The organism is Pseudomonas sp. ACN8, assembly GCF_002303925.1.
GTDB lineage: Bacteria > Pseudomonadota > Gammaproteobacteria > Pseudomonadales > Pseudomonadaceae > Aquipseudomonas.
Genome location: NZ_MRCS01000037.1, coordinates 1 through 56558, shown reverse-complemented (window position 1 = coordinate 56558; position 56558 = coordinate 1). Strand labels below are relative to the sequence as shown.

General features: G+C 60.3%; 51 protein-coding genes, 1 tRNA gene and 1 pseudogene (1 of these 53 running past the window's edge). 31 read left to right on the top strand and 22 right to left on the bottom strand.

Annotation, left to right across the window (positions count from 1 at the left end; translation table 11 throughout):
• The 4 genes from BSF44_RS20305 to BSF44_RS20290 form a co-directional block, all read left to right on the top strand.
• A protein-coding gene (locus BSF44_RS20305) for an HlyD family secretion protein (protein ID WP_095945022.1) crosses the window boundary here: on the top strand, positions 1-17 show its 3' portion. It extends 871 nt beyond the left edge of the window; the window shows 17 of its 888 coding nt (coding positions 872-888); its start codon lies beyond the left edge, outside the window; its stop codon occupies positions 15-17.
• Positions 14-1462 (top strand): efflux transporter outer membrane subunit, encoded by a 1449-nt coding sequence (locus tag BSF44_RS20300; RefSeq protein WP_095945021.1) that lies wholly within the window; start codon positions 14-16, stop codon positions 1460-1462. Before BSF44_RS20305 ends, BSF44_RS20300 begins: the two co-directional genes overlap by 4 nt.
• 93 nt (positions 1463-1555) lie before the next feature.
• Entirely contained in the window at positions 1556-2191 is a 636-nt protein-coding gene (locus BSF44_RS20295) for an NADH:ubiquinone oxidoreductase subunit N (protein ID WP_095945020.1), read from the top strand.
• A gap of 282 nt (positions 2192-2473) precedes the next feature.
• Complete coding sequence (locus BSF44_RS20290; RefSeq protein WP_095945019.1) at positions 2474-3979, top strand: YdgA family protein; 1506 nt, start codon at positions 2474-2476, stop codon at positions 3977-3979.
• Positions 3980-4045: 66 nt separating this feature from the next.
• Here the strand turns inward: BSF44_RS20290 and BSF44_RS20285 are convergent, their stop codons facing one another.
• On the bottom strand, positions 4046-5575 hold the full coding sequence (locus tag BSF44_RS20285; protein ID WP_095945018.1) for an apoptosis inducing factor family protein: 1530 nt from the start codon (positions 5573-5575) through the stop codon (positions 4046-4048).
• Positions 5576-5714: 139 nt separating this feature from the next.
• On the opposite strand from BSF44_RS20285, the gene BSF44_RS20280 reads away from it, so the two are divergent.
• Positions 5715-6275 (top strand): YbhB/YbcL family Raf kinase inhibitor-like protein, encoded by a 561-nt coding sequence (locus BSF44_RS20280; protein WP_095945017.1) that lies wholly within the window; start codon positions 5715-5717, stop codon positions 6273-6275.
• A 42-nt stretch (positions 6276-6317) separates the two neighbouring features.
• On the top strand, positions 6318-6590 hold the full coding sequence (locus BSF44_RS20275) for a hypothetical protein (RefSeq protein WP_224789021.1): 273 nt from the start codon (positions 6318-6320) through the stop codon (positions 6588-6590).
• A gap of 76 nt (positions 6591-6666) precedes the next feature.
• Here BSF44_RS20275 and BSF44_RS20270 read toward each other — a convergent pair whose 3' ends face one another.
• From BSF44_RS20270 to BSF44_RS20255, 4 genes are all read right to left on the bottom strand, one after another.
• Positions 6667-6996 (bottom strand): hypothetical protein, encoded by a 330-nt coding sequence (locus BSF44_RS20270; protein ID WP_095945016.1) that lies wholly within the window; start codon positions 6994-6996, stop codon positions 6667-6669.
• Between the two features lie 61 nt (positions 6997-7057).
• Positions 7058-7588 (bottom strand): DUF5384 family protein, encoded by a 531-nt coding sequence (locus tag BSF44_RS20265; protein ID WP_095945015.1) that lies wholly within the window; start codon positions 7586-7588, stop codon positions 7058-7060.
• Between the two features lie 10 nt (positions 7589-7598).
• A complete protein-coding gene (locus BSF44_RS20260) occupies positions 7599-8108 on the bottom strand; it encodes a hypothetical protein (protein ID WP_095945014.1) in 510 nt (169 codons plus the stop codon).
• Positions 8109-8359: 251 nt separating this feature from the next.
• Positions 8360-8436: transfer RNA gene (locus tag BSF44_RS20255), tRNA-Arg, on the bottom strand.
• A gap of 349 nt (positions 8437-8785) precedes the next feature.
• Here BSF44_RS20255 and gabD point away from each other — a divergent pair.
• The 3 genes from gabD (at position 8786) to BSF44_RS20235 (ending at position 13037) form a co-directional block, all read left to right on the top strand.
• Positions 8786-10228: an NADP-dependent succinate-semialdehyde dehydrogenase gene (gene gabD / locus BSF44_RS20245; protein WP_095945012.1), complete on the top strand. Its 1443-nt coding sequence runs from the start codon at positions 8786-8788 to the stop codon at positions 10226-10228.
• 184 nt (positions 10229-10412) lie between these two features.
• A complete protein-coding gene (gabT, locus tag BSF44_RS20240) occupies positions 10413-11690 on the top strand; it encodes a 4-aminobutyrate--2-oxoglutarate transaminase (RefSeq protein WP_007994487.1) in 1278 nt (425 codons plus the stop codon).
• A gap of 135 nt (positions 11691-11825) precedes the next feature.
• Positions 11826-13037 carry a response regulator gene (locus tag BSF44_RS20235; protein WP_095945011.1) on the top strand — a complete coding sequence of 404 codons (1212 nt, stop codon included), beginning with the start codon at positions 11826-11828 and terminating at the stop codon, positions 13035-13037.
• Between the two features lie 125 nt (positions 13038-13162).
• Here the strand turns inward: BSF44_RS20235 and BSF44_RS20230 are convergent, their stop codons facing one another.
• Together BSF44_RS20230 and desA are read right to left on the bottom strand one after the other, a co-directional pair.
• On the bottom strand, positions 13163-14152 hold the full coding sequence (locus BSF44_RS20230; RefSeq protein ID WP_095945010.1) for a sensor domain-containing diguanylate cyclase: 990 nt from the start codon (positions 14150-14152) through the stop codon (positions 13163-13165).
• A gap of 286 nt (positions 14153-14438) precedes the next feature.
• Complete coding sequence (gene desA / locus BSF44_RS20225; protein ID WP_095945009.1) at positions 14439-15623, bottom strand: delta-9 fatty acid desaturase DesA; 1185 nt, start codon at positions 15621-15623, stop codon at positions 14439-14441.
• Positions 15624-15769: 146 nt separating this feature from the next.
• Between desA and dibA the strand changes: the two genes are divergently transcribed.
• The 6 genes from dibA (at position 15770) to BSF44_RS20195 (ending at position 21994) form a co-directional block, all read left to right on the top strand.
• Positions 15770-17689, top strand: a complete 1920-nt coding sequence (gene dibA / locus BSF44_RS20220) for a phosphodiesterase DibA (RefSeq protein ID WP_095945008.1) — start codon at positions 15770-15772, stop codon at positions 17687-17689.
• 185 nt (positions 17690-17874) lie between these two features.
• Complete coding sequence (oscA, locus tag BSF44_RS20215; protein WP_007975618.1) at positions 17875-18057, top strand: sulfur starvation response protein OscA; 183 nt, start codon at positions 17875-17877, stop codon at positions 18055-18057.
• A gap of 68 nt (positions 18058-18125) precedes the next feature.
• Positions 18126-19139, top strand: a complete 1014-nt coding sequence (locus tag BSF44_RS20210) for a sulfate ABC transporter substrate-binding protein (RefSeq protein WP_095945007.1) — start codon at positions 18126-18128, stop codon at positions 19137-19139.
• A 161-nt stretch (positions 19140-19300) separates the two neighbouring features.
• The gene (gene cysT, locus BSF44_RS20205; protein ID WP_007972956.1) at positions 19301-20119 is read left to right on the top strand and encodes a sulfate ABC transporter permease subunit CysT; all 819 of its coding nucleotides are present in this window, start codon (positions 19301-19303) and stop codon (positions 20117-20119) included.
• Between the two features lie 12 nt (positions 20120-20131).
• Entirely contained in the window at positions 20132-21001 is an 870-nt protein-coding gene (cysW, locus tag BSF44_RS20200; protein WP_008045439.1) for a sulfate ABC transporter permease subunit CysW, read from the top strand.
• A 3-nt stretch (positions 21002-21004) separates the two neighbouring features.
• A complete protein-coding gene (locus tag BSF44_RS20195; RefSeq protein ID WP_095945006.1) occupies positions 21005-21994 on the top strand; it encodes a sulfate/molybdate ABC transporter ATP-binding protein in 990 nt (329 codons plus the stop codon).
• A gap of 89 nt (positions 21995-22083) precedes the next feature.
• Here the strand turns inward: BSF44_RS20195 and BSF44_RS20190 are convergent, their stop codons facing one another.
• A complete protein-coding gene (locus tag BSF44_RS20190; RefSeq protein WP_095945005.1) occupies positions 22084-22602 on the bottom strand; it encodes a DUF962 domain-containing protein in 519 nt (172 codons plus the stop codon).
• Between the two features lie 83 nt (positions 22603-22685).
• Here BSF44_RS20190 and BSF44_RS20185 point away from each other — a divergent pair, with 83 nt between their 5' ends.
• The 3 genes from BSF44_RS20185 to BSF44_RS20175 all read left to right on the top strand — a co-directional run bounded on the left by BSF44_RS20185 (position 22686) and on the right by BSF44_RS20175 (position 24961).
• The gene (locus BSF44_RS20185) at positions 22686-23372 is read left to right on the top strand and encodes a Crp/Fnr family transcriptional regulator (protein ID WP_095945004.1); all 687 of its coding nucleotides are present in this window, start codon (positions 22686-22688) and stop codon (positions 23370-23372) included.
• Between the two features lie 115 nt (positions 23373-23487).
• Positions 23488-23736 (top strand): helix-turn-helix domain-containing protein, encoded by a 249-nt coding sequence (locus BSF44_RS20180; RefSeq protein ID WP_095945003.1) that lies wholly within the window; start codon positions 23488-23490, stop codon positions 23734-23736.
• Entirely contained in the window at positions 23729-24961 is a 1233-nt protein-coding gene (locus BSF44_RS20175; RefSeq protein ID WP_095945002.1) for a type II toxin-antitoxin system HipA family toxin, read from the top strand. Before BSF44_RS20180 ends, BSF44_RS20175 begins: the two co-directional genes overlap by 8 nt.
• Here BSF44_RS20175 and BSF44_RS20170 read toward each other — a convergent pair whose 3' ends face one another.
• Positions 24962-25966, bottom strand: coding sequence for an AraC family transcriptional regulator (locus tag BSF44_RS20170; RefSeq protein WP_095945001.1), 1005 nt, complete (start codon positions 25964-25966; stop codon positions 24962-24964).
• A 100-nt stretch (positions 25967-26066) separates the two neighbouring features.
• On the opposite strand from BSF44_RS20170, the gene BSF44_RS20165 reads away from it, so the two are divergent.
• Positions 26067-27140 carry a fatty acid desaturase gene (locus tag BSF44_RS20165; RefSeq protein ID WP_095945000.1) on the top strand — a complete coding sequence of 358 codons (1074 nt, stop codon included), beginning with the start codon at positions 26067-26069 and terminating at the stop codon, positions 27138-27140.
• 132 nt (positions 27141-27272) lie between these two features.
• Here BSF44_RS20165 and BSF44_RS20160 read toward each other — a convergent pair whose 3' ends face one another.
• From BSF44_RS20160 to BSF44_RS20150, 3 genes are read right to left on the bottom strand one after another with little or no spacing between them, the layout of a single operon-like run.
• Complete coding sequence (locus BSF44_RS20160; RefSeq protein WP_095944999.1) at positions 27273-28883, bottom strand: arylsulfatase; 1611 nt, start codon at positions 28881-28883, stop codon at positions 27273-27275.
• 15 nt (positions 28884-28898) lie between these two features.
• Positions 28899-29714, bottom strand: coding sequence for an ABC transporter ATP-binding protein (locus BSF44_RS20155; RefSeq protein ID WP_095944998.1), 816 nt, complete (start codon positions 29712-29714; stop codon positions 28899-28901).
• Positions 29711-31309, bottom strand: a complete 1599-nt coding sequence (locus BSF44_RS20150) for an ABC transporter permease (protein WP_095944997.1) — start codon at positions 31307-31309, stop codon at positions 29711-29713. The genes BSF44_RS20155 and BSF44_RS20150 overlap by 4 nt, the downstream gene beginning before the upstream one ends.
• 402 nt (positions 31310-31711) lie before the next feature.
• Between BSF44_RS20150 and BSF44_RS20145 the strand changes: the two genes are divergently transcribed.
• Positions 31712-32725, top strand: a complete 1014-nt coding sequence (locus tag BSF44_RS20145; RefSeq protein WP_095944996.1) for an ABC transporter substrate-binding protein — start codon at positions 31712-31714, stop codon at positions 32723-32725.
• A 125-nt stretch (positions 32726-32850) separates the two neighbouring features.
• Here BSF44_RS20145 and BSF44_RS20140 read toward each other — a convergent pair whose 3' ends face one another.
• The gene (locus BSF44_RS20140; protein ID WP_095944995.1) at positions 32851-33771 is read right to left on the bottom strand and encodes a LysR family transcriptional regulator; all 921 of its coding nucleotides are present in this window, start codon (positions 33769-33771) and stop codon (positions 32851-32853) included.
• A 183-nt stretch (positions 33772-33954) separates the two neighbouring features.
• Here BSF44_RS20140 and BSF44_RS20135 point away from each other — a divergent pair, with 183 nt between their 5' ends.
• The 8 genes from BSF44_RS20135 (at position 33955) to BSF44_RS20100 (ending at position 42500) form a co-directional block, all read left to right on the top strand.
• Positions 33955-34875 carry a TauD/TfdA family dioxygenase gene (locus BSF44_RS20135; RefSeq protein WP_095944994.1) on the top strand — a complete coding sequence of 307 codons (921 nt, stop codon included), beginning with the start codon at positions 33955-33957 and terminating at the stop codon, positions 34873-34875.
• A gap of 133 nt (positions 34876-35008) precedes the next feature.
• The gene (locus tag BSF44_RS20130) at positions 35009-37369 is read left to right on the top strand and encodes a TonB-dependent receptor (RefSeq protein ID WP_095944993.1); all 2361 of its coding nucleotides are present in this window, start codon (positions 35009-35011) and stop codon (positions 37367-37369) included.
• 259 nt (positions 37370-37628) lie between these two features.
• Positions 37629-38444, top strand: a complete 816-nt coding sequence (locus BSF44_RS20125; protein WP_095944992.1) for an energy transducer TonB — start codon at positions 37629-37631, stop codon at positions 38442-38444.
• 44 nt (positions 38445-38488) lie between these two features.
• Complete coding sequence (locus BSF44_RS20120) at positions 38489-39214, top strand: MotA/TolQ/ExbB proton channel family protein (protein WP_095944991.1); 726 nt, start codon at positions 38489-38491, stop codon at positions 39212-39214.
• Between the two features lies 1 nt (position 39215).
• On the top strand, positions 39216-39617 hold the full coding sequence (locus tag BSF44_RS20115; RefSeq protein ID WP_095944990.1) for a biopolymer transporter ExbD: 402 nt from the start codon (positions 39216-39218) through the stop codon (positions 39615-39617).
• A 286-nt stretch (positions 39618-39903) separates the two neighbouring features.
• On the top strand, positions 39904-40485 hold the full coding sequence (locus tag BSF44_RS20110) for an alpha/beta hydrolase (RefSeq protein ID WP_095944989.1): 582 nt from the start codon (positions 39904-39906) through the stop codon (positions 40483-40485).
• 55 nt (positions 40486-40540) lie between these two features.
• Positions 40541-41464, top strand: coding sequence for a sigma 54-interacting transcriptional regulator (locus BSF44_RS20105; RefSeq protein ID WP_095944988.1), 924 nt, complete (start codon positions 40541-40543; stop codon positions 41462-41464).
• A 253-nt stretch (positions 41465-41717) separates the two neighbouring features.
• On the top strand, positions 41718-42500 hold the full coding sequence (locus BSF44_RS20100) for a MetQ/NlpA family ABC transporter substrate-binding protein (protein ID WP_008045406.1): 783 nt from the start codon (positions 41718-41720) through the stop codon (positions 42498-42500).
• Between the two features lie 312 nt (positions 42501-42812).
• Here BSF44_RS20100 and BSF44_RS20095 read toward each other — a convergent pair whose 3' ends face one another.
• Positions 42813-43982: an AAA family ATPase gene (locus tag BSF44_RS20095; protein ID WP_095944987.1), complete on the bottom strand. Its 1170-nt coding sequence runs from the start codon at positions 43980-43982 to the stop codon at positions 42813-42815.
• A 176-nt stretch (positions 43983-44158) separates the two neighbouring features.
• Between BSF44_RS20095 and BSF44_RS20090 the strand changes: the two genes are divergently transcribed.
• Genes BSF44_RS20090 through BSF44_RS20080 form a run of 3 tightly spaced genes read left to right on the top strand, consistent with a single transcriptional unit; the run spans position 44159 to position 49370 of the window.
• Positions 44159-45262 carry an efflux RND transporter periplasmic adaptor subunit gene (locus tag BSF44_RS20090; protein ID WP_095944986.1) on the top strand — a complete coding sequence of 368 codons (1104 nt, stop codon included), beginning with the start codon at positions 44159-44161 and terminating at the stop codon, positions 45260-45262.
• Positions 45259-46323: an efflux RND transporter periplasmic adaptor subunit gene (locus tag BSF44_RS20085; protein ID WP_095944985.1), complete on the top strand. Its 1065-nt coding sequence runs from the start codon at positions 45259-45261 to the stop codon at positions 46321-46323. Before BSF44_RS20090 ends, BSF44_RS20085 begins: the two co-directional genes overlap by 4 nt.
• Positions 46320-49370 carry an efflux RND transporter permease subunit gene (locus BSF44_RS20080; protein ID WP_095944984.1) on the top strand — a complete coding sequence of 1017 codons (3051 nt, stop codon included), beginning with the start codon at positions 46320-46322 and terminating at the stop codon, positions 49368-49370. Before BSF44_RS20085 ends, BSF44_RS20080 begins: the two co-directional genes overlap by 4 nt.
• A 107-nt stretch (positions 49371-49477) precedes the next feature.
• On the opposite strand, the gene BSF44_RS20075 is transcribed toward BSF44_RS20080, so the two are convergent.
• The 8 genes and pseudogenes from BSF44_RS20075 to BSF44_RS20035 all read right to left on the bottom strand — a co-directional run.
• On the bottom strand, positions 49478-50107 hold the full coding sequence (locus BSF44_RS20075) for a bifunctional 2-polyprenyl-6-hydroxyphenol methylase/3-demethylubiquinol 3-O-methyltransferase UbiG (RefSeq protein WP_095944983.1): 630 nt from the start codon (positions 50105-50107) through the stop codon (positions 49478-49480).
• Between the two features lie 184 nt (positions 50108-50291).
• A complete protein-coding gene (locus BSF44_RS20070) occupies positions 50292-50648 on the bottom strand; it encodes a DUF6124 family protein (RefSeq protein WP_095944982.1) in 357 nt (118 codons plus the stop codon).
• A 471-nt stretch (positions 50649-51119) separates the two neighbouring features.
• The gene (locus BSF44_RS20060) at positions 51120-51764 is read right to left on the bottom strand and encodes a methionine ABC transporter permease (protein ID WP_095944980.1); all 645 of its coding nucleotides are present in this window, start codon (positions 51762-51764) and stop codon (positions 51120-51122) included.
• Positions 51754-52875, bottom strand: coding sequence for a methionine ABC transporter ATP-binding protein (locus BSF44_RS20055; RefSeq protein ID WP_095944979.1), 1122 nt, complete (start codon positions 52873-52875; stop codon positions 51754-51756). Before BSF44_RS20055 ends, BSF44_RS20060 begins: the two co-directional genes overlap by 11 nt.
• Positions 52876-52877: 2 nt before the next feature.
• Complete coding sequence (locus tag BSF44_RS20050; protein WP_095944978.1) at positions 52878-53687, bottom strand: MetQ/NlpA family ABC transporter substrate-binding protein; 810 nt, start codon at positions 53685-53687, stop codon at positions 52878-52880.
• 130 nt (positions 53688-53817) lie between these two features.
• Positions 53818-55176, bottom strand: coding sequence for an LLM class flavin-dependent oxidoreductase (locus BSF44_RS20045; RefSeq protein WP_095944977.1), 1359 nt, complete (start codon positions 55174-55176; stop codon positions 53818-53820).
• Positions 55176-56369, bottom strand: a complete 1194-nt coding sequence (locus BSF44_RS20040) for an SfnB family sulfur acquisition oxidoreductase (protein ID WP_095944976.1) — start codon at positions 56367-56369, stop codon at positions 55176-55178. The genes BSF44_RS20045 and BSF44_RS20040 overlap by 1 nt, the downstream gene beginning before the upstream one ends.
• Before the next feature lie 38 nt (positions 56370-56407).
• A pseudogene (locus BSF44_RS20035) lies at positions 56408-56558 on the bottom strand (SfnB family sulfur acquisition oxidoreductase); the annotation flags it as partial.

Genomic DNA, 56558 nt, shown 5'->3' with positions numbered 1-56558 from the left:
GGGAGCCGGCGCAATGAGCAAGGCCTCGGGTTTGGCGGTCGCCGGGTTAGGCTTGCTGCTGTCGGCGTGTCAGATGGTCGGGCCGGATTATCATTTGCCTGAAGAAGCGGCTGTCCATCGTCCAGACTTCCAGGGCGATCTGGCGGTCGACGGCAAAACGGTGGTGTCCGCGCCGGTGCCAGCCGATTGGTGGCGCCTATATAAGGACCCGCGACTCGACCAGTTGGTGCAGCAGGCCATGGCTTCCAACACCGATTTGCGCGTGGCGGCGGCCAGTTTGTCGCGGTCTCGTGCTCAGGTCGATGAGGCGCAAGCGGCGGGTGGCTGGAGCGGCGGCGTGCAGATGGGCGCCCAGCGCTTGCAGGAGTCCGGCCAGGCCTTCCTGCTGCCGGAAAAAGTGCCGGTGGCCAACATCGGCGATATCGGCATCAGCGCGTCGTACCAGTTCGACCTGTTCGGCACCTTGCAACGCGGCATCGAAGCGGCCAAGGCCAATGCCGATGCGACGCAGGCCGCCGCCGATACTGCACGCATCACCGTGGTGGCCGACGTGGTTCGCGCTTACACCCAGGTGTGCGCGGCCAATGAAGAGCGGGAAATCGCCCAGCATTCACTCGACCTGCAAGCCCAGAGCACCACGCTGATCCAGCGTCTGCGTGATGCGGGGCGTGGCGACGAAACCCAGGTCACCCGCTCGCAGACCCAATTCAAATCCCTGCGCGCCGACATGCCGCGCTATGAAGCCGCTCGTCAGGCCGGGCTGTATCGCTTGTCGATGTTGCTGGCCAAGCCGGTGGACCAACTGCCGGCCGGCACCGCCACCTGCGACGAGCTGCCAAAAATCGTGCAATTGATCCCGGTGGGCGATGGCGCCGCGTTGCTCAAGCGTCGTCCCGATGTACGGCAGGCCGAGCGTCGGCTGGCGGCCGCGACGGCCGGCATTGGTGTCGCCACGGGTGAGCTGTACCCGAACATCAGCATCGGCGCGACCATCGGTACAGTCGGTATCCTGGATGATCTGGGCGATCCGTCTACCAACCGCTGGGGCTTCGGTCCGTCGCTGACCTGGAACGTGCCGACCAACGGCGCCCGGGCGCGCATCCGCGAAGCCGAAGCGGTGACCCAGGCGACCCTGGCGCATTTCGATGGGGTGGTGCTCAACGCCATTCGCGAGACCCAGACCGGCCTGGCCCAGTACACGGCATTGCTGCAGCGCCGCGACGCACTGGCGGACGCCGAACAATCGGCAAAACTGGCGGCCGACCAGACCCACCGCTTCTTCCAGGCCGGCCGCGCCTCGTTCCTGGCGGACCTGCAGGCCACCCGTACCTACATCGACGTCACGGCGCAACTGGCGGCCGCGAACACCCAGGTTGCCGCCAGTCAGATCGATTTATTCCTCGCCTTGGGCGGCGGATGGGAAAGCGGACGAACGCAAGCGTCGAACTCCGGCAAACCCTGAGGCCGTTGCTATGCTTTGAAGTGTTGGAGGGACGCCCCGTGCGAAGCGTCCTTTCTTCGCACAAGGCTCGCGCAGGTCAGGGGGAAACCAATAATGAAAAACCCTTATGCTCTCGGCTTCTGGTGCGCCATCGTGGCATTGGTGCTGCTGTCGGCCGCCTATTTCTACGGCATCATGCTGGCCCACCAGATCGACAAGGCTCTGGTGTTCCTCGACAGTGCCGTCGCGCTGATTGCGGTGATGTCCATTGCGGTAGTGGCCTGGGCCTCGGTCCAGAACCAACGCATCAAGAAAAGACAACTTGAACAAGGCAAGACCCTGGTCCTGATCTGGGATACCAAGGTGGCGTTGCGTCGTGTCGAAACGGTGTTCGACCGCTATTTCTGGGGCAGTTACTGGCAACCGGGGCGCACCTTTCAGGAAGTCATGGGCGAATTGACCGGCACGCCGCTGGAAAAAAGCCTCGAAAATCTGAAAAAACAATGCCTGGCCCTGGATCGGCAGGTGGCTGATGACGGTCGGCACTGGCTCAGTAATGCCCGGGAACTGGCCGATGTCGCCACGGCCATGGCCCGCGAGCGCTATCAGCTGGACGTCTGCGACCCGCGTGCGGAGGTGACGGGCGGTGCGGTGATCAACCGCGACTTCGAAGTGCTGGTGTACACCTGGACTGCGCGGCTCAAAAGCTTCGATCATCAATTGGATGAGATAGAGGTCCAATACTCTTGAGTTGATATGGGCTGTTCGATCGCCATCGCGAGCAGGCTCGCTCCTACATTGGAATGCATTCCCCTGTAGGAGCGAGTCTGCTCGCGATGGCAATTGCATTGACTGCGAATAACTCCAGCCTCGCGAACACCCTCCAAGACACTCTTTCACCTTTAATCATTGGGCCGTTCGTCGCGCCCGGTGCTAATCTGCTATTCACTTTCAACGCAGTCGAGCCGCAACCCGTCATGGGTTCAGGGAAGACGACCTCACTTTCAACAACGGACATTGAACGGGTCATACATGAATAAATCAGCAGGCGTGCTACTCGCAATTGTTGTTGCAATCGGTGCCATCAGCGCAGGCGGAGCCTGGTTCACCGGCACCAAAATCGAAGGTGTGCTGAACACCTCGATTGCCGATGCCAACAAGGAATTGCAGGCGGCGATGGTCGGTTCCAACGGCACCGCGTCGCTGGAACTGGTGTCGCTGGACCGTCATGTATTCAGCAGCACCGCGCACTATCGCCTGAAGGGCGAAGGCGAAATGTTCGGCGAAGCGCCGGTCGAGTTGCTGTTTGTCGATCACATCGAACACGGCCCGTTGCCGTTCTCGCGCCTGATGTCGCTCAAGTGGCTGCCGGTCCTGGCGACCAGTCACTACGAGCTGGAAAAGACCCCGTTCACCGAAAAGTGGTTTGCCGCCGCCAAGGACAAGTCCCCGCTGACCGGCGTGGTCAATATCGGCTATGACAACGCTACCAATGGCACCTTCGAGTTGCAGCCGCTGGAAATGGCCCTGGATGACAAGTCGAGCATGAAGTTCTCCGGCTTGAGCATGGACGTCGACGCCAGCGCCAAGGCGCAAAAGGTCAAGGCCAACGGCTACATGGACAGCCTGAAGGTGATCACCGTTTCCGAAGACCTGGCGCCGGTGCAGGTTGAGTTGAACGGCCTGACCCTGGCCAGCAACCTGACAAAAAGTACCTACGGTTTTTACACTGGTGAGAACGTCGTCGAACTGGCCAGCGGCAAATCGACCTTCGGCGTCAAACAGTCGGTGCTCGACTTCAAGAAGTTCGAGATGAAAAACCTGACTGAAGAAAAGGGCAGCAACGTCTCCGGGCGTGCCGATTACAAGGTCGGCGACGTGTCCCTCAACGGCAAGACCATTGGCTCCGGTGCGTTGGCCATGAGCCTGAAGAACCTCGACATTCCGGCCACCCTGTCGTTGATGCAGGTTTACCAGAGCAAGCTGCAGCCGTATGAAAGGGCGGCGGCCGAAGCGGCGGCGGCCGGCCTGCCGGCGCCGGAGCTGAAACTGACCGAAGCCGAAGAAGCGCTGCTCAAGTCCAGCCTGGAAAAACTGCTGGCGGCCGGACCACAAGTGGCCCTGGAAAACCTGTCGTTCAACACCGCCAACGGTGAGAGCCGCGCCAATATGGTGCTGGACCTGACCAAGCCGCAAGCCATCGATCTGCCGACTGATCAACTGGTCAGGCAGCTGATCGCTCTGCTGGACTTCAAACTGCAAGTGTCCAAAGCCATGCTGGTCGATGTGCTCACCGTGCAATCGCAAATCGACGGTCAGACCGACGCCAAGCTGATTGCCGACCAGGCCACCGCCACCGCGGACATGTTCGGCAGCATGGCGGTCGGCAGCCAACTGGCAAAACTGGACGGCAATAACATCGTCACCAACTTGCGTTACGCCAACAATCAGGTGGACTTCAACGGCCAGAAAATGACCGTCGAAGAGTTTGCCAGTTTTGTGATGAGCAAGTTCGCAGATGCCGGTGCCACCGAATAACGGCGACTGCTAACCCTGCAACGCCCGGCCTCTGCATCGCGCAGGGGCCGGGCGTTTTGCTGTCCTCTAGGGAACGTCACGGATCAGGCGCCATGCCTCTTCCCAGGGCAACGGTTGTTTCATTCGCTCGGCGAGCATCGCCATGGCCCGGTCCATCTCGCAGGCCACCGCCGCCGACACCACACCGTTTTTTCCGTACAGGCCTATGAACGGTGGATCGTAAGGGTCGCCCTTGAACTCGACTTCGTCCCAAGCCTCGGCGTGGCCGAGGTAGTCGTAGGTTTTACCGAAATGCCAGGTCCAGAAAAACGGCACGTCGAGGTAATGCTCGTCACCGCCCAGCATGTTGGCTGCGGCGATCCGCGCCTGCTGTTGGGCCAGTCGCCAGTGTTCGATGCGCAGGTGTTGGTGGTTCAGCGGGAACGTTGCAATATCGCCAGCCGCCCAAAGATCGTCTGTCACGCGCATTGTGCCGTCGACACGCAGCGAGTGATCCTGCTCTTGCGGCAACCCGGTAAAGGCCGCAGTGGCTGGCGTGACGCCGATGCCGACCAGCACCAGATCGGCCGCCAAGCGTTGGTCGTTGTCCAGGCGCACGGCTTCGACCTTGTTCGTCCCTTCGATCCGTACCGCATTGCCCCGGGTATGAAACACGACGCCATTGGCTTCATGCCGCGCGCGAATCGCCTTGCCGACCGTGTCACCGAACTGTTTGGCAAACGGCACTTCGTGGCGGGCCAGCACGGTCACGTGCAGGCCAAGCTGGCGCAGGGACGAGGCAGACTCCATGGCAATGAAGCTGTCGCCGATGATCACCACCCGCTGGCCGGCGCTGGCGCTGTCCAGAATCTGTTGCGCATGGGCTTTGGAACGCAGGACGAACACTTGCGGCAGATCGGCGCCGGGCAGTGTCAACGAATTGGGTACGCCGCCGGTGGCCAGCAGCGCGGCGTCGTATGTCAGTGATCGGCCGTCAGTCAGCCGCAGCGTCCGGTTTGGCGCGTCCAGGCTTGCCACTTCGCCTCGCAGGCGCTCGATCCGCTGCGCGTGGTAAAAATCCTCGTCGCGTAGCGGTGGGACTTCGTGCATCGGCATCTCTCCGGCGATCACGTATTTGCTCAGCGCGGTACGGTCGTATCCGGCATCGGCTTCGCGGTCGATCAACAGCAACCGGCCGCCGAAACCTTTCTCGCGCAAACACGCTGCCGCTGCCGTGCCTGCGGCGCCAGCGCCGACAATGATGAAGGTTCGTGGATCGTCGGCCGGTGGTGGGTGGGCACCTGGCATCGGCTGATCGCCGACCCAGATGTCGCCGTCACGGACTTCGAGGGGATAGCGCTTGAGGCTGTCCAGGGCTGGCGGTTCACACAGCCCGCCATCCTCGACTCGAAACTGCGCCTTGTGCCACGGACAGGTCAGGCGTCCATGACAAATTGCCCCGTCCGCCAGCGGGGCTCCGGCGTGCGGGCATTCGGCCTGATAAGCGCGCAATTGTTCACCAGCCCGCAACAGCAGGATCTTGCTGTCCTGGACCTGCACTTCCAGACCCCGGTCTTCGGGCACATTGGCGACACGCGCAACGCGATGCAGAGTCATGATCGCTCTCCAGACAGACGTTTCACTTATGAGTCTGGTACTTATCGCGAGGTTCAGCCAATTGCCCCTGCCACGGCGTGAACGGTCCGGCTATAGTCTGCACGCCGACGACGGCCCAACACGCACAAGGTGCTCCGGTATGCCCCGATTGACCTCAATGAACCCTTGGCTCGCGGCCTTGGCAGTCGCCCTTTGCGTGCAGTTCCCGGCACAGGCCCAGGAACGTTTCACCCTGAACATTCCCGGGGTTTCCGATGACCGTCTGTTCACGTCGGCCGCCGCCAGCGATTCCGCCGGCTGTGGCGGGCATAACATTTCCCCGGCATTGAACTGGAACGCCGGCCCGGCAGCCACCCAAAGCTACGCCATCGTCATGCACGACCCTGACGGCCAGAAGGGCCAGGGCATCGATCAGTGGGTGCATTACGGCATCAAGGCCGGCATCCACCAGATCCCGGCCGGCGCCGGGAGCAAACCCGGCCTCGAAGGTGTCGGCGGTACCAACAGCAAAAACACCACCGGCTACATCGGCCCCTGCCCACCCGTTGGCGACAGCGCGCACCACTACATCATCCAGATCTACGCCCTGGACCTGGCCCCGGACGCCTTGCCCGTCGGCCTGACCCGTGCGCAGCTGCTGGAAAAAATCAAAGGCCATGTGCTGAAAAACAGCAGCGTGGTGCGGCGCTATCACCGCTAACCGTTTTCAGGAATAAACTGAAGTGCGCAGCGCTCGGGGAATTTGGCATCCCGACCCGAAAGCGCGCACTATCAGGCCATAGCCGATGCGTTGGAGGATGCCGTGGCAAAAAAAATCGACCGCATCGCCCAAATGCTCAACTGCCCGCAAAAGGGTGAGGAACTGCGGCGAGCGATTACCGAGAGTCGCAAGGATTTTCTGCTGAATCAGCCGGAAGAAGACGTTGTTGAAGACGACGACCTTGAAGAGGAGTTTTTCGAGGACGACGAGGACGATGATGATGAGTACGACGAGTTCGACTGGACGACAGAATGAAAAAAACCGCTTCGGCGGTTTTTTTGTGGGTCCAGGCAACAGCCCTGATGTGCAGTGTCAGCCGCACTTACCCGTGTCAGAGCCCATTGGGGAGAAATTTGGTTGCGCCGCTGACATCATCGATTTTCTTGATGCGAAAGGCTTTCAGGCAGGTTTCGTCGCGGGTGTTGGCGTCAGAGCAAAATTGCTTGATGAAGTCGGCAAAGACCATGTCCTGGCCATTAACGGTGAGGACGCGCTTGTAATATTCACCATTGATGCCTTGGGCTTGACGACTGGTCGTCATCTCCTGATCCACCACCAGGCGTCCGTGCAGGTCGACAGCTGGAACCTGGGCTTTGGGATCTTCTTTGGAACAGGCGCTCAGGAGCAGTCCTGCGGCAATCAGCGTACATAAACGCAGCATATGAATTCATCTCTGATAACGGATGCCCCGGACCGGGGTCCGGGGGCGATCGATAGGAAGATTACTCGCCGAACAAGCGGCCGGAACGGTTGACTTCAGCCTTGCCGGAGTCTTCCAGCAGAGACTTGGCACCGGAGGTCACATTGCGTGCCGAGTCGGCTTCAGACTGGATCACGTCGGTGCGTGCCGCGCTATCACGCAGCTCCGCATCGATGTAGTCGTTGGCGCGTGCGGTGCGCGCGCGCTTGGCCTGCAGTGCCAGGCGGCGCTCTTCCAGCTCCAGTGCGCGCAACTCGTCTTCGAAACCTTCTTCACGGGTTTGAACACGCTTATGTTCAACTTCTTGTGTCTTGCGCTGCTCCAGGGCCCTTTGTTGCGCCGCTTGCTGTGCCGCCGCCCGCTGCCGACGATCAGCAGCGCTGCGAGCTTCCTCACGTGCCCGGTCGGCTGCCGCCTGGCGCAGGCGTTCGGCCTCAGTGGCCGCTTCAGCCTGTTTGGTTTGCTGTTCGATTTGATACAGATTGTCGAATTGGCCTGCCAATGTCGGCATGGCGAGCAGTGCGAGGACCGAACCCAGAACGATATGTTTCATGTCCGACCCCTTAGCTTTTCTTGGGTTCTGGACAGGTCGCATTCGGCTGAATGCGTGTTTCGTTGGAGATGGTCATCACCATCAGGGAAATTTCGCCAACCTTGAACTCACAAGGGCGACCCACCTGGGCAGAAGTGTAGATCTTGCCGCTTTCCGAATAACCAATCAGCACGCCCGGTACCAGAGTGGTGTCATTGACCATCGAACCCGCCATGGCGCCTGCAGCGCCACCGGCTACACCGCCGACAATGGCCGTGTCGGTGTTTTTAGTGTTGCCCAGTGCGGCACCACCGATCAGCCCCAGTACCCCGCCCGCCATCATGGCTGCTTTTTTGTTCTTTTCGTTGCTGACTTTGATCTTGCTCGGCGAGATCGTAAGGATTTTGACGGTTTTAGCTTCCTGCTGAGTGTTGACCTGACTGGCGTCGAACACATCTGCCTGATACTCCTCACCGCTGGTTTGGCAACCAGCAAGAACGGCAGCAATCGAAAGTACCAGGCAGCGTTTTAACATCATCATTTCTAATATCTCTATGAGCGTAAGAAATCCCGAAAGGGACAGTCCATTGTGATTTGAGGCAATGTGCCATCATTTTAATCAAACTCAAGAAGATAAGGCCAAGGAAACTTTGGATTGGGATTGGATAGATCGAATACATCGAGGTAAGGCGATTCAGCAACGGCTGAACGGGGAGGTGTGAAATTCATGAAAACGACACCCACAAAAAAGCCCCAGACCCATAAGGCCTGAGGCTTTCTCGTTACAAGGTATGGTGCACCAGGCGGGATTCGAACCCACGACCCCTGCCTTCGGAGGGCAGTACTCTATCCAGCTGAGCTACTGGTGCAGCGGGCGCCATGATACGCATATGCACTGCGGGCGTCCATGCTGCTGAATCGCCTGCGTTTTTTCAAAGCTGTAACGCGCGTTTGCTACGTTGATCAGAAAAAATAGGCAAAAGCGTCGTTTTCGTTCTTTTTTTCGAACAGGCTATTGTCCTTTACCCCCTTTGATCCTAGGATTCGTTTGAGATTTCAAACGCTCTTGTCTGGGTGCTGAACCGCACGATTTGAATCAGTGCGCTTTTTATGTGCTTCAGCCCGGTGAATGATTTCCCTGACGGCAGCCTATCGAGGCGCCTTTCTACAATCATAATTTGCTCCGCATTCGTTGCGGTGCTGTTAAGGAAAGCCGACATGCAGCTTAAAGACACCCAGTTGTTCCGCCAGCAAGCCTTCATCGATGGCGCGTGGGTTGATGCGGACAATGGTCAGACGATCAAGGTCAACAACCCGGCAACGGGCGAAATTCTGGGCACCGTGCCGAAAATGGGCGCTGCCGAAACCCGCCGTGCGATCGAAGCCGCTGACAAAGCGCTGCCGGCCTGGCGTGCACTGACCGCCAAAGAACGTGCGACCAAGCTGCGTCGCTGGTTCGAGCTGATCATCGAGAACCAGGACGACCTGGCTCGCCTGATGACTCTGGAGCAAGGCAAGCCATTGGCCGAAGCCAAGGGCGAAATCGTTTACGCCGCGTCCTTCATCGAGTGGTTCGCCGAAGAAGCCAAGCGCATCTACGGTGACGTGATTCCGGGCCACCAGCCAGACAAGCGCCTGATCGTGATCAAGCAGCCAATCGGCGTGACCGCTGCCATCACCCCGTGGAACTTCCCGGCCGCGATGATCACCCGTAAAGCCGGCCCGGCCCTGGCCGCCGGTTGCACCATGGTGCTCAAGCCTGCTTCGCAAACTCCGTTTTCCGCCTTCGCCCTGGCCGAACTGGCCCAGCGTGCCGGCATCCCGGCTGGCGTGTTCAGCGTTGTGTCCGGCAGTGCCGGCGACATCGGCAGCGAGCTGACCAGCAACCCGATCGTACGTAAGCTGTCCTTCACCGGTTCGACCGAAATCGGTCGTCAACTGATGTCGGAATGCGCCAAGGACATCAAGAAAGTCTCCCTGGAACTGGGCGGCAACGCGCCGTTCATCGTGTTCGACGACGCGGACCTGGATAAGGCCGTCGAAGGCGCGATCATTTCCAAGTATCGCAACAACGGCCAGACCTGCGTCTGCGCCAACCGCCTGTACATTCAGGATTCGGTCTATGACGCGTTCGCCGAGAAGCTGAAAGTGGCTGTGGCCAAGCTCAAGATCGGCAACGGCCTGGAAGTCGGCACCACCACTGGCCCGCTGATCGACGAAAAAGCCGTGGCCAAGGTGCAAGAGCACATCGCTGATGCGATTTCCAAAGGCGCCACCGTGTTGTCCGGTGGCAAGCCGATGGAAGGCAACTTCTTCGAGCCGACCATCCTGACCAATGTGCCGAACAACGCTGCCGTGGCCAAGGAAGAAACCTTCGGCCCACTGGCTCCGCTGTTCCGCTTCAAAGACGAAGCCGATGTGATCGCGATGTCCAACGACACCGAGTTCGGTCTGGCCTCGTACTTCTATGCTCGTGACCTGGGCCGTGTATTCCGTGTGGCTGAAGCCCTGGAATACGGCATGGTCGGCGTCAATACCGGGTTGATCTCCAACGAAGTCGCGCCGTTCGGCGGCATCAAGGCCTCGGGCCTGGGCCGTGAAGGCTCCAAGTACGGCATCGAAGACTACCTGGAAATCAAATACCTCTGCCTGGGCATCTAAGCCCGGCACGGCATTGCTTCAAGCGCAAAGGGCACGAGAGCGCTGTCCCTTTGCGCCGCTTCAAACCGGAATTTTCTCGGTGACCGGGAACGCCGTGGCAGTCGATCATCGCATGCTGCCGCCGTTGCTCCCCGTCGCTTTATCCTTGAACCACGCCGCCCGATGAGCGGTGAATGAGGAATGTATGAGCAAGACTAACGCTTCTTTGATGGCCCGCCGTACCGCTGCTGTACCACGTGGTGTTGGCCAGATTCACCCGATCTTCGCCGACTCCGCGAAGAACGCGACCGTAACCGACGTTGAAGGTCGTGAGTTCATCGACTTCGCCGGCGGTATCGCCGTGCTGAACACCGGCCACGTGCACCCGAAAGTCATCGCCGCCGTGACCGAGCAACTGAACAAGCTGACCCACACTTGCTTCCAGGTGCTGGCCTACGAGCCGTATGTGGAAGTGTGCGAAAAAATCAACGCCAAGGTCCCAGGTGATTTCGACAAGAAAACCCTGCTGGTGACCACCGGCTCCGAAGCCGTGGAAAACTCCATCAAGATCGCCCGTGCCGCCACTGGCCGTGCCGGCGTGATCGCCTTCACCGGCGCGTACCACGGTCGCACCATGATGACCCTGGGCCTGACCGGTAAAGTCGTGCCTTACTCGGCCGGCATGGGCCTGATGCCAGGCGGCATCTTCCGCGCGCTGTACCCGAACGAACTGCACGGCGTCAGCATCGACGATTCGATCGCTTCCATCGAACGCATCTTCAAGAACGACGCCGAGCCGAAAGACATCGCCGCGATCATCATCGAGCCGGTTCAGGGCGAAGGCGGTTTCTACGTCGCGCCTAAAGAATTCATGAAGCGACTGCGTGCCCTGTGCGACCAGCACGGCATCCTGCTGATCGCTGACGAAGTACAGACTGGCGCTGGCCGTACCGGCACTTTCTTCGCCATGGAACAGATGGGCGTTGCCGCCGACCTGACCACCTTCGCCAAATCCATCGCTGGCGGCTTCCCGCTGGCCGGTGTGTGCGGCAAGGCCGAATACATGGATGCCATCGCTCCAGGTGGCCTGGGCGGCACCTACGCCGGTAGCCCGATCGCTTGCGCCGCGGCCCTGGCCGTGATGGAAGTGTTCGAAGAAGAACACCTGCTGGATCGTTGCAAGGCTGTTGGCGAGCGTCTGGTTACCGGCCTGAAGGCCATCCAGGCCAAGTACCCGGTGATCGGTGAAGTGCGTGCCCTGGGCGCGATGATCGCGGTCGAGCTGTTCGAAAACGGCGACAGCCACAAGCCGAACGCCGCAGCCGTGGCGTCCGTTGTGGCCAAGGCTCGCGACAAGGGTCTGATCCTGCTGTCCTGCGGCACCTACGGCAACGTTCTGCGCGTCCTGGTACCGCTGACCTCGCCGGACGAGCAACTGGACAAAGGCCTGGCGATCATCGAAGAGTGCTTCTCCGAGCTCTGATCCCTGGTGTGACCTGATCCACAAAAAACCCGCCTCGGCGGGTTTTTTCATGCCCCTTGAAACACATCCCGCGCATTAGCGCTGTATCGAATGGCCAGCATTGGCTAAGGTTCCTGCATTGCCAGGGAGAGCTGTATGACAACTGTCATTTTACCCGCCGTTCCAAGAGTCCTGATTGCCGAGGCCGACCCCTGGTCCCGGGATTTGCTCAAGGAAGTGTTGTTGAACGTACGCTGCGATGCGCGGCTGGATTTGTGCGCCGATGGCCAGCAAGCGCTGGAGCTATTGGCTGCCAACCCCTATGATCTGGTCATCGCCGACTGGGAGTTGCCGGGCGTCGATGGCCTGAATGTCCTGCGCAACGTCCGTCAGCGCAAACGCAATCCGCCCATGCCGTTCATTCTGATGAGCAGTCGCAACGACAGTGCCAGCGTGCGCGAGGCCTTGCCGCTGGTGCCGGCCGCGTACCTGACCAAGCCCCTGAATATGGAAAGCCTGACCCAGCGGTTACAGGGGTTGCTGCTGAACGCTGGCGAAGAAGTCTCGTGCGAAGTGCCGTCGCTGGCGCCGGGCATGACTCTGTCGGTGTTTCTGGAGCGTCGACGGGAATTGGCCGACGGCGCGCCGCTGATGACCGACGTGCAAGTAGCGGTCAAGCGCAGCCTCAATCCCAATGGCCTCGACCTGACGGTGCTGGAAGACGAAATCCGCACCGATCCGCAGGTCACGGCCGTGCTGATCGCCGCTGCCAACAGTGCGGCCCAGCACCACGGCGCCGGTGTGCAGACCCTGTCCCAGGCGCTGCATCGCCTGGGCACCGGGCAGAGCATGAATCTGATTCTCGGCCTGGCGCTCAAGCGCAGTGCCCGGCTCAGTGACCCGCAATTGGCCGACTATGCCGAGCGTAACTGGAACCTGTCATTGCACACCGCCGAATACGCGCGAACCTTGGCGCGTCTGCTTGATCTGGATCAGGAGCGTTGCTATTGCGCCGGCATGTTGCATCGCCTCGGCGATCTGGCGTTGCTGCGCTGTTTGCAGGAGTGGAAACAGGCCGGTGGCGAGCTGGACGAGCAGGAGGAAGTGGGCGAAGCGCTGGTTGAATTTGGCGCGGCCTATGGTTCGGCCCTGCGCACGCGCTGGCGCCTGCCACTGGAGTTGCGGGAGCTGATCGCGGCGGCCTACCAGCTCGGTGGCGGGGTTTACTCCCGCGAGGCGCTGGTGATGAACATGGCGGCGCAGATGGCGCGCCTGACCGAGCATGAGGGCATCGAGGAGCTGGCGAAGAGCCGGACGGCGCGGTTGCTCAAGATTGGCTTGCCGGAGTTGATACGTTTGCGCAAGTAGGAGCAGCCGGTCGACGCTCGATTGCTCGCGATGGAGGTAAACGATGACGCGTAAAATCTGAATCACTCTCGTGCCTCAGGTTTTTCGCGAGCAAGCTCGCTCCCACAGGGTTTTGCGATGGCCGCTCAGGCGGTAATAATCCGGTTCTTGCCCTCACGCTTGGCCTGGTACATCGCGGCATCCGCACGGGAAAACAGGTTCTCCACGTTTTCGTCCGCGGCGGTCAGGCTGGTCAGGCCCTGGCTGACGGTGATGCCGAACGTCTGGCCTTCATGGGTGAAACGCAATCGCTGAATCTGCTGTTGCAAGCGTTCCGCCACTTGCAGGGCCATCTTCGGCGTACAGCCGGGAAACACTGCTGCGAACTCCTCACCGCCAATGCGACCGAACAGGTCGCCACGGCGCAACGCTGCGCGGCCGCTATCGGCGATGCGTTGCAACACGTTGTCGCCTTCCTGGTGACCATAGGTGTCGTTGATGATTTTGAAGTCATCGATGTCCAGCATCAGGAACGACAGCGGCTCGCCCCGTTGCCGGGCGTGTGCGAACTCGCGGTGGGCGCATTCGAAGAAATGCCGGCGGTTGCTGCTCTGGGTCAGCGCGTCGGTGGTGGCCAGGCGCTGCAGCTCGCGTTCCATTCGCTTCTTGTCGGTGATGTCCTCGGCGATGCCGACGATGATCACCGGTTGCCCCGGCTCGGCCTGGCGGTTGACGTAGCATTTGTCGCTGAGCCAGCGCACCTGCCCGTCGGCGGCAATGATTCGATACTCGCGGTCTTCGACAGCGCCCTTGTCCAGCACTTCGGCCAGGCTGCGTTCGGCGTAGTCCAGGTCGTCAGGGTAAATGCAGTCGCGCCATTGGTTGCAGTCGGCCAGCAGCCGATCGGCCGAACGGCCAAAGATCCGTTCGTAGGCGGGGCTGACGTAAAGCATCTGACGGGTTTCCCAGTCGAATGCCCATAGCACCGCGTTGACGCTCATCAGCAAGGTGTTGAGCAACTGTTCGCGTTCGCTCAGGCGTGCGACTTCGCCTTGGGCGTGCATCAGCGCAATCAGGGTCTGCGCAGCCTCGGGCCCATGTGACGGAGATGAGTCTTGCAGGTTCTTTTGGGCCATCGACACAAATCTCAAAGGGCATTCCGCGTATTAGATAGCGGCCAACACCAAGCCCGCCGGGGGATAGCGAAGTGTCTTTGAGATAGGGCTTTTCGGGTGAAGTTCCCGCCTTTTGTGGCGAGGAAGCCGGCTTCCGCCGGGCGGTACTGGCGATGCGTTCTTGCGGCAAAAAAACAATGTGGGAGCGAGCCTGCTCGCGAAAAGGGGGTGCCAGTCAAATCAATATTGACTGACACGCCGCCCGGAGCCGGCTCGCTCCCACAGGTTTTGCGGCTGCGCGCTGCAATCAGACAGCAGCAGGACGCAGGGAGTAGGTCTTCAATTGACCGGCGAAGTCGCGCAGTGACTGAATCCCGCTGGCTTCGGCTTCGTGTACCCAGTCCTTGATGGCCGCCAGCATGTCGTGACCATTTGAGCTGGTCTTGACCCAGATCTGCTGCAGGGCCAGGCGTTTCTCGTAAATTACCTTCAGCGCCTGACTGTGCTCGAGCATGCTCTGGATGCGTACATGGTGCTTGTCATCCAGCAGGCTGGTCTCCCGCGAGAGCAGGCGTTTGGCCCGGTGGAACTGGTGGCGTACCGAGTGATCGACCTTTTCCAGCTCTTGCTTGACCAGCGGGCCGATTACCAATTTGCGGTACTGGGCCATGATCTGGAAGCGGTTGTTGAGGATCGCCATGGCGGTGTCCATGTCCAGGTTGCCCTTGCCTTCGACGCGATGGGCAATCGGCGCAACCCGCTGGACCTTGGCCAGGCGCAGGAAGCTGAAGACTTGAATCCACGCCCAGCCCAGGTCGAATTCCCACTTTTTCACCGACAGTTTTGCCGAGTTAGGGTAGGTGTGATGGTTGTTATGCAGTTCTTCACCGCCAATGAGGATGCCCCAAGGCACCAGGTTGGTCGCCGCATCGCGGCATTCGAAGTTGCGGTAGCCAATGGCATGGCCCAGGCCATTGACCACGCCGGCGGCCCATACCGGGATCCACATCATCTGGATGGCCCAGATGGTGATGCCGATGGTGCCGAACAGCAGCAGGTCGATAACGCCCATGATTGCGATGCCCAGCAGCGGGAAGCGGCTGTAGAGATTGCGCTCGATCCAGTCTTCGGGGCAGTTCTTGCCGTAGATGCGCAGCGTCTCGGGGTTTTCCGCTTCGGCGCGGTACAGCTCGGCGCCTTTGCGCAGCACCGTGGACAAACCCTTGATGACCGGGCTGTGCGGATCATCGACGGTTTCGCATTTGGCGTGATGCTTGCGGTGGATGGCGGTCCACTCGCGGGTGTTCTGCGCCGTGGTCAGCCACAGCCAGAAACGGAAGAAATGTTTAAGGCCCCCATTGAGCTCCAGGGAGCGATGGGCCGAGTAACGATGCAGATAGACCGTGACGGCAATGATCGTGACGTGGGTCATCAGCAGGGTGACTGCTACCAGCGACCAGGGCGACAAGCCAAGAAAACCTTCGTACCACATAGGCTGTAGGGCCCTCGATAAAGAAAAAACAGCCGTTGCATTATCACTAAGCCCACACAGAAAACCAGTCGCCCTTTCAGATAAGAGTGGCTGGATGTGTCTTTCAACTATAATTCCAATCTTTTTGTAGGGACATGGATTGCCGGATGCCTGCCACCTATCGCGATGCCTTGCGTGCAGCGCTGCTCTATCTGTTGCTTTCTGTGGTTTGGCTGCAGATGAGTGGCTATTTATTAAACAGTTTCTTCGATAGCTCTGCCGAGCGGCTGCGATGGCAACTGATCAACGGTTATGTCTGGGTACTGTTCAGCGCCGGGTTGATCTTCATTGCCCGGGCGCGGTTGCTGCGATGTCTGGGGATCGGCGCCAAGCTGCGTGAACGTGATGCCGACCGCACGCGCTTGCGCCAGGCGGCGGCCGTGTTCGACTGCACCCGCGAAGGCGTGCTGGTCACCAATCGGGAAGGCGTGATCGTCCATGTGAACCGGGCGTTCATGGAAATCACCGGTTACGGTTGTGAGGACGTGCTGGGGCAGCGGCCCAATCTGTTCAAGTCCGGACGACATTCCCCTGAGTTCTATCAGGTGATGTTTGCCGCGCTCGCCACTGTCGGGGAGTGGAGTGGAGAAATCTGGAACCGGCGCAAAAGCGGCGAGATTTACCCGCAATGGCAAACGATCCGCCTGATCCACGACGATTTCGGCCGGCCGAGCCAATATGTGGCGGTGTTTTCCGACATCAGTGCAATCAAGAACTCCGAACACGAGCTGATGCACCTGGCGCACCACGATCCGCTGACCGACCTGCCGAACCGCCTGCTGTTCACCGACCGCGCCGAACAGGCCCTGGCCTCGGCACAGGTCCACAAGCGTGGCTGCGCGCTGCTGATGATCGACCTCGATCACTTCAAGATGATCAACGACAGCCTCGGGCACACCATTGGCGACCAGTTGCTCAAGGCTGTGGCAGAGCGCCTGGGCGCCATGTTCGGTCCGGGCATCACCCTGGCCAGGCTGGGCGGAGATGAATTCGCCGTGCTTGCCGATAGTTGTCCGCAACTGGTTCAGGCCGCTGCGTTGGCCCAGCGGATCATCGATGGCCTTAAAGAGCCGTTCCTTATTGATGGGCACCAGCTGTCCATCAACACCAGCATCGGCATCAGCCTGTTCCCCAGCGATGCCTTGAGTGTCGAGCAACTGCTGCGTAATGCCGACTCTGCACTGTTCAAGGCCAAAAGCACGGGGCGCAATGATTATGCCCTGTACACCGAAGAGCTGACGGCCCACGCCCAGCAGCGGGTCGAGATCGCTTTCGAATTGCGCCGCGCCCTGGACCAGCAGGAGCTGCGGGTCCATTACCAGCCGGTTCACGACCTCAAGACCCGTCGCTTGATTGGCGTCGAGGCGCTGGTGCGTTGGCAGCACCCGCAGCGGGGCCTGGTGTCGCCGGCGGAATTCATTCCGGTCGCCGAACGAACCGGTCTGATTGCTGAAATCGATGCCTGGGTCATGGCGCAGGCGTGCCGGCAGATGTGTCAGTGGCAGCAGGGCGGGGTGGTGTTGTCGTTCGTCGCGGTCAACGTATCTTCGCGCCTGTTCGCCCGTCGTGAGCTGTACCAGCAAGTGGCGCAAGTCCTGCGCGAAACCGGGCTGGAACCGGCGTTTTTGGAGCTGGAAGTCACTGAAAGCGCGGTGATGGAAGACCCGGAAGTCGCGCTGGAGCAGATGCATCGCCTGCGCGAGCTGGGTGTACGCCTGGCCATCGACGACTTTGGCACCGGTTATTCATCGCTGCTGCGGCTCAAGCGTCTGCCGGTGCAAAAGTTGAAAATCGACCAGGGCTTCGTCGCCGGGTTGCCGTGGGATGAAGATGATGCAGCGATTTCGCGGGTGATCATTGCCCTGGCCCAGAGCATGGGCATGCAGGTGCATGCCGAGGGGATCGAGCAGGTCGAGCAGGCTGCTTTCCTGCTCGAGCAGGGATGTGATCTGGGGCAGGGTTACTGGTTCGGGCGGCCGGTGCCGGCGGCGCAGCTCGATTGGGCTCATGTCCCGGTCATCGCCTGATTTACAAAATCCCTGTGGGAGCGAGCTGTTCACCTCAAACCCTTACCCCTTCACTTAATCTCTTCTGGTTATATAAACATTCTTAAATAGTCTTTTTAAGAATATCTACACCTCTCTAGTATTGCTCTCAAGCCGCAAGCAGTGCCGACACTGCGAGGCAACCTCTCAGTTGAAGGAGCAGCAATATGAGCGCATCCCTGCGTAGCGTCGACGGTCAAGACGAAGCCACCATCCTGCGTGAAATCCAGAGTGCCCTGCGCGATCTGCGCTTTGGTGCCGTGGAAATCACCGTGCACAACGCCCAGGTGGTACAGATCGAGCGCAAGGAAAAATTCCGTTTGCAGCAGCCGGGCAACAAGCCGGGCTGAGGCGAATCAGGCAACGCGATATCCCATAAGAAAAAGCCAACAAACCAAGAATTCCAGGAGCTTTCACCATGTCGTCGATTCGTCATTTCGCTTTGGCCGCCCTGGCCAGCGCCCTTTTTGCCGGTTCCGCCGTTGCCAAGGACTACGAGCTGCTCAACGTGTCGTACGACCCGACCCGCGAGCTGTACCAGGACTACAATGCCGAGTTCATCAAATTCTGGCAGAAGGACCACGCGGGCGACACCGTGAAGGTCCAGCAATCCCACGGCGGTTCGGGCAAGCAAGGTCGGGCGGTGATCGACGGCCTGCGCGCCGACGTCGTGACCCTGGCCCTGGCCGGTGATATCGACGAAATCGCCAAGCTTGGCAAGTCCCTGCCGGCGGACTGGCAAAAACGCCTGCCGGACGCTAGCACGCCTTACACCTCGACCATCGTGTTCCTGGTGCGCAAGGGCAACCCCAAAGGCATCAAAGACTGGGGCGACCTGATCAAGAATGACGTCTCGGTGATCACGCCGAACCCGAAAACCTCCGGTGGTGCGCGCTGGAACTTCCTCGCGGCGTGGGCCTATGGCCTGAAAGCCAATGGCGGCGACGAAGCCAAGGCCAAGGAATACGTACAGACCCTGTTCAAGCACGTGCCAGTGCTGGACACCGGCGCTCGCGGCTCGACCATTACCTTCGTCAACAACGGTCAGGGCGACGTATTGCTGGCCTGGGAAAACGAAGCCTTCCTGGCCCTGAAAGAAGAGGGCGGCGCCGACAAGTTCGACATCGTCGTGCCTTCGCTGTCGATTCTCGCCGAGCCACCCGTGGCGGTAGTCGACAAAAATGCCGGGAAAAAGGGCAACGAGCAGATCGCCGAGGCCTATCTCAAGCACCTGTACAGCCCGGCCGGCCAGGAAATCGCGGCGAAGAACTTCTATCGTCCACGTGACAAGGATGTGGCCGCCAAGTACGCCCAGCAGTTCCCGAAACTGGAACTGGTGAGCATCGACAAGGACTTCGGCGGCTGGAAAACCGCACAGCCGAAATTCTTCAATGACGGGGGCGTGTTCGACCAGATCTATCAGGCGCAGTAATCCTGATGTCAATTGGCTAAGGTGTTTAACGTGTGGGAGCGAGCCTGCTCGCGAAGACGGTATTTCAGGCGACAGGGATGTTGACTGGTACTCCCCCTTCGCGAGCAGGCTCGCTCCCACATGAATGCACTTGGCAGAACAAAATTTAACCAGGGACTTTTATGTCGCGTCGTATCTCCCCCGTCATACCCGGCTTCGGGCTGACGCTGGGCTACACCTTGGTGTACCTCAGCCTGATTGTGCTCATACCACTGGCGGCGATGTTCGTGCATGCCGCTCAACTCACCTGGGATCAATTCTGGGCAATCATCTCGGCGCCACGGGTGCTGGCCGCGTTGAAGCTCAGTTTCGGCACTGCCCTGTGTGCCGCGATCATCAACGGCATCATCGGCACGCTGTTGGCCTGGGTATTAGTGCGCTATACCTTCCCTGGACGAAAAGTGATCGATGCAATGATCGACTTGCCGTTCGCATTGCCCACGGCGGTGGCCGGTATTGCGCTGACGGCGCTGTACACCCCAACCGGTCTGGTGGGTCAGTTTGCAGCGGATCTGGGTTTCAAGATCGCCTACACCCCTCTGGGCATCACCCTCGCCCTCACTTTTGTGACACTTCCATTCGTAGTACGTACCGTACAGCCAGTATTGGCGGATATTCCCCGTGAAGTGGAAGAAGCGGCAGCGTGCCTGGGGGCAAAACCGTTGCAGGTTTTCCGCCATATCCTGCTGCCGGCACTGCTTCCGGCATGGCTCACCGGTTTCGCCTTGGCCTTTGCCCGCGGGGTCGGCGAGTATGGTTCGGTGATTTTCATCGCCGGCAACATGCCGATGAAAACCGAGATTCTGCCGCTGCTGATCATGGTCAAGCTCGACCAATACGATTACACCGGCGCTACCTCCATTGGTGTACTGATGCTGGTGGTTTCCTTCGTCCTGTTGCTGCTGATCAACTTGTTGCAGCGGCGCATCGAAACCCCATAAGGAGGCGCACCCATGTCCCAATCGTCTATTGCTGCCGCTTCCTCGAACGCTGCCCGTCGTGGCAGTGCGACTTCTCGGCGAATCCTGATCGGCCTTGGCTGGCTGATTTTTGCACTGTTCCTGTTGCTGCCGCTGTTCATCGTGGTGTCCCAGGGGCTGAAGCTCGGCCTCGGGGCGTTTTTCACCGCGATCTTTGAGGCGGACGCGCTATCGGCGCTGAAGCTCACGGTCATCGCCGTGCTGATTTCGGTGCCGCTGAACCTGGTGTTCGGCGTCAGCGCCGCCTGGTGCGTGAGCAAGTACTCGTTCCGCGGCAAGAGCATGCTGGTGACCCTGATCGACCTGCCGTTCTCGGTATCGCCGGTGATCGCCGGCCTGGTCTATGTGCTGATGTTCGGCGCCCAGGGCCTGTTCGGCCCGTGGTTGCAGGACCACGACATCCAGATCGTCTTCGCCCTGCCGGGCATCGTGCTGGCGACGATCTTCGTCACCGTGCCGTTCGTGGCCCGTGAACTGATCCCGCTGATGCAGGAACAAGGCACCCAGGAAGAGGAGGCCGCGCGTCTGCTCGGGGCCAACGGCTGGCAGATGTTCTGGCACGTCACCGTGCCCAACATCAAATGGGGCCTGATCTATGGCGTGGTGTTGTGTACCGCGCGGGCCATGGGGGAATTCGGTGCGGTGTCGGTGGTGTCCGGGCACATTCGCGGGGTGACCAACACCCTGCCGTTGCACGTCGAGATCCTCTACAACGAATACAACCACGTGGCGGCATTCGCCGTGGCGAGCCTGTTGCTGATCCTGGCGCTCTTCATCCTGCTGCTCAAGCAGTGGAGCGAAAACCGTATTAACCGCCTGCGCGCCAGCGCCGCGGAGGAATAATTCATGTCGATCGAAGTGCGTAACGTCAGCAAGAACTTCCATGCCTTCAAGGCGCTGGACAACATCAGCCTGGACATCCAGAGCGGCGAACTCGTCGCCTTGCTCGGTCCGTCGGGTTGCGGCAAGACCACGCTGCTACGGATCATCGCCGGCCTGGAAACCCCGGACCAGGGCAACATCGTGTTCCACGGTGAAGACGTTTCCGGCCACGACGTGCGCGATCGCAACGTCGGTTTCGTGTTCCAGCACTACGCGTTGTTCCGCCACATGACAGTGTTCGACAACGTCGCGTTCGGCCTGCGCATGAAGCCGAAAAGCCAGCGCCCGAGCGAAAGCCAGATCGCAACCAAAGTCCATGAACTGCTGAACATGGTGCAACTGGACTGGTTGTCGGATCGCTACCCGGAGCAACTCTCCGGTGGTCAGCGCCAGCGCATTGCCCTGGCTCGGGCGCTGGCGGTGGAGCCGAAAGTGCTGCTGCTCGACGAGCCTTTCGGCGCCCTCGACGCCAAGGTCCGTAAAGAACTGCGCCGCTGGTTGGCGCGTCTGCACGAAGACATCAACCTGACCTCGGTGTTCGTGACCCACGACCAGGAAGAAGCGATGGAAGTCGCCGACCGTATCGTGGTGATGAACAAGGGTGTGATCGAACAGATCGGCTCACCGGGTGACGTCTACGAAAACCCGGCCAGCGATTTCGTCTATCACTTCCTCGGTGATTCGAACCGACTGCACCTGGGCGAAGACAAGCACGTGCTGTTCCGCCCGCACGAGGTGTCGTTGTCACGCCATGAGCTGGAAGATCACCACGCGGCTGAAGTGCGGGATATTCGACCGCTGGGCGCGACGACACGGGTGACGTTGAAGGTCGAAGGGCAGAGCGATCTGATCGAAGCTGAAGTGGTCAAGGATCACGACAGCCTGGTTGGTTTGGCGAAAGGCGAGACGCTGTTCTTCAAGCCGAAGGTCTGGCAGAAGGTTGCGAATATCTAAGGCAAAAGCTTCGCGAGCAGGCTCGCTCCCACAGTGGATTTGTGAACGACGCAAATCAGTGTGGGAGCGAGCCTGCTCGCGATAACTATCTAAACAGCGGCACGCTTCGGATTGACCCGCACCCCACCCGCCCGCGCCTCGATCTGCTCTTTGAGCTCATGCCGCATCCCCAGCATGAACGCCAACTCGGCCACCACAAACAACGGCCCGACAATCAACCCGGTCATGTCATCGACAAATGCCGGTTTGCGCCCTTCGTAGTGATGGCCGACAAACTGGATCGCCCAGCCGATCACGAACATCGCCACGCCACTGCCCAGCCAGACCAGCGTGCTTTGTTGCGCCAGCACCTGACCTGCCCAGACACACAGCCCGAGCAACACCGTCATCAGCACCCCAAGGCGCAGTTCAAGGCGCAGGTAAAACCACGCTGAGGCCAGTGACACCAGCACCGCCGGCGAAAGCCAGCCCCCGGCCCACTGCGGACGTGACAGCAGCACGGCCACGGCCACCACGATCAGCGGAATGCCGATAAAGTGCGAGGCGATGTTGCGCGGGTCACGGTGGTAGGCGGCGTATTGACTGAGGTGGTCGACGAGGCTTTTCATTGTTGTTCTCCTGTGGGGTGATTGATCATGCCCCGGGGTCACTTCCCGCTCTGTCAGCCAGGCGACAATCTCTAGGAGTTTTCATGGATATGCAGGTCTGGCGTCCACGCCTGATGAGCGGTCAGTGGTTCAGCCATTTGCCTGTTTCCCTACAGGATAGCCTGCTGTCGGTGGCCAGGCTGCGGCGCCTGTCGCCGGGGCAGCGGCTGTTCAAGCGTGGCGGTCCGCCCTGCGGCCTGTACGCGGTGCTTGAAGGCGCGGTGCGCGTCGGGGCAGTGAGTGAGCAGGGCAAGGAAGCGTTGCTGAGCCTGGTGGAGCCGCCGCACTGGTTCGGCGAAATCTGCCTGTTCGATGGCCAGCCACGCACCCACGATGCGTACGGCGTGGGCCAGTGCACGCTGCTGCACATTCCTCAGAACACCTTGCTGGCGCTGCTCGACGAGCAACCGCAGCACTGGCGGCAACTGGCGTTGCTGATGAGCCAGAAATTGCGCATGACCTTCATCAACCTCGAACAACTGAGCCTGTTGCCGGCCCCGGCACGGCTGGCGCACCGCTTGCTGATGATCGCCGAAGGCTATGGCGAGACCGCCCCACCGCGTCGCGTCCTGCAGCTGCCCCAGGAGCAGCTTGCCGCCATGTTGTCGCTATCGCGCCAAACCACCAACCAGATCCTCAAGGAGTTACAGGGGCAAGGGATCATCGGGCTGAGTTACGGCGAAATTGAAATCCTCGATGCCGTGCGGTTGCGGGTGCTGGCGATGGTTTGATGTCTGGTAGGGGCGTCAGCAAATGTAGCTGGACTTCAATCATGACATGAACTAAATACAATGCATAATCGTTAAACTGATAAAATATGCACTGTATACGATGCATGGTGGTGAAATGGAAAACCTTGGCAAGCTGATCCGAACGTTACGCAAGGAAAGAAAACTCTCCCAGCAGGCATTGGCACATCAGTACGGAATGAGCCGGGCGACGATCTCCGGGATTGAAAACAACACCCTCTCCGAAATTGGTCTGCGCAAGGTAGAGGCGATCCTCAATGGCTTCGGTTATGAGCTGACTGCCGTGCCGCGACAGTCGAAGCGGCCGACGCTGGACACCCTGAAAAAGGTGGATTTCCATGGATGAGCCGCAGGAGAAGGATCGACTGGCTATCAGCGTTTCCAACAGCGCGGTCGGAGTCCTTGGTCGTGGTCAGTCACCCGTTGATAGCGTGTTTGCCTACGCCGAAAACGCGTCAGAACAAAACGCCGTCTCGTTGACCATGCCGGTGCGGCTGGAGAGTTACGCGTGGGAATCGGGCGTTCCACCGGTTTTTGAAATGAATCTGCCTGAGGGAGCCCTGCGTGATGAATTGACTCGTCGCTTCAGCAAGGCCGTCCGGGGGTTTGACGATTTTTCGATGCTTGCCATCGTCGGCCCGCACCAGCTCGGAAGAGTCTGCATTTCAACGGCCCAGGGTCCGGGCGACCAGCCACCTGAAACCAGCCTGGCGGACCTTCTTGTACATGATGGTGCGCAAGGTCTGTTCGAAGACCTCTTGCAGACCTATGGCCAGTATTCAGGCGTTTCCGGTGTACAGCCGAAGGTACTGGTGCGTGACAGCGCATCAACCATCGATCGGCTGTCCCATCGGGGGGCCACGCATCTGGTCAAAGCCTTTCGTCCTGAGCAATACCCGGAACTCGCTGCCAATGAATACTTCTGCATGCGGGCGGCGTTGCATTCGGGTCTTGAGGTACCGAAGTTTGAACTCAGTGAGCACGGCAAGTTTTTGATCGTTGAACGCTTCGATCTGAATGAAAAAGGTTACCTGGGGTTCGAGGACTTCTGCGTGCTCAATGCCTGGCCATCAAAAGCCAAATACGATGGTTCGTACGAAGGTGCGGCCAAGCAGATCAAGGCGTTTGTTTCCCCGCCTTTGCTCAATCAGGCACTGGAGTCGTTTTTCAAAATCGTCGCGCTGTCATCGGGTCTGAAAAATGGCGACGCGCACCTCAAGAACTTTGGCGTTCTGTACGAAGACTGTGGTGTCGATGCAGTAATCAGCCTGGCACCTGCCTACGACATCATCACCACGTCGGTCTACATCAAGACCGATAGCATGGCGTTGTTACTGGGCGGATCGAAGGCGTGGCCCAAGTACAAAATGCTGATGCGGTTTGGCCGCTCCGCCTGCAATTTGACCGAGGGGCGCTGCAACGAATTGCTGCAACAGGTCATCCATGGGATGGCAGTGGCGATGGGCGAGATGGGTCAACACATAAAGGCAAACAGTGCCTTTGCCGCAGTTGGAGAGGCAATGCTGGAGCAGTGGAAAGAGGGTATGGCTCGCAGCCTGGTCAAAGGCTGATCAGCGCAACCCATCCCGAAACTGCCCCGGCGTCATACCCGTCCAGCGCTTGAACGCACGACTGAAGCTGCTGGTGTCGGCAAACCCGAGCAGATAACTGATCTCGCTCAACGAACATTGCGGGTCACGCAGGTGCAGCAGCGCGAGGTTTTCGCGGCTTTCGTTGAGCAGCGTGTCGAACCGGTAGCCTTCATCGGCCAGGTGCCGTTGCAGGCTGCGCAAGCTCAGGTGCAGGGCCTTGGCGATGTGTTCGGCGCTCGGTTCGCCTTCGGGCAGTTGTTCTTCAATGGCGTCGCGGACCTTGCGCTCCCACGTCAGTGGCTTGAGTTGCGCCAGGGTGCGCTTGAGCACGGTTTCATTGTGTTCGGCCAGCTCCGGATTGGCATCGTCCAGGTGGCTGTCGAAATCGACGAGGGCGAACTCCAGTCGGTCTTCGTCGGCGCCGAAGTGCACGGGCGAGCGAAAGACTTTATGCCATTGGTGTGCGTCTGCCGGCTCCGGGCGGCGCAGGTAGGTCGCCAGTGGCGCGTAGTCGCGACCCAGGCGATTGCGGCAGGTGCGCACGTAAATCGCCATGAACGCGTCGATGGCTTCGAAGGCAGGAGCCGGGTTGCCTACCGGAATTTTCAGACTGAAACAGTAGCGATCCTCGGCGCGGGTCAGCTCCAGTTCCAGGGCATCGCTGACCACCTGGTGATAACGCACGATGCGCTCGAACACTTCCCGCAGGCTGCCGCTGGCGACCAGCGCATAACCCAGCGCATGGAAAGTGGTCGGGCTGACGAAACGCGAAACCCGCAAACCGATCGCCGGATCGCCGCTGGCCTGCACCGCCAGATTCCACAGGTGCGTGGTGCCAGACAGCGGGTAGCGCGCGTTCGGGTCGTCCATCAGTTGCGGGTCGAGCCCCGCTTGCTGGCACAGGGCGGTGCTGTCGATGCCCAGGGCATCGAGTTGCTTGCGCAGGGCGCGGGTCCAGCTGGCGAGGGAGGTCGGTTCAGTCATGCTGATTGGCGCTTCCGGTCAACAGGTTGGCGTTCTCGGCTACCGCGTTGCGAAGGATCGCAAGGCAGGATGCAACCATCAATAACCAGAGGATGGAAGCATGAGCGGTACTTCTGCAAGCCCCCAGCGACTGAATGCATCGCAGCGATCAGCGTATATCCGTGAAGTGGTACTGGCCAAAGGCGTCGAGTTGCGCGAGCGCTATTCGATTCTCAAGCATCAGGACGCCCTCGGTGCAGGCATTCTGACCTTCGCTTTGGCAGGTATGGTGGGTTCGGCGGCGCTCTACATGACCGGGCACATGGCCTGGTGGGCGTGCCTGTTGCTCAACGCCTTTTTCGCCTCGTTGACCCATGAACTGGAACACGACCTGATCCACAGCATGTACTTCCGCAAGCAGAAGGTGCCGCACAACCTGATGATGGGGTTGGTGTGGCTGGCGCGGCCGAGCACCATCAATCCGTGGATTCGCCGCCATCTGCACCTCAATCACCACAAGGTGTCGGGCTCTGAAACCGACATGGAAGAACGCGCCATCACCAACGGTGAACCATGGGGCATCGCGCGATTCTTGATGATTGGCGACAACATGATGTCGTCGTTCATCCGCCTGCTGCGGGCCAAGACCCGGGTGCAAAAGATCAGCATCATCCAGCGCACGCTGAAGGTCTACGCACCGCTGGCGCTGATGCATTGGGGCGCGTGGTACGTGTTTCTCGGTTTCCACGCAGCGAACGGCGTAGCACACCTGATGGGCGCGCCGATCGAGTGGTCGGCGACCACGTTGTCGGTGATGCAGGTGATCGACATCGCGGCAGTCGTGATCATCGGCCCGAACGTGTTGCGCACGTTCTGCCTGCACTTCATCAGCTCGAACATGCACTACTACGGTGACGTGGAGCCGGGCAACGTGATGCAGCAGTGCCAGGTGCTGAACGCGTGGTGGCTGTGGCCGTTGCAGGCGTTCTGCTTCAACTTCGGCAGCAGCCACGGGATTCATCATTTTGTGGTGAAGGAGCCGTTCTACATCCGCCAGTTGACTGTGTCGGTGGGGCACAAAGTGATGCGCGAGATGGGTGTGCGGTTCAATGATTTCGGCACGTTTGCGCGGGCTAACCGGTTTGAGCGCAGGGAAGAAGTGGCTGCAGAAAAGGGGCGTACGGCTCAGGCTTGAGGGTTGTTTGTAAGGGCCTCTTCGCGAGCAGGCTCGCTCCCACATGAGATCTCGATTGTTCACAAATATTGTGTTCACTGAAGATCAAAGGTGGGAGCGAGCTTGCTCGCGATAGCGGTGGATCAGACAGCATCAATCCGGCTGGAATGGCGACTCACTCAGGATCACCCCAGTCTCATCCACATACCGCTGCCAGTGCTCGATCAAGGCACCGAGCTTGTGCGGTTGGCTCGACGCCAGGTCATGAATCTCCCCTGGATCATTGCCCAGGTCATACAGTTGCCAGGTCGCCGGCCCGACCGGTCCCGGGATGTACACCGCCTTCCATTGCCCTTGTCGAATCGCCCGTCGACCGAACAATTCCCACCCGGTGACGGTGTGCTCGTCATGTACTTGCGCCGTCTCGCCCGACAGGAACCCAAGCCACGACTTCCCGCGAACGTCCGCCACGGGCTTGCCGTGCCATTGCTTGCCCGGATGGCGCACGCCGGCAAGATCCAGAATGGTCGGCGTGATGTCCATCACCGTGCCGAAACCGTGGCTGATCTGGCCCTTGAGCGGCAGCTGCGGATAATGCACAAGCGCCGGAACACGGATCCCGCCTTCGGTGGTGAAGGCCTTGAACAACCGCGACGGCGCGGTCGCCACTTGCGCCCAGTTCGGCCCGTACCAGACGTAGGAGTTGGCGCGGCCGATGTTGTCCAGGCTGTTGTCGTAATGCTGGTTGAGATAGGTCAGCAACTGCGGGCCGAATTTCGGGAAGGCTTCGAGCAATGCCCCTTCGGCACCGTTATCGGACATGAACAGAATGAAGGTGTTGTCCAGTTGCCCCTGCTGGCGCAGGTAGTCGACGACCCGCCCGATGTTCCAGTCCATGCGCTCGACCATCGCCGCGTAAACCTCCATGGCCCGCGCGGAGATCTGCCGCTGCTCATCGCTCAGGGCATCCCATTGTGCAGTCAACTGGATCAACGGATGGGGCTCGACATCGGCCTCGATCAGCCCCAGTTTCTTGAGTTTTTCCAGGCGCTCAAGTCGCAGCACTTCAGGGCCGGCGTCATAACGCCCGCGGTATTTTTCCACCACTTCGACCGGCGCCTGCAAAGGCCAGTGCGGCGCGGAAAACGGCAGGTAGGCGAAGAACGGCCGGGTCTGGTCGCGCTCCTTGAGGTATTGCAGCAGCTTGTCGCCAAAGGCATCGGAGGAATAGAAATCCTTGGGCAGTTCATCGATGAATTGGTCGTCTTCGATGTACAGCGCCGGGGTGGATTTCAGCAGCCGTGGCGTTGTTTCATCGTAGGTCGGCTCAAAGCCGTAATGGTTGGCGGCACCGGGCAGCAACGAGAACGAACGCTCGAAACCCCGGGCGTGAGGTGCCAGCTCAGCGGTCAGGCCCAGGTGCCATTTACCGCTCATCAACGTCTGGTAACCCGCCTCGCGCAACAACTCGGGCAGGGCGACCACGCGGTCGTTCAGGTGCCCTTCGTAACCCGGTTTGCCGATCAGGTCCGGGGTCAATGCTTCGGCCATGGTGCCGATGCCTGCGATGTGGTGATCGGTGCCGGTGAGCAGCATCGACCGGGTCGGCGAGCAGGTCGGCGCGGTGTGAAAATCGGTGAGGCGCAAACCGTTGTTGGCCAGTGCATCGAGGTTCGGCGTATTGATTTCGCCACCGAAGGCGCCGATGTCGGAAAAGCCCAGGTCATCGGCCAGGATCACTAGAAAGTTGGGACGTTGCGGCATCAGGCATTTCCTTTTTCAGTAGGCAATGAAGGACAGCGGCAGATCGCGAACCTGCACCGGCACGGGGGGCTGGTAGTGATCGTCGCTGGTGAGTTCGTGCAGCAGTTCTTCGCGCAGCTGGTGGAAGTCGAAACTGCTGCGTTGGCGCGGATGGGGCAGGGCAATGTCGACCACTTGCTTGATCCGCCCCGGACGCGGCTCCATTACCACAACGCGGTCGGCGAGGAAGATCGCTTCCTCGACATCGTGGGTGACCAGCACGGTGGTGATTTTTGCCCGGGCGCGGATCGCCAACAGTTCGTCCTGCATCTGCTGGCGGGTCAGCGCATCGAGGGCGCCGAAGGGCTCGTCCAGCAGCAGAATCCGTGGGCTGGCCACTAGGCCGCGAGCGATGGCCACGCGCTGCGCCATGCCGCCGGAGAGCTGGTGTGGATAGGCGCGGGCGAAGTCGCCCAGGCCCACCAGTTCGATGAAATCATGGATACGCTTGTGCTTTTGCGCAGCGCTCAAAGGCTCGTTGACCAGGCCCAGACCGATGTTGTCGGCCACGCTCAGCCACGGGAACAAGCGGTGTTCCTGGAAGACGATGCCGCGCTCGCCGCCGATGCCGGTGACAGCTTTTCCATCCACGCTGATCTGCCCGCGAAATTGCGTATCGAGGCCCACCAGCAGTCGCAGCAAAGTGGATTTGCCGCAACCGCTGGAGCCGACGATGGCGACGAATTCGCCCTCGGCGATGTCCAGGTTGAATTCGCGGATGGCCTCAAGTGTGAAGCCGTCGACGTCGAAGGTTTTGCCCACGTGATTGAAGCTGACAATCGGTGCGTTCATGCGTGTCTCCAGCGAGTGGCGCGGATTTCCAGGCGTTGGCCAATGAGGTTGAGCAGGGCACCGGTCAGGCCCACCAGCAGCATGCCGGCCATGATCAGGTCCATGCGCAGCAGTTGCTGGGCGCCGATCATCTGGCTGCCGATGCCGCCGTTGGACGGCATGAAATATTCGGCGCCGATGGTGCCGAGCCAGGCGTAGATCAGGCTTAGCCGAAGCCCTGCAAAAATCCCCGGTGCCGCGCCCGGTAGCACCAGTCGACCGAGTCGCTGGCACAGATTCAGGCGCAGCACCTGCGCGGCCTCGTTCAGTTGCGGCGACAGGTGGGCGACGCTGCGCTGGGTGGCGATGAACAGCGGGAAAAAGGCGGCCAGGGCAACGAACACCCACTTGGCCAATTCCCCCAGACCGAACCACGCGGTGAGCAGCGGCACCCAGGCGAAAATGGCGATCTGGCGGAGGGCGGCGAGGGTCGGGCCGAGCACGCGCTCACTGGTGCGCGACAACCCCAGCAACAGCCCCAAGGCAAACCCGAGCCCGCCACCGAGCAGCAATCCGCCAAGGGTTCGGCCCAGGCTCAGGGCCATGCCGCCAATCAGCGTGCCGTCGAGCAATCCATCCCGAGTCGTCTGCAGGACCGCCAGCGGGCTGACCAGAATGTTCGCGTCAATCCATTGCTGATCCGAAGTCAGTTGCCACAACGCCAGGAGCGCCAGTGGCAGCAGCCACGGTTGCAATCGCTGCCAGCCTTGATAACGCGGCCCACGACGGATTTCGGCGGTGGCCGGGTGCGGCCAGTGCACCAGTTTCCTGTCCAGCAGACCGATACCGCGATCCATCGCCACGCCGATCAAGCCGATCACCACGATGCACACGAACACGATGTCGAGCATGAACAACTGCCGCGCCCAGACCATCAGGTAGCCGATGCCTTCGCTGGAAGCGAGCAGTTCGACAGCGAGCAGTGAAGTCCAGCCGGCGGCCAGCGCGAGGCGCACACCGGCCATGAATGCCGGCAGCGCGGCAGGCAGCACCAGGCGGCGGATCAACAGGTGCCTGGGCAGGCGCAACACGGCGGCGGCTTCGCGCAGCTTTGGTTGTGCATCGCGCACACCAACCAGCGTATGCAGGGTTACCGGCACCACGATGGCCTTGATCAGCACCACCAGCTTCAGCACTTCACCGATGCCGAAAAACACCATGAACAACGGAATCCAGGCCAGGGTCGGGACTTGGGCCAACCCGGCGAAGGTTGGAAATACCAGGCGCTCCAGTCGACGACTGAAACCCAGTGCCGCACCCAAAACAGCGCCCGCGATGATCCCGGCCAGCAAGCCCCAGAACAAGCGCTGAAGACTGATCCACAAATGGCTCCACAACTCGCCTTGGGACAGCTCCAGTGCACTGCTCCAGACAAGGCTCGGTGCCGGCAGGATCTGCTCGCTCATCCAGTGATTGCGGCTGGCGAGCCACCAGAGCGTGAACAGGGTGATGGGTAGCAACCAAGGCAACAGCCGACGACTCAAGCTGGGCCAGAGGCGCTGGTTTTCCAGTGGTGGCGCGGCTAGCGGCAGGCTGAGAAGAGAAACACGGGCCATGAATGACCTCCGTTGTCGGGTTGCAATAAAGACCTGCTTTTTTGTAGGAGTGAGCCTGCTCGCGATAGCGGTGTGTCAGGCAAAGATGTCTCGATTGACCTTCCGCTATTCGCGAGCAGGCTCGCTCCTACAAGGTTCAAGGCGTATGCAAAATTGATCTATAAAATTCAAAATCAATACTATTGAGAGATAAGAGAAGCCATTTATGGCCTCCCTAAGCCTCCGCATCCAATGCATTCGAAGAATATTTTTGATGCCGTTTGGGCATATCGGCGGAGAGCCCCGGATGCATTGACATAGACCTAAACGATCTAAAAATGTGAATTTATAGTATTTAAATGTTGGTGAAGATTCAGCCTAGTTTCAGCTCCTCAACGCCCGTCGCCCCAAGGAGCCGCACCCATGAAACTTCCCTTCAAACGTGTCATCAGTTTGTTCGCCGCACCGGCCCTGGCGGGGCTGCTGGCTTTCACGGTCAACGCTAGCGAACTCAAGGAAATCCGCATCGCGGTGCCGGACCTGAGTGCCGGTACCCAGCACAGCGGCGGCGGTGTGGTGGATGTGCTGCGTGATCAACAGATCTTCGAAAAGGCTTTCGCCGATCAAGGCATCAAGATTCAGTGGAGCTTCTTCAAGGGCGCAGGCCCCGTGATTAACGAGGCGTTCGCCAACGGTCAGGTGGACCTGGCCTACCTCGGCGATCTGGCGGCCATCATCGGCAAGTCCAATGGTCTGGATACGCGACTGCTCAGTGCCTCGGCGCGCGGGGTAAAGCATTACCTCGGCGTAGTGCCGGGTTCGGGGATCAAGACCCTGCAGGACCTAAAGGGCAAACGCGTGGCGATCTTCCGTGGCACCGCCAGCCAGCTGTCCTTCGATGCGGCGCTGGCCAGTCAGGGCTTGAGCGAGAAGGACGTGAAAGTCATCAACCTGGACTTCAACGCGGCGGTCGCGGCGCTGGCGGCGAAGCAGATCGATGCGTCGTGGGGCGGTTCCGGGCTGACGGCGTTGCAAGCCAAGGGGCTGGCCGAGTTGCCGCTCAATACCAAGGATCTGGGCGGCGCCGGCAGTGTGCAGGCGGTGCTGATAGGGACCGGGAAGTTTGTCGATGCGCATCCGGAAGCGGTGGCGAAACTGCTCAAGGCCCAACAGCAGGCCGTGGAGTGGCTGACCCAGGACAGCAACAAGGACGCTTACATTCAGTTGGTGTCGGGGCTGGCGAGTTATCCGGCGGTGATCCTCACGCAGGATCTGAAGGATCAGAAGCTGAGCGAGGTTTTCCCCTCGACGCTTGATCCAGTGTTCCTTGGCAAGTTGCAGGATGCGGTGGATTTGGCTTCGCAGCAGAAGCTGATCCGCAAGTCGTTCAAGGTCAGCGATTGGGTGGCGCCGGAGTTGGCTGCGGCGAAGCTCTGAAATTTCTGGCGGTCTTACTGGCCCCATCGCGAGCAGGCTCGCTCCCACAGGGGATCTCTGTCGGACACACAGTTTGTGTACGACTCAAATCCAATGTGGGAGCGAGCCTGCTCGCGATGGGGCCATCAAACCGCGACGCTGATCTGCTGCCTGTCCACCGCCACCAACGTCTCGATCATCGCCCGCGCCGCCGGCGACAAGCGGAACCCGGTGCGACTGACGATCCCGCACCGCGCATTCATGCTCTCGATGTTCTGCGGCAGATTGCGCCAGTGCAGTAGTGCCAGGGAACCCTGGGCAATGTCTTCAACAAACGCTTCTTCAGTCCCCACGCCAATCGCATTCGATTGCAGCACCACTTTCACCAGCGCCGGGAAATGCTCTGTCTCGATGGTCGGTGAAAAATCCACTCGCCCACTGAGGTTCGCCAGCAGTTTGCGAATGCCCGGCGGAATCATCGTAGTCGCCAGTGGGTAATCGAACATGTCGTTGGTCGACAGGCTCTCCTTGGCCAGCAGCGGGTGCCCGGGTCGGCAGAAAAACACACCGCGCTTGGGCGTCAGGGCCTGGGTCTGAAAGTTCGGGTCAGACTCGAAATGGCGGATGTCGGCGATGAAAAATTCGATCTCCTCACGGCTCAGGGCGCGGCTGAGTTTTTCCCAGTTATCCACCTCGAAACAGGTGCGCACTTTCGGGTGCGCATTGATGAATTGCGCCACCGCATCCGGCACCAGTTTCACCGCCGGTGCCGGGCCGCAACCGAAGCGCAGTTCACCGGCATCGAGCTTGGTCATCTGCGTCACTTCGGCATTCAAGAGGGCCGCGCCTTGTACCAGGCTGCGGGCATGTTGCAGCACCACCAGACCTTCGGGGGTGGGGCGCAAGTCCTTGTTGCCACGGTCCACCAACACGCAGCCGAACTCGTGTTCGAGCCCCTGAATGCTGCGGCTGAAGGCAGGCTGGGTAATGCCCATGGCCTCGGCCGCGCGCACGAAACTGCGGTGCTCGTCGAGGGCGATGAAGTAACGCAACTGACGAAGATCCATATGCTTTTCCGGCATCCTAAAAATAGCTCGAAGGCATTTGCGACGAGGGTTGACTGAGGTTTTAAATGCAACCTCTTATTCCGTCAACGAAGCATTCTAATATCTATTAGATCTAAATAGAATATAGATAGAGCAGTGTTTCGCGGCCGGTTCAACCGTAAGCAGTCTGATGAGGGTCTACCCATGAGCAATGCCGCTTTCGCCGTACAACCCGCTGTTCACGCGCTTGAAGTCCATCCGGTGGCCGGCCGCATCGGCGCCGAGATTCGTGGCGTACACCTTTCTGGCGAACTGGATGCCGCCACTGTTGAAGCCATTCAACAGGCACTGCTGCAATACAAAGTGATCTTCTTCCGCGAGCAGACCCAGCTCGACGATCAGCGCCAGGAGGCGTTCGCCCACCTGCTCGGCGAGCCGGTGGCACACCCGACCGTACCAGTGCGCGAAGGCACGCGTTTTCTGCTGGAACTGGACGGTGCCGAAGGCCAGCGAGCCAGCTCCTGGCACACCGACGTGACCTTCGTCGAGGCCTACCCCAAAGCCTCGATCCTGCGCTCGGTGGTTGCGCCGGCTTTCGGTGGCGACACCCTGTGGGCCAACACCGCCACTGCCTATGAAGGGTTGTCGGTGGAGCTGCGTGAGCTGGCCGACAAACTGGTCGCCGTGCACAGCAACGAATACGACTACGCCGGCGCCCGGCCTGACGTCTCTGCCGAGAAGCTGGAGCGCTATCGCAAGATCTTCACCTCGACCGTCTACGAGACCGAACACCCGGTGGTCCGCGTGCACCCGGTCAGCGGTGAGAAGAGCCTGTTGCTGGGGCATTTCGTCAAACGCATCAAGGGCTATTCCCAGGCCGATTCGGCGCACCTGTTCGGCTTGCTGCAAAGCCATGTGATCCGCCAGGAAAACATCGTGCGCTGGCGCTGGAAGGCTGGCGATGTGGCGATCTGGGACAACCGCTCCACCCAGCATTACGCGGTGGATGACTACGGGACCCAGGACCGCATCGTGCGCCGGGTAACGCTCAAGGGCGAGGTGGCGGTGGGTGTGAACGGGCAGGTCAGCCAGACGGTGAAAGGGCCGGATATCGACGGCGTCTGACCTGACGCTATCGCGAGCAGGCTCGCTCCCACAGGGGATTTGTGGCGTACACAAAACCAATGTGGGAGCCAGCCTGCTGGCGATGGCGGCCAATCAAGCAATTCAGAATTCTTTTGATCGGGAACCCCGCCTTATGAGTCCGTTGCACGTCGCTTCAACCTCTTCACCCCAACGGCTCAAACGCCTGCCCCTGGCCTTGTTGCTGGCAGGCAGCGCCAGTTGGACCCAAGGCTATGCGGCAGAAAGCGCTACCCCGCAAACCACACCCACTAAAACCGCCACGGCCGACAGCGCGCAACTGGAAACCGTGACGGTTACCACTCGCCGCCGCGAAGAAAGTTCGCAGGATGTGCCGACGCCGATGAGCGTGGTCAGCGGCCAGACCCTGGAAACCCAGCGGGTCTATCGCATCCAGGATCTGCAGCAGCTGGTACCCAGTGTCAACGTCGCCTACATGCATGCGCGTCAGTCCAGTGTGTCGATCCGTGGCCTGGGCAACAACCCGGCCAGCGATGGCCTGGAAGGCAGTGTCGGCCTGTACATCGACAACGTTTACCTCGGCCGCCCCGGCATGGCCGTATTCGACCTGATGGACATCGAGCAGCTCGAAGTGCTGCGCGGTCCGCAAGGCACCTTGTTCGGCAAGAACACCACCGCTGGCGTGATCAATATCAGCACCCGCGCGCCGACCTTTACCCCTGAGCGCAGCATCGAATCTTCGGTGGGCGAAGACGGATACTTCCAGACCAAGGGCACGATTTCCGGCCCGCTGAATGACGAACTGGCCGGACGCTTTTCTGCGTATCGCACCCGCAGCGACGGTGACATCAAGAACGAGTTCGACGGCCACGAGTTAAACGGCGGCTCGCGCGATGGCTTCCGTGGCCAGTTGCTGTTCAAGCCCAACGAGTCATTCAGCCTGCGCTGGATCGGCGACTACAACGAAGAAGATTCCAGCGCCGGCACTCGTGTGTTGTTCAACACCGGGCCAACCATCAATGGCACCAATCTTTACCAGCGCCGGGCCAATGCGGCGGGCGCGACACTGGTCGACGGCACGCACCGCAAGGTCAACCTGAACAACGACCAGCACGTCACCGTGCATCAGGGCGGCACGTCGGTCGAGGCCAACTGGACACTGCCAAGCGACTTCACACTGACCTCTATCAGCTCTTATCGCTGGTGGAATTTCACCCCGCGCAACGATGATGGTCTGGACGTTTCCACCTTCTTCAATGCTGGGGTTTCGGTGGAGGATAAGCAGTATTCACAGGAGTTTCGCCTGGCGTCGCCTACCGGTGGATTCTTCGATTACGTGCTCGGCGCCTATTACTTCGGTTCCGATCTGGACAACACATCCTTCGCCTTTTACGGCCCGCAAGCGGACATCTGGAACGGCACGCCTAACGGCGCTTTGAACAACATCGATAGTGTTGGCAACGGTCATATCGAAACCAACAGCTTTGCGCTGTTCGCCCAAGGCACCTGGCACCTGACCGAACGCCTGGATTTCACCGCCGGCCTGCGCGGCACCTATGAAGAGAAAAACGCCAGGGTGACCCGTGATGCACCGGTGGGTGGTGCAGCGGTCAGCGGTGCGGCGGCTGCGGCACGACGTGCTCGCGCCGGCGTCTTCGATTCCGGCGAATTGAATCAGTACAGCTCCAGTCCCTCGGGCTTGCTGAACCTCAGTTACCGCCTCACCGACGACCTGCTCACTTACGCCACGTTGTCCCATGGCGAAAAATCCGGCGGGGTCAATCTGGCCGTCGGCACGGCGCCGGTGGCCGGTGCCGATTCGCTGCTGATCGGCACCGAGCGCGCCAATAACGCGGAACTCGGTTTCAAGAGCACCCTGTGGGACCGCCGCCTGCAACTCAACGCCAACCTGTTCTGGACCCAGGTCAACGGCTACCAGACCAACGCCTTCGACGACGTCAATCGCGTGCAATACCTGACCAACGCCGGCTCCGTGCGCTCCCGTGGCGTGGAGTTCGAAAGCACCCTGATCCCGCTGCGTGGCCTGACGTTGAACATCAACGGCTCGTACAACGACGTCAGCTACCTCTCGTACAAGGACGCGCCGTGCCCGCCGGAAGTCAGCCTGGCGCCAGGCGCTCCAGCATCCTGCGACCTCAGCGGCCATCAAGTGGTGGGTGCTTCGAAATGGATCGGCAACGCCAACGGCGAATACAAATGGAACCTGAACAACGGCTTTGAAGAGTACGTCACCGCCAGCTATGCGTTCCGCTCCAAAGCGGTGGGCACGGTGGAAGATTCCGACTTCGGGCAGATCCCGAGTTATGCGGTGGTCAACCTCTCCACCGGCCTTCGCGGCGACTTCAACCAAGGGCAGTGGGACGTTTCGTTGTGGCTGAAAAACGCCTTCGACAAAACCTATTACACGACGCTGTGGACGGCCGCCAATGGTGGTTATGAAGGCCTGCTCGGCACACCGCGGACGCTGGGCGTGACCGGTCGATATGACTTCTGACGGCGAAAAACCATGCCTTGGATGAATACTTTCAATGCGGGCAAGGCATCGGTTTTTTTCCACTACGCCGGAGCCCTTGAACGGCGGGCTCAGGCGGTGGATTGATGGTTTTATATATTCTCTTATGGTCTAAACATAAATTTAAACATTACTTTCAGAACTAAGTGTTCAAGCCAATGATTGCTCTACCAGGGCGCCGTCGGGGGATGTTCAGAACGACGTTCCGGTAATCCACAAAGAGACCGCAGGGAGTTAAACAATGGGCAATGTCCAGATCGCCGCCGGTGCACATGAAGTGCTGTGGCGCCAGGCGCCCGGTGGTGAGTTGGTCGACCTCGGCCGACCGCACCGGGTGCCATTGGGCCAGTTGCGTTTGCAGCGTTCGCCCAAGGGCATTTTGAGCCGAAGGGAAACGGTCCTGCTCGGCGTGCTGGCGTTGCTGGTGCATGGCGCGGTGATCTATTGGGTCAATCAGCAACCGACCACCGTGCTGCCCATGGTGCCGCCGCAGATTCCGCCGATGACCATCGAGTTCTCGCGTCCGGCGCCACCAGTGGTCGAGCCTCCGCCTCCGCAACTGGTGCAGCCAGTGGTTGAGCCGCCACCGCCCGTGGAAGACGAGTTGGCAGTAAAACCTGCGCCACCTAAACCAGTTCCGAAGCCGAAGCCGAAGCCCGTGGCTAAACCGCTGCCGAAACCGGCACCAAAAGCCGTTGAACAACCACCCGCGCCAGCGAAACCGACAGCGCCTGTCGCCGCCCCGGCACCACCTGCACCGCCGGCGCCCGCACCTGTGACACCAGCCTCGGCCACCGCCGGTTACTTGAAAAACCCGGCACCGCAATACCCCTCGCTGGCCCAGCGTCGCGGCTGGGAAGGCACGGTGTTGTTGCGCGTACATGTGCTGGCCAGCGGCAAGCCCGGCGAGATCCAGCTCCAGAAAAGCAGCGGTCGCGATGCACTCGACGAAGCCGCGCTGAACGCGGTGAAACGCTGGAGTTTCGTGCCGGCCAGGCGAGGTGATGTCGCCCAGGATGGCTGGGTCAGCGTGCCCATCGATTTCAAGATTCATTAAACCGAAACCAAATTCGCGCGAAACGTTTACACGAGGAATACACCATGACGTTACTGGCATCTCCACTTGAATCCATCGAAAGCGCGGTGATCTGGCTGCTGGTGGTTTTTTCCGTCGCGACCTGGGGTCTGGCATTGCTCAAGGGCGTGCAGTTCGTTCGCCTCAAGGCACAGGATCGAAGGTTTCATCAGCAGTTCTGGGCCGCGTCGAGCCTCGACTCGGCAGCCGAGCTGAGCGAAACCCGGCCCGGCGCGGCAGCCCGGGTTGCACAGGCTGGTTATGCGGCAATCCAGGTGGGCGAGGCGCCGCAGGCGGCGGACTTGAGCCAGGCGATCAATCATCAGGATCGTCTGGAGCGTGCCTTGCGTCAGCAGATCGTGCGTGAGCGTCGGTCGCTGGAAACCGGGTTGGCGGTACTGGCGAGCATTGGCAGCACCTCGCCATTCATTGGTTTGTTCGGCACGGTGTGGGGAATCATGGAAGCGTTGAAAGGCATCAGCGCGGCGGGCTCGGCAAGCCTTGAAACGGTCGCCGGGCCGATTGGCGCGGCACTGGTCGCCACCGGCGTGGGGATCGCCGTCGCGGTGCCGGCGGTGCTGGTTTACAACTATTTTTTGCGTCGTTTGAAACTGACGGCGGCGGACCTGGATGACTTCGCCCACGACTTCTACAGCCTGGCGCAGAAGAGTTCGTTCCGTGTACTGATCCACCCGACGGCGCACAAGGCGGCAGCCCAGGGCAATGTGCAGAAAGTGAAGGAGGCGTCCTGACATGGCCTTCTCCACGCAAGACACCGATGAGGTGCTCAGCGAGATCAACGTGACGCCGCTGGTGGATGTGATGCTGGTGTTGCTGGTGGTGTTCATCGTCACCGCACCGCTGCTGACCAACGCCATTGCGATCAACCTGCCCAAGACCGAGGCGGTGGCGCCGGTGAAGCAGAAAGACCCGTTGGTGGTGAGCATCGACGGTGCCGGCAAGCTGTTTATCAACAAGGACGAAATACAACCGGACTTGCTGGAGTTCAACCTCAAGTCGGCGAAGGCCAAGGACCCAGAGGTGCGTGTGCAGTTGCAGGCGGACGATGGGGTGAATTACGGCGAAGTGGCCCGGGCCATGGCGTCGATTGAGCGGGCAGGGATTACCAAACTGTCGGTAATTACCGCGCGTTAAGAGATTTTCGTTTTCCGGGGCCGTCTCCTTGGCAGGGTGCGGCCCTTTTTTTGCCTCGATTTTCACAACACCGCAACCCCTGTGGGAGCGAGCCTGCTCGCGATGGCGTCTTCAAATTCAACATCAAAGGTGGCTGATCCACCGCCATCGCGAGCAAGCTCGCTCCCACAGGTCATATGTTTAATATTCGATATAGATCTTAATAAATAGCTTCTTATTCCTTAACGAATATAAATCCTCTCCCTATACTCGACCGGGAACAGACACGCAGCAGGAGAGCTCCCCCATGCGCAACGAATCAATTCGCTACCTGATTGTGCCGGGCTGGCAAGGATCGCCAGAAGATCATTGGCAAAGCCACTGGCAGAACAGCCTGCCGAACAGCGCACGGGTGGAACAGGCCGACTGGTTGACGCCGCGTCGTGAAGACTGGGTCGCGGCGCTGGCCGAGGCGATTGCCGCCGACAGCACGCCGGTGATTCTCATTGCCCACAGCCTGGGTTGCATCACCGTCGCCCATTGGGCCGCGAGCGCTCCCGTGCAGTTTTTGCGTCAAGTGCGCGGCGCCTTGCTCGTCGCGCCAGCCGATGTCGAACGCCCGGCCTGCGCGCCGGCCTTGCGCAATTTCGCGCCGATCCCGACGGATCTGCTGCCGTTCCCCAGCCAGGTTGTCAGCTCCGACAACGACAGCGCCGTCAGTGCACCGCGAGCTCTGGAGCTGGCGCGTCAGTGGGGCGCCGAGGCGGGGATTCTGGCGGGTGCGGGGCATATCAACGTGAAGTCCGGTCACCAGCGTTGGGAGCAGGGTTTTGCCTATCTCTATCGATTGCAAAACCGCATGGAACACCACGCCCTGCGTCGCGCTTGAACACTTTCCTTATTTAACGCCCCCGTCTCCCGGCGGTTTTGGGCGGGAGTCTGCCATGAGCTTTGAAACCTTCGGCCAGCCGCTGCTGACCTTTCCCGATGCGGAAAAAAGTCCCCTGAGCATCCGCGCCAAGGCGCTGGTGTTTGTCGATCCACGTTCACGGCAATTACGTGAAGACCTTGAGCAACTGGCCACGCGTTCAGTGTCAGTGCTTATCCGTGGCGAAACCGGCACCGGCAAGGAATTGCTGGCCCGCCATATCCACCGCGCCAGTGATCGCGGCGGGTTGTTCGTGTCGGTCAACTGCGGCGCCATCAGCCCGACCTACGCCGACGCCGAGTTGTTCGGCTATGCGGCGGGCAGCTACAGCGGCTCGGCGAGCAGTCGTGCCGGGTGGTTCGGTTCGGCCAACGGCGGCACGCTGTACCTGGACGAAATCGGCGACCTGCCGCTGCCGATCCAGACCAAACTGCTCGCTGCGCTGGAAAACCACGAAGTCACCCGCGTCGGTGCCCATCAGCCGAGCCCGGTGGATGTACGGCTGGTGGCGGCCACCAGCATCGATCTGGCCCAGGCGGTTGCCGCCGGAAAATTCCATGAACGGCTCTATCACTACCTCAGCGAAGGCCAGCTCGAACTGCCGGCACTGCGCGAACGCACGGGGGACATCCTGTCGCTGGCCGAATACTTCCTCGGGATCTACAGCCAGCGTCTCGGCCTGCCAGTGCCACTGATCAGCGAAGCGGCGCAGCTTGTGCTGGAGCGCCACAGTTGGCCGGGCAATACCCGGGAGCTGGAAAACATCATTCACTTTGCGCTGCTGGTGAGTACGGGCGACGAGATTTTGCCGGAACATTTGAATTTGCCGGATACAGGCTTGGGACAGCTTGAACAGCAGCTCAAGCAGATTATCGGCAATGGTTCGGCCGATGAAAAAGCGGCTTTGAAGCGATTGATAGCCGACGCGGGACTCCTGTAGGAGCGAGCCTGCTCGCGATGGACGTCAACGATGACGCGGCGCACTGAATGTACGCGTTGCCCTTGCGACCATCGCGAGCAGGCTCGCTCCCACAGCTGTATGAACAAAATGGAATATGAAGCTGAATAAACGTTATTGTTCGGGAATAAAAAATCCCGGTATTGTCCGCTTCACGCCAGCGATAGCACTTCACTGGCACTCTCATATTCAAGCCGTCGCCACAAGCGACTGTGATTTTCGATAAGGACACTGCATGAAAAAGGTTCTGTTGTTCACCGCACTGGCGGCTGCCCTGACCACGGGCCTGGCCCAGGCTGGCGAGAAACTGGTGGTTGCCGCGACCCCGGTGCCACACGCCGAGATTCTCGAGCTGATCAAGCCAACCCTCGCCAAAGAAGGCGTGGACCTGGAAATCAAGGTTTTCACCGACTACGTTCAGCCGAACGTGCAGGTCGACCAGAAGCGTCTGGACGCCAACTACTTCCAGACCCTGCCGTACCTCAAGAGCTTCAACGAAGGCAAAGGCACTCACCTGGAAACCGTGATCGGTGTTCACGTTGAACCCTTCGGTGGCTACTCGAAGAAAGTCAAAACCCTGGCTGAGTTGAAAGACGGCGCGACCATTGCCATCCCGAACGAAGGCAGCAACAGCGGCCGTGCCCTGATCCTGCTGCAGAAGGCTGGCCTGATCGAGTTGAAAGACCCGAAAAATGCCGTGTCGACCCCGAAAGACATTGCCAAGAACCCGCACAACTTCAAGTTCAAGGAACTCGAATCGGCCATGTTGCCGCGTGTGCTGGATCAGGTTGACCTGGACATGATCAACACCAACTACGCGCTGGAAGCGGGCCTGAACCCGGCGAAAGACGCGTTGATCATTGAAGGTGCCGATTCGCCTTATGTGAACTACCTGGTGGCCCGTCCGGACAACAAGGACAGCGTTGCCATCCAGAAACTGGCCAAGGCCTTGACCAGCCCGGAAGTGAAAGCATTCATCGAGAAAAAGTACAGCGGCGCGGTACTGCCGGCGTTCTGATTCGCGAAGCAAACCCCCTCAAGATTTCCCGCGCCGACGGCTGATTTAGCGTCGGCGTCTTTTTTTGCGATGGATTGCTCAGGCTGGCTTGGCCTTCAAGGCCCTGCGCAACGCCATCAAGAGCTTCAGAATGTCCTGCGGATGAAGCCGTTGCGGCGGTTGTATGTCTGCCATGTTCTCGTCCTTGTGAGGTTTGGCCGGGAGTCTGGCCAAAAGTGGTTCGTCCTTGGAGCGGTGTTTCGAAAAAAAGATCCTTCCTACGGCGCAAGGGAAAATAGACGTCTTCCATTGCCCCGGCAAATCAGGCACTGCTTAATCTGGCCAATACCACGCCGGCTCATCCAGAATCCGCTGCCCGACAATCCCGGTTTGCCCGAGATTCTTCTCCAGCACGATGCAATTGCACTCCGGGTCTTCCTGCAATGCAGAAATCAAGCGCCTGGCATGGGAAACCACCCACACCTGACACTGCTCTGAAACGCGGATGATCAAGCGCGCCAGCGCCGGAAGCAGGTCCGGGTGCAGGCTGGTTTCCGGCTCGTTCAGCACCATCAGTGTCGGCGGCCGTGGCGTCAGCAGCGCCGCGACCAGCAGCAGGTAACGCAAGGTTCCGTCCGACAACTCGGCGGCCGACAGCGGCCGCAACAAACCTTCCTGAAAAAATTCGATGGCGAAGCGCCCGCCGGGCAGAGGTTCGATGTTCAGTCGCGCGCCGGGGAAGGCGTCGCTGATCGCCGCCCGCAAGGCCTCGGGGTCGCCAATTTCGATGATCGTCTGCAAGGCCGCCGCCAGGTCACGACCGTCATGGTGCAATACGGGCGTGCGGGTACCGAGTTGCGGCTGGCGAACCGGTGCGTCGGCGTCACTGCGAAAGTGATCGTAGAAACGCCAGCGACGAATAAATTCACGCAGTTGCATGACTTCCGGCGTGGTGCGAAAGCTGCCGACCTGATCAAACAGGCTGTCGAAATCCGGCGTGTGTTGGGCCAGCACTTCCCACTGGCGACCGTCCCGCGCACGGACCATCGGGCCATTGCGATCCACCAGCAGGCTGGCAGGACGGTACACGGCTCCGGCCCAGATACATTCTCGTTTGATCTCGGGGTCCAGCGAAAAGTACGTGATGTGATCCGGCTGCGGCATCGGCAGTCCCAGTGCGATCGCGTAGCTGAAGTCTTCACCGGAAAAGCCCAGGCGCAAACGCATGGGCGATTGACGGACGCTGCCTTCAACCTGAACTTCACCATTACGCATGCGCCGGGAGAGGGTTTCCGGCCCGGCCCAGAAGGTCGAATCCAGACCTCCTTCACGGGCCAGGGCATTGACCACGCCGCCCTGGGCGGTTTCCGCCAGCAGGCGCAGCGCACGGTACAGGTTGGACTTGCCGCTGCCGTTGGGGCCGGTGATCAGATTCAACCGGCCCAGCGGGATCACCAGTTTGTTGATCGAGCGGTAATTGGCCACCGCGAGGGTCGTGAGCATGTGGATTCCTGAGGAGTGATCGACCGGAGGTCATTGTCAGACATGCACAGGCGTCTATGGCAAGTGTTTGAGGGCTAAAAGGATGCGAACTTTTTCTTCATAAGACGCTCGTGCAAGGTTTAGATCCTGTTCTAAGCTCTCTGTCGTGTTGTACATGAAAAGGCCAAGGAGTTTGCATGGTGGTTCCCGGATTGAAAGTAGTAATGGCCTTGAGTGTCGTCACCCTGCTGACGGCTTGCGACGAGAAAAAGCCCGTGCAGGAATACCTGCCACGGGTGTTCGTGCAAGTCGTCAAGCCGGCGGATTACGCGGCCTCGGTTACCCTCACCGGTGATATCCAGGCACGGATACAGACGGAGCTGTCTTTTCGTGTGGGTGGCAAGATCATCCAGCGTTCGGTTGATGTCGGTGATCGAGTGACCGCCAGGCAAGTGCTGGCCCGGCTCGACCCCAAGGATTTGCAGACCAATGTCGATTCGGCCCAGGCGCAGGTCATCGCCGAACAGGCGCGGGTGACGCAGAGTGCAGCGGCGTTCGTGCGTCAGCAAAAATTGCTGCCCAAGGGCTACACCAGCCAGAGCGAATACGACTCGGCCCAGGCCGCCTTGCACAGCAGCCAAAGTGCCTTGAGCGCCGCTCAGGCGCAGTTGGCCAATGCCAAGGATCAATTGAGCTATACGGCGCTGATCGCCGACGCCCCGGGGATCATTACCGAGCGCCAGGCGGAAGTCGGCCAAGTGGTGCAGGCGACCATGCCGGTATTCAGCCTGGCCCGTGACGGCGACCGGGATGCGGTGTTCAACGTCTATGAATCACTGCTGGCCGAGAAGCCGAAAGATCAAACCATCGTCCTCAGCCTGCTCGACAACCCGGCGATCAAGACCACCGGCACCGTGCGCGAAGTCACCCCCTCGGTGTCGGCGCAATCGGGAACCGTGCAGGTCAAGGTCGGTCTCGACAAACTGCCCGACGGCATGCAATTGGGCTCGGTGGTGAGTGCCACGGCCAGGGGATCGGGCAAGTCGGTCATCGAGTTGCCGTGGTCGGCACTGACCAAGAACATCAGTGAGCCAGCTGTGTGGATTGTCGACGACAAGGGCAAGGCCCAATTGCATTCGGTCACGGTCAGTCGCTACCTGACCGGCAAGGTCATCATCAGCGACGGATTGAAGGACGGGGACAAAGTCATCATCGCAGGCGGACAACTCTTGCACCCGGACATGGAAGTCGAAATTGCCGAAAACACTTACAAGGATCTGACGTGGGGAGCCAAGCCATGAAGCCTTTATGGGCGTTGTCCATCGGGCTGGTGCTGAGCGCCTGTTCCAAAAGCGAGCCACCGCCGGCGCCGGTACGGCCGGTGCTGTCGATCAAGGTTCAGGCCTTGAGCGAAGAGGACCTGGGCCGCTTCGCCGGCAGTATCCAGGCGCGCTATGAAACCGATACCGGGTTCCGCGTGGGCGGGCGAATCGCCAGCCGTAACGTCGATGTCGGCACCGAGGTGCAGAAGGGCACATTGCTCGCCACCCTCGATCCTTCGGATCAACAGAACCAATTGCGCTCGGCCCAGGGCGATCTGGCGAAAATCCAGGCGCAACTGATCAACGCCAAGGCCACGGCCCAACGCCAGCAAGCCTTGTTTGACCGAGGGGTCGGCGCCCAAGCGCAACTCGACGAGGCTAACACGGACCTGAAAACCACCCAGGCCTCCCTCGATCAGGCTCGCGCAGCCGTCAACCAGAGCAAGGACCAACTGGGCTACACCGAGCTGCGCGCCGACCATAAAGCCGTGGTCACCCAGTGGAGTGCCGAGGCCGGGCAAGTGGTGTCGGCCGGTCAGCAAGTGGTGACCCTGGCGCAACCGGATATCAAGGAAGCGGTGATCGACCTGCCCGATACCCTGGTCGATCAACTGCCCAGCGATGTGGTGTTTCTGGTCGCTGCGCAGCTGGATCCGAGCATCAACACCACCGCCATCATCCGCGAAATCGAGCCTCAGGCTCAAAGCGCCACACGCACCCGTCGTGCCCGCCTGACCCTGGCCGAAACGCCAGAGGGCTTTCGTCTGGGGACGGCCATCAGCGTCACCCTGAGCTCGGCGATCAAGCCGCGCATCGAGTTGCCTGTCACCGCGCTACAGGAGGTCGATGGCAAGCCACGGATCTGGGTGATCGATGCACAGAGTAAAACCGTTTCTCCCCGTGAAATCACCGTGATCAGCCGTACCGACAGCACCGTGGTGCTGGCCGGCGGCGTGAAGAACGGCGAACGGGTGGTCAGTGCCGGTGTGAACAGCCTCAAGCCGGGGCAACAAGTGAAAATCGACGAGGACAGTCAATGAAAGGGCCTTTCAACCTCTCGGAATGGGCCCTCAAGCATCAGTCGTTCATCTGGTATCTGATGTTCGTCGCATTGCTGATGGGTGTGTTCTCGTACTTCAACCTGGGGCGCGAAGAAGACCCTTCGTTCACCATCAAGACCATGGTGATCCAGAGTAAATGGCCGGGGGCGACCCAGGAGGAAACCCTCAAGCAGATCACCGACCGGATCGAGAAAAAGCTCGAAGAACTCGACTCCCTCGACTATGTGAAAAGCTACACGCGCCCCGGTGAGTCCACGGTGTATGTGTACCTGCGCGACACCACCAGTGCCAAGGACATTCCGGAAATCTGGTACCAGGTGCGCAAGAAGATCAACGACATCAAATACCAGTTCCCGCAGGGCATACAGGGGCCGTCGTTCAACGACGAATTCGGTGACGTCTTCGGCTCGATCTACGCTTTCACCGCCGACGGTTTGACCCTGCGTCAGTTGCGCGACTACGTGGAACAGGCGCGCATGGAAATTCGCGGCGTGCCGGGGCTGGGCAAGATCGAAATGGTCGGCCAGCAGGACGAAGTGCTGTACCTGAACTTCTCCACGCGCAAACTCGCAGCGCTGGGCATCGATGAGCGTCAAGTGGTGCAGAGCCTGCAATCTCAGAACGCCGTGACCCCGGCAGGTGTCATCGAGGCCGGGCCGGAGCGGATTTCGGTGCGCACTTCAGGGAAGTTCGCTTCGGAGAAAGACCTGGCCGAGGTCAACCTCAAGCTCAACGACCGCTACTATCGTCTGGCCGACATTGCCGAAATCAGCCGCGGCTATGTCGATCCGGCCTCGCCGGAATTCCGCTATAACGGCAAACAGGCCATCGGCCTGGCGATCGCCATGCAGAAGGGTGGCAACGTCCAGGCGTTCGGCAAGGCCTTGCACGCCCGTATCGACCAGTTGACCGCCGACCTGCCGGTGGGTGTCGGCATTTACAACGTTTCCGACCAGGCCGTAGTGGTGGAAGAGGCCGTCGGCGGTTTTACCAGCGCGCTGTTCGAGGCGGTGGTGATCGTGCTGCTGGTCAGTTTCGTCAGCCTTGGCGTGCGCGCCGGGCTGGTGGTGGCGTGCTCGATCCCGTTGGTGCTGGCGATGGTGTTCGTGTTCATGGAATACAGCGGCATCACCATGCAGCGGATTTCCCTCGGTGCACTGATCATCGCCCTCGGCCTGCTGGTGGACGATGCGATGATCACCGTGGAAATGATGGTCACGCGCCTGGAAATGGGCGAGACCAAGGAGCAGGCGGCGACCTTCGCCTACACCTCCACGGCGTTCCCGATGCTCACCGGTACGCTGGTGACGGTGGCGGGCTTCGTACCGATTGGCTTGAATGCCAGCTCCGCCGGTGAGTACACCTACACCCTGTTTGCGGTGATCGCCTGCGCGATGCTGGTGTCATGGGTGGTGGCGGTTCTGTTTGCGCCGGTGATCGGCGTGCACATTCTCAGTACCAATGTGAAACCCCATGAAGGCGAACCCGGGCGCATCGGCAAGGCGTTCAACGGCGGGCTGCTGTGGTGCATGCGCAATCGCTGGTGGGCCATCGGCATCACCGTGCTGTGCTTTGTGCTGGCGGTGTTCAGCATGCGCTACGTGCAGAACCAGTTCTTCCCGTCTTCGGATCGCCCGGAAATCCTGGTGGACCTGAACCTGCCGCAAAACGCCTCGCTCGACGAAACCCGCCGGGCCGTCGATCGTCTCGAAGCCACGCTCAAGGACGATCCGGACATCGTGCGCTGGAGCACCTACGTCGGTCAGGGCGCGATCCGTTTCTACCTGCCACTGGACCAACAACTGCAAAACCCCTTCTACGCGCAGTTGGTGATCGTCAGCAAAGGCCATACCCGTGAAGCCATGATGCAGAAGCTTCGCGAGCGCTTGCGCAACGACTTCGTCGGCATCGGCAGTTATGTCCAGGCACTGGAAATGGGCCCGCCGGTAGGGCGTCCGATCCAGTACCGGGTCAGCGGCAAGGACATCGACCAGGTGCGCCGGCATGCCATCGACCTGGCCACTGAGCTGGACAAGAACCCGCACGTTGGCGAGATCATCTACGACTGGAACGAGCCGGGCAAAGTCCTGCGCATCGATATCGCCCAGGACAAGGCGCGGCAACTGGGGCTGTCTTCCGAGGATGTGGCCAACCTGATGAACGGCATTGTCAGCGGCCAGACGGTGACCCAGGTCGATGACGACATTTACCTGATCAACGTGGTCGGTCGCGCGGTGGATTCCGAACGCGGTACACCGGAAACCCTGCAGAACCTGCAGATCGTCACGCCGAGCGGTACGTCGATTCCATTGCTGGCGTTCGCCACGGTGCGCTACGAACTGGAGCAGCCGCTGGTGTGGCGTCGCGATCGTCTACCGACCATCACCATCAAGGCGGCAATACGCGACGAGATCCAGCCGACCGACCTGGTGAAAATCCTCAAGCCGTCCATCGACGCTTTCGCAGCCAAACTGCCGGCGGGCTACAAGGTCGCCACCGGTGGTACGGTGGAGGAAAGCGGCAAGGCCCAGGGCCCGATTGCCAAGGTGGTGCCGCTGATGCTGTTCATGATGGCGACCTTCCTGATGATCCAGCTGCACAGCGTGCAGAAGCTGTTCCTGGTGGCCAGCGTTGCGCCGCTGGGGCTGATCGGCGTGGTGATCGCGCTGGTGCCGACGGGCACGCCTATGGGCTTCGTGGCGATCCTCGGGATTCTGGCGCTGATTGGTATCATCATCCGTAACTCGGTGATCCTGGTGACCCAGATCGAAGAGTACGAGCACAAGGGCTACGCGCCGTGGGATGCGGTGGTGCAGGCCACCGAACATCGACGTCGGCCGATCCTGCTGACCGCCGCGGCGGCGAGCATGGGGATGATCCCGATTGCCCGGGAAGTGTTCTGGGGGCCGATGGCCTACGCCATGATCGGCGGGATCGTCATCGCCACCTTGCTGACGCTGCTGTTTTTACCGGCGCTGTATGTGGCCTGGTACAAGATTCGCGAGCCGAAGAAAGAGGCGCAGTAAGGGCGAGCGCTTCGCGCTCATCGCGAGCAGGCTCGCTCCCACAGGGGTTATGTGAACGCCGAGATCCAATGTGGGAGCGAGCTTGCTCGCGATGGCGTCCGAATTGACTACACAGCCTTACGCCAGACACTCGCCAACCAAGGCTGCTGCTCCCGCGGCAGCCCGGCCGGCCGGTAGTAATGCTCCAGTTCGACAAACCCCGCCTCGATCAACAAATGCTGCCAGGCAACCAGGTCGTGGTACGACCCATAACGCGGCCCGTTCCAGCCTTCCTGATTCTCGCCACGAGGATTGGAACTGAACAACACCCCACCCGGTTTCAGCGCTCCCCACAATTGCTTCAACACCCGCGGCAATTCCTGACGCGGAACATGAAACAGCACCGCGTTGGCAAAAATCCCGTCGAAACGCTCGGCCGGCAGATCAAGCTTCAGGAAGTCCTGCTGCCACACCTCGCAACCGCTGTCCTCACGGGCCATCTGTGCGAATTTTTCCGAACCGTCGAGGCCGACCGCCTTGTGGCCCATACGGGTGAACGTCTGCAGATCACGACCCGGTCCGCAGCCAAAATCGAGAATGTCGAAAGGTGCCTCGCCCTGAATGTGCCGCAGCAGGGCATCGATATTCTGGCTGACATCGTGATCGCGCGTGCCCTCGCGAAAGTCTTCGGCGACCGCATTGTAATGGCCGAGGGTCGTGGAGGTGATCTGTTCGAGGTCGTCGGGCGTCTGTTTCATCGTCGGGCTGCGCAGGCAATTTGGATTCACAGAATATACGCCATGAGGCCTGGGGCTGCTGCGCAGCCCATCGCGAGCAGGCTCGCACACACTGATTCGCGCCGTGCATAAATTTTGTGTGCGCTGAGGATCAACTGTGGGAGCGAGCCTGCTCGCGAAGGCGATATCACTGACAACAGAAGATTCAGCCCTTTTTCATCCCCAAACACTCAATGGAGTGATCCACCATCGCCTTGGCAATCTCCAGCAAATGCCAGATCGAGTACACCATCGCCCGCTCGGCGCCCTTGAGTTGATCGCCACACTGATACGCGGTGACCGAAGCACAACGCAGCAGGTCGGCGACATAGAGCTGGGTGTCTTCAAAACTCACGTCTTTGCTGACGTTGTAGAAGCGCATTTCATCGGGGGGTGTGGGTTGCTTGCCGGTGAGGTGGAAATCGATGGCTCGGTAGAGCGCGGAACGATCCCTGAGCAAATCGTCGGTGACGGTTTCGTTGGAGGGACTTTCGGGAGGTGGATCGGGAACGGGTTTCTTCATTGGTAAAACTCCTGACTATAAGTTGGAGCCAACCGATTTCGCGACTAAACGAATAGGGGGTGGCGGCTGCACACAGGTTAGTCGACCGGCCGCCAGGCAAAACCGGCGCACCACGAGGGTGCCCTGCGCACAGCCACCATAAAATTCAGGCAATAAATAACACCTGAAAAAAGGTGACGCTGTGCGCCCGACGCGGATCCGGGCGACTAAACCCGATCACTGATGAGCAGTGACGGACCGAGACTAGCCACGGAATTCGGCAGGCGCAAGCGAGCGAAATGATCTAGGAAATGTCCTGCAAAAGAAAGGGAACGAGCCTGCAAAATCGCTGATTTTCCTGTACGAAATATCATCAAGATCGCCACTCGTGTAGGAGCGAGCTTGCTCGCGAAAAACCTGAGGGCGCCACGGGGAATCTGGTTTCCCGCGTTATCGTTGACCTCCATCGCGAGCGGGCTCGCTCCTACAGGGCTAGCGCTTGTTCAACCCCCGCGCCAACCGGTCCCCACCTAACTGAACCACCGCCACCACCGCCACCAGCAACACAATCACCGTCAACATGATCTGGCTATCAAAGCGCTGATACCCATACCGATAGGCAATGTCCCCCAGTCCACCGGCGCCAATCGCCCCGGCCATGGCCGACGAATTGATCATGGTCACCAAGGTAATCGTGAACCCGCCAACAATCCCCGGCAGCGCCTCAGGCAACAACACATGCCAGACGATGTGCCAACGCCGGCAACCCATGGCTTGCGCCGCTTCAATCAATCCATGATCGACCTCGCGCAAGCTGACTTCGGCAATGCGTGCAAAGAAAGGAGTAGCAGCGATGGTCAACGGCACCACGGCCGCCCACACGCCGTAGGTGGTGCCGACGATGAGCCGAGTGAACGGAATCAGCGCCACCATCAAAATCAGAAACGGAATCGAGCGGAACAAATTCACGAACGCACCCAGTGCGCGGTTCAGCGCCGGGGCTTCGTAGATGCCGCCCCTGGAGCTGGTGACCAGGATCACCGCCAGCGGAATGCCCGCCAACAGCGCGATCAACGACGACACACCGACCATCAGGAACGTGTCGATGAAACCCTGCAGCAAGCGATCAAACCACATAGCCCAGCACCTCCACCTGTTGCGCCCAATGACCGGCGCGTTGACGCAACTCTTCGGCACCGAGCGTCGAGCCGGTCACCGCCAGCAGCAGTTGCCCGAGGGCATGGCCCTGAATCCGCTCCACGCCGCCTTGCAGCAATCGCACACGGCCTCCAAGGGCGCTGAACAATGCCGCCAGGTCCGGTTCGTCCCGTTGGCTGCCGGTGAACTGCAAGCGCAAGACCACGGCGGTGTCCGGGGACTGTGGCTGCGCCTGCAAACGACTTTGCAGCTCTTTGGGCAATGCGTGTTGCAACGGCGCCAGCAATGTCTTGCTGACCTCGTGCTGCGGATTGCCGAACACTTCCCACACCGGCCCTTGCTCGGCGATACGTCCGTGCTCCAGGACAACCACGCGATCACAGATCTCACGGATCACCGCCATCTCATGAGTGATCAAAACGATGGTCAGGCCCAGGCGCTGATTGATCTCGCGCAGCAGGCCGAGGATCGACTGCGTGGTCTCCGGGTCGAGCGCCGAGGTGGCTTCGTCGCACAGCAGGATTTGCGGGTCATGCACCAGCGCCCGGGCAATGCCCACGCGCTGTTTCTGCCCGCCGGACAACTGCGCCGGGTAGGCCTTGTGTTTGGCCTGCAAGCCCACCAGTTCCAGCAGTTCACGGACCTTCTGTTCGCGTTGTTCCTTGGGCACACCGGCGACTTTCAGCGGCAGCTCGACGTTCTGCCAAACGGTCTTGGCCGACATCAGGTTGAAGTGCTGGAAGATCATGCCGATGCGCCGACGCAGCGCCACCAGGCGGTCTTCGTCGAACTCGCCGATGTCCACTTGGTCGATCAGCACTCGGCCGCTGCTCGGTTGTTCCAGGCGATTGATGGTGCGGATCAGCGACGACTTGCCGGCGCCGCTGCGACCGATGATGCCGAACACTTCGCCGCGCTGGATCGCCAGGTCGATGCCGTGCAACGCGGCCACCGGACCTTGCTGACCGTTGTAGGTTTTGCCCAGATTGATGAAGCGCACATGAGCGCGATTGAGCTCGGGATGCAGCTCGGTTTGTTCAGCACGTAGAGGCTCTGGAAGCTCCAGTCGCCGTTGAATGGCGGCGCTCATGTTCAGCTTTCCCAACCGGCTTGATAGAGCTTGCCGTGAGCCTTGTCCAGTGCGGCGCGTACAGCGGGTGAGTGCTGGTAGATGTCGACGAACCTGATCAGGCGCGGGTCGGTTTTGCTCTTGGGCTGGATCACGAACTGAATCACGTAATCCTTGTGATCGAGGCCGTCGAACAGCAGCGCGGAGCCCGCGTCGAAGGTTTTCGACAAGCGAATGTAGGCCGGGTAGCCCTGCACCAGATCGGCATCGTCATAGGCGCGAACCAGTTGCACGGCTTCGACCTGGAGGATCTTGATGTGCTTCGGGTTGTCGATGATGTCTTCTTCGGTGGCCTTGTAGCCGACGCCGGGCTTGAGGGTGATCAGACCGGCCTTGGCCAGCAGCTGCAAGCCACGACCGCTGTTGATCGGATCGTTGGCGATAGCCACGCTGGCGCCTTCTGGCAGCTCGTCAAAGCTTTTGTATTTCTTCGAGTAGAGGCCGACGTTGTTGATGATGCCGGGTGCGAACGGTACCAGGTCGAAACCCGAAGCGGCCTTGGCGTTCTCCAGGAACGGGATGTGCTGGAAGTAGTTCACGTCGATGTCGCCTGAAGCCAGGCTGACGTTCGGTGCAATCCAGTCGCTGAACTCCACCAGTTCGACTTTCAGGCCTTGTTTGCCAGCTTCTTCGACGGCCGCTTCAAGGGGAATGGCGAAGGCGGCGGTGGTGCCGATTTTCAGTGGGGCGTCGGCTGCGAAGGTCACCGAACTGAACAGGCCGAGGGCCAGGGCCAGTGCTTTGACTGGGTGGGAGAGGTCGTTCTTTTTCATGATGAGTTATCCAGTCAGTGCATTAAGTTTGTGGTGTCTGTTCGGGCCTCATCGCGAGCAGGCTCGCTCCTACAGGGGGTTTTGAGAACGCCAGAGATCTACTGTAGGAGCGAGCCTGCTCGCGATGCTTTTAGCGTCGGAAGGCCGAGCCGGTATGTTGCTCAGGCAAAAACGCCTCTCGCTGAAACAGCTTTTCGCGCAAGGTGCCGCCGTCGTACGCCGTCTTGTACGAGCCCCGCCGCTGCAACTCGGGGATCACGAGTTCGATGAAATCCACATAGCTTTCCGGCGTGACGATGCGGGTCAGGTTGAAGCCATCCAGCCCGGTTTCGGCGATCCACGACTCCAGCTCATCCGCCACTTGCTGCGGCGAACCGACCACAGTGATGTAGCGACCGCCGAGGGCGTGTTGTTCCAGCAGTTTGCGTCGCGTCCAGTCGTTGTTTTGCAGGTGCCTGGTGGCGGACTGGATCGCATTGCTCTTCACGTACTGAATCGGCTCGTCGATTTCATATTGGGAAAAATCGATCCCGGTGGACGCCGAGAAGTGCGCCACGCCGGCTTCGGCACTGGCGTAGCTCAAGTATTCGGCGTGCTTGGCCCAGGCCAGCTCTTCCGTGGCGCCAACGATCACGTTCAGGCCCATGAACACCTTGATGTCCTCGGGATTGCGCCCGGCGGAGGCGGCGCTGGCGCGCACCTTGTCCACCTGAGCCTTGGTCGATGCCTTGGTCTGGCCGCTGATGAACACGCACTCGGCATGTCGCCCGGCGAACAGCAAACCGCGATCCGAACTGCCGGCCTGGAACAGCACCGGCGTGCGCTGCGGCGAAGGTTCACACAGGTGATAACCCTCAACCTGATAGAACTCGCCCTTGTGCTCGACCTTGTGCACTTTGTCCGGCTGCGCGTAGATCCGTTGCTGCGGATCGTTGAGCACCGCGCCGTTTTCCCAACTGCCTTCCAGGAGTTTGTAGAGCACCTCCAGGTACTCGTCGGCCTGGTCATAGCGGCGGTCATGCTCGACCTGTTCGCTCAGGCCCATGGCCTTGGCGGCGCTGTCGAGATAGCCGGTGACGATGTTCCAGCCGACTCGCCCACGGCTCAGGTGATCCAGCGTCGACAGGCGGCGGGCGAACAGATACGGCGCTTCGTAGGTGAGGTTGGCGGTCAGGCCAAAACCGAGGTTTTTCGTTACCGCCGCCATCGCTGAAACAAGCAACAGCGGGTCGTTGACCGGTAGCTGGATCGACTCTTTCAACGGCACGTCCACCGAGTTCTGGTAGACGTCGTAGACCCCGACGATGTCGGCGATGAACAGACCGTCGAACAGCCCGCGCTCCAGAAGCTGCGCCAGTTCGGTCCAATATTCGATCGTGTTGTAGCGGGTGGACGTGTCGCGCGGGTGCGTCCACAAGCCGTGGTTGATGTGCCCGATGCAATTCATGTTGAACGCGTTGAGCAGGATTTTCTTTTTCGCGGCGGTCATCAAATGGTCCCCCGCAGTGGCGGGTTTTCATCGTTGAGGTAGTAATTGCCCACCGCGTGATACTTCCAGCGCACCGGGTCGTGCAGGGTGTGCACCCGGGCGTTGCGCCAGTGGCGGTCGAGGCCGTGTTCGATCAGGGTTGCCTGGCTGCCGGCCAGTTCGAACAGCGTGCTGCCGGCGGCCAGGGAGATTTCGGTGCTGAGGGCGCGGGCTTCGGCGACGGCAATCGACGCAGCCGCGACGGTCTCGGCATGGGTGTCGGCCTGGGTCTTGTCGAGGTATTCACCGGCACGCTCCAGCAGCGCCTCGGCGGCGTGCAGGCGAATGCTCAAGTGGCCGAAGCTCTTGAGGGTCAGCGGATCGTCCGTGGCTTTTTCGTGGGTGGCGTCGATCCACGGCCGGGTTTTGGTACGCACGAAATGCAGCGCATCTTCATACGCGGCGCGGGCGATGCCGGTGTCGATGGCGGCATGGAGAATCTGCGCCAGCGGGCCAACCGGGGTCGGGCGTTCGAAAGCGCTCTGAAAGGGGATGACGTCTTCGGCGGCGACGTAGACATCTTCGAACACCACCGAACCGCTACCGGTGGTGCGCTGGCCGAAGCCGCTCCAGTCGTCGATCACGCTCAGGCCCTTGCTGTCGCGCGGGACGAACGCCAGTTGCTGCACGCCGTTTTCATCCACCACCGAGGTGGGAATGCGCTGGGCGTAGATCGCGCCCGTGGCGTAGAACTTGCGGCCATTGATGCGATAGCCGCTGGCGTCGCGAGTCAGGCTGGTGACGCGATCGTGTGCGGTTTTAGTGCCGAGTTCGGCCAACGCATTGCCGAAGCGCTGACCGGCCAAAACCTCGGCGTACAGGCGTTGCTTTTGCTCGTGGCTGCCGTTCACCCGCAGTACTTCGAGGGCATAGAAATGGTTCTGTGGGATCTGCCCAAGGGAGCCGTCGGCCCGGGCGATCAAGGCGATGACCTTGGCCAGGGTGACGTTGGAAACACCGGCGCCGCCGTATTCCTTTGGCACGCTGATGCCCCACAGGCCCGAGCGGGAAAACACCTCCAGTTCCGGGTGTGGCAAACGGCGTTCGCGGTCGCGTGTGGCGCTGTCGCGCTTGAAGTCTTCGGCAAGGTCGCTGGCGACGATCAGGGCTTGTTCATCGCTGGTGATGACCGCGACGGGGTGAGAACTTGTCATGTGTTTCTCCAGGGCTCTGGCAAAAAGTGTTCTGGTCGTCAGATCCAGGAATGGCGATTAGGCAGCGTGCCATTGAGGCGGTAGGCGCCGACCGCGTGATACTTCCAGCGCACCGGATCGTGCAGGGTGTGCACCCGGGCGTTGCGCCAGTGGCGGTCGAGGTTGAATTCGGCGAGGGTCGCGCGGCTG

Bases quoted from the DNA above. Each gene is read 5' to 3' on its own strand.
- BSF44_RS20300 (WP_095945021.1), top strand. From the start codon at position 14: ATGAGCAAGGCCTCGGGTTTGGCGGTCGCCGGGTTAGGCTTGCTGCTG.
- BSF44_RS20295 (WP_095945020.1), top strand. From the start codon at position 1,556: ATGAAAAACCCTTATGCTCTCGGCTTCTGGTGCGCCATCGTGGCATTG.
- BSF44_RS20290 (WP_095945019.1), top strand. From the start codon at position 2,474: ATGAATAAATCAGCAGGCGTGCTACTCGCAATTGTTGTTGCAATCGGT.
- BSF44_RS20285 (WP_095945018.1), bottom strand. From the start codon at position 5,575: ATGACTCTGCATCGCGTTGCGCGTGTCGCCAATGTGCCCGAAGACCGG.
- BSF44_RS20280 (WP_095945017.1), top strand. From the start codon at position 5,715: ATGCCCCGATTGACCTCAATGAACCCTTGGCTCGCGGCCTTGGCAGTC.
- BSF44_RS20270 (WP_095945016.1), bottom strand. From the start codon at position 6,996: ATGCTGCGTTTATGTACGCTGATTGCCGCAGGACTGCTCCTGAGCGCC.
- BSF44_RS20265 (WP_095945015.1), bottom strand. From the start codon at position 7,588: ATGAAACATATCGTTCTGGGTTCGGTCCTCGCACTGCTCGCCATGCCG.
- BSF44_RS20260 (WP_095945014.1), bottom strand. From the start codon at position 8,108: ATGATGATGTTAAAACGCTGCCTGGTACTTTCGATTGCTGCCGTTCTT.
- gabD (WP_095945012.1), top strand. From the start codon at position 8,786: ATGCAGCTTAAAGACACCCAGTTGTTCCGCCAGCAAGCCTTCATCGAT.
- gabT (WP_007994487.1), top strand. From the start codon at position 10,413: ATGAGCAAGACTAACGCTTCTTTGATGGCCCGCCGTACCGCTGCTGTA.
- BSF44_RS20235 (WP_095945011.1), top strand. From the start codon at position 11,826: ATGACAACTGTCATTTTACCCGCCGTTCCAAGAGTCCTGATTGCCGAG.
- BSF44_RS20230 (WP_095945010.1), bottom strand. From the start codon at position 14,152: ATGGCCCAAAAGAACCTGCAAGACTCATCTCCGTCACATGGGCCCGAG.
- desA (WP_095945009.1), bottom strand. From the start codon at position 15,623: ATGTGGTACGAAGGTTTTCTTGGCTTGTCGCCCTGGTCGCTGGTAGCA.
- dibA (WP_095945008.1), top strand. From the start codon at position 15,770: ATGCCTGCCACCTATCGCGATGCCTTGCGTGCAGCGCTGCTCTATCTG.
- oscA (WP_007975618.1), top strand. From the start codon at position 17,875: ATGAGCGCATCCCTGCGTAGCGTCGACGGTCAAGACGAAGCCACCATC.
- BSF44_RS20210 (WP_095945007.1), top strand. From the start codon at position 18,126: ATGTCGTCGATTCGTCATTTCGCTTTGGCCGCCCTGGCCAGCGCCCTT.
- cysT (WP_007972956.1), top strand. From the start codon at position 19,301: ATGTCGCGTCGTATCTCCCCCGTCATACCCGGCTTCGGGCTGACGCTG.
- cysW (WP_008045439.1), top strand. From the start codon at position 20,132: ATGTCCCAATCGTCTATTGCTGCCGCTTCCTCGAACGCTGCCCGTCGT.
- BSF44_RS20195 (WP_095945006.1), top strand. From the start codon at position 21,005: ATGTCGATCGAAGTGCGTAACGTCAGCAAGAACTTCCATGCCTTCAAG.
- BSF44_RS20190 (WP_095945005.1), bottom strand. From the start codon at position 22,602: ATGAAAAGCCTCGTCGACCACCTCAGTCAATACGCCGCCTACCACCGT.
- BSF44_RS20185 (WP_095945004.1), top strand. From the start codon at position 22,686: ATGGATATGCAGGTCTGGCGTCCACGCCTGATGAGCGGTCAGTGGTTC.
- BSF44_RS20180 (WP_095945003.1), top strand. From the start codon at position 23,488: ATGGAAAACCTTGGCAAGCTGATCCGAACGTTACGCAAGGAAAGAAAA.
- BSF44_RS20175 (WP_095945002.1), top strand. From the start codon at position 23,729: ATGGATGAGCCGCAGGAGAAGGATCGACTGGCTATCAGCGTTTCCAAC.
- BSF44_RS20170 (WP_095945001.1), bottom strand. From the start codon at position 25,966: ATGACTGAACCGACCTCCCTCGCCAGCTGGACCCGCGCCCTGCGCAAG.
- BSF44_RS20165 (WP_095945000.1), top strand. From the start codon at position 26,067: ATGAGCGGTACTTCTGCAAGCCCCCAGCGACTGAATGCATCGCAGCGA.
- BSF44_RS20160 (WP_095944999.1), bottom strand. From the start codon at position 28,883: ATGCCGCAACGTCCCAACTTTCTAGTGATCCTGGCCGATGACCTGGGC.
- BSF44_RS20155 (WP_095944998.1), bottom strand. From the start codon at position 29,714: ATGAACGCACCGATTGTCAGCTTCAATCACGTGGGCAAAACCTTCGAC.
- BSF44_RS20150 (WP_095944997.1), bottom strand. From the start codon at position 31,309: ATGGCCCGTGTTTCTCTTCTCAGCCTGCCGCTAGCCGCGCCACCACTG.
- BSF44_RS20145 (WP_095944996.1), top strand. From the start codon at position 31,712: ATGAAACTTCCCTTCAAACGTGTCATCAGTTTGTTCGCCGCACCGGCC.
- BSF44_RS20140 (WP_095944995.1), bottom strand. From the start codon at position 33,771: ATGGATCTTCGTCAGTTGCGTTACTTCATCGCCCTCGACGAGCACCGC.
- BSF44_RS20135 (WP_095944994.1), top strand. From the start codon at position 33,955: ATGAGCAATGCCGCTTTCGCCGTACAACCCGCTGTTCACGCGCTTGAA.
- BSF44_RS20130 (WP_095944993.1), top strand. From the start codon at position 35,009: ATGAGTCCGTTGCACGTCGCTTCAACCTCTTCACCCCAACGGCTCAAA.
- BSF44_RS20125 (WP_095944992.1), top strand. From the start codon at position 37,629: ATGGGCAATGTCCAGATCGCCGCCGGTGCACATGAAGTGCTGTGGCGC.
- BSF44_RS20120 (WP_095944991.1), top strand. From the start codon at position 38,489: ATGACGTTACTGGCATCTCCACTTGAATCCATCGAAAGCGCGGTGATC.
- BSF44_RS20115 (WP_095944990.1), top strand. From the start codon at position 39,216: ATGGCCTTCTCCACGCAAGACACCGATGAGGTGCTCAGCGAGATCAAC.
- BSF44_RS20110 (WP_095944989.1), top strand. From the start codon at position 39,904: ATGCGCAACGAATCAATTCGCTACCTGATTGTGCCGGGCTGGCAAGGA.
- BSF44_RS20105 (WP_095944988.1), top strand. From the start codon at position 40,541: ATGAGCTTTGAAACCTTCGGCCAGCCGCTGCTGACCTTTCCCGATGCG.
- BSF44_RS20100 (WP_008045406.1), top strand. From the start codon at position 41,718: ATGAAAAAGGTTCTGTTGTTCACCGCACTGGCGGCTGCCCTGACCACG.
- BSF44_RS20095 (WP_095944987.1), bottom strand. From the start codon at position 43,982: ATGCTCACGACCCTCGCGGTGGCCAATTACCGCTCGATCAACAAACTG.
- BSF44_RS20090 (WP_095944986.1), top strand. From the start codon at position 44,159: ATGGTGGTTCCCGGATTGAAAGTAGTAATGGCCTTGAGTGTCGTCACC.
- BSF44_RS20085 (WP_095944985.1), top strand. From the start codon at position 45,259: ATGAAGCCTTTATGGGCGTTGTCCATCGGGCTGGTGCTGAGCGCCTGT.
- BSF44_RS20080 (WP_095944984.1), top strand. From the start codon at position 46,320: ATGAAAGGGCCTTTCAACCTCTCGGAATGGGCCCTCAAGCATCAGTCG.
- BSF44_RS20075 (WP_095944983.1), bottom strand. From the start codon at position 50,107: ATGAAACAGACGCCCGACGACCTCGAACAGATCACCTCCACGACCCTC.
- BSF44_RS20070 (WP_095944982.1), bottom strand. From the start codon at position 50,648: ATGAAGAAACCCGTTCCCGATCCACCTCCCGAAAGTCCCTCCAACGAA.
- BSF44_RS20060 (WP_095944980.1), bottom strand. From the start codon at position 51,764: ATGTGGTTTGATCGCTTGCTGCAGGGTTTCATCGACACGTTCCTGATG.
- BSF44_RS20055 (WP_095944979.1), bottom strand. From the start codon at position 52,875: ATGAGCGCCGCCATTCAACGGCGACTGGAGCTTCCAGAGCCTCTACGT.
- BSF44_RS20050 (WP_095944978.1), bottom strand. From the start codon at position 53,687: ATGAAAAAGAACGACCTCTCCCACCCAGTCAAAGCACTGGCCCTGGCC.
- BSF44_RS20045 (WP_095944977.1), bottom strand. From the start codon at position 55,176: ATGACCGCCGCGAAAAAGAAAATCCTGCTCAACGCGTTCAACATGAAT.
- BSF44_RS20040 (WP_095944976.1), bottom strand. From the start codon at position 56,369: ATGACAAGTTCTCACCCCGTCGCGGTCATCACCAGCGATGAACAAGCC.